This window comes from Affinundibacterium macrobrachii (genome assembly GCF_014652415.1).
Lineage (GTDB): Bacteria > Pseudomonadota > Gammaproteobacteria > Burkholderiales > Burkholderiaceae_D > Undibacterium > Undibacterium macrobrachii.
Window position 1 is genome coordinate 576,716 of sequence record NZ_BMYT01000003.1, and the last position, 57,671, is coordinate 634,386.

At 45.8% G+C, this 57,671-nt stretch carries 51 protein-coding genes (2 of these 51 running past the window's edge); 27 read left to right on the forward strand and 24 right to left on the reverse strand.

Annotation, left to right across the window (positions count from 1 at the left end):
• From hisC to IE103_RS11455, 16 genes are all read right to left on the reverse strand, one after another.
• Positions 1 to 801, reverse strand: the 5' portion of a protein-coding gene (gene hisC / locus IE103_RS11380) for a histidinol-phosphate transaminase (RefSeq protein WP_189346216.1). 294 nt of this gene lie to the left of the window's left edge; only the first 801 of its 1,095 coding nucleotides appear in the window; the start codon lies at positions 799 to 801; its stop codon lies beyond the left edge, outside the window.
• A 43-nt stretch (positions 802 to 844) separates the two neighbouring features.
• Entirely contained in the window at positions 845 to 1,768 is a 924-nt protein-coding gene (locus IE103_RS11385; protein ID WP_189346217.1) for a DNA-methyltransferase, read from the reverse strand.
• A 116-nt stretch (positions 1,769 to 1,884) separates the two neighbouring features.
• Complete coding sequence (gene hisD / locus IE103_RS11390; RefSeq protein ID WP_189346218.1) at positions 1,885 to 3,207, reverse strand: histidinol dehydrogenase; 1,323 nt, start codon at positions 3,205 to 3,207, stop codon at positions 1,885 to 1,887.
• Positions 3,207 to 3,860 (reverse strand): ATP phosphoribosyltransferase, encoded by a 654-nt coding sequence (gene hisG, locus IE103_RS11395; protein ID WP_189346219.1) that lies wholly within the window; start codon positions 3,858 to 3,860, stop codon positions 3,207 to 3,209. The genes hisD and hisG overlap by 1 nt, the downstream gene beginning before the upstream one ends.
• A 43-nt stretch (positions 3,861 to 3,903) precedes the next feature.
• Positions 3,904 to 5,154 carry a UDP-N-acetylglucosamine 1-carboxyvinyltransferase gene (gene murA / locus IE103_RS11400; RefSeq protein ID WP_189346220.1) on the reverse strand — a complete coding sequence of 417 codons (1,251 nt, stop codon included), beginning with the start codon at positions 5,152 to 5,154 and terminating at the stop codon, positions 3,904 to 3,906.
• A 2-nt stretch (positions 5,155 to 5,156) separates the two neighbouring features.
• A complete protein-coding gene (locus tag IE103_RS11405) occupies positions 5,157 to 5,390 on the reverse strand; it encodes a BolA family protein (protein ID WP_189346221.1) in 234 nt (77 codons plus the stop codon).
• Positions 5,391 to 5,459: 69 nt separating this feature from the next.
• Complete coding sequence (locus IE103_RS11410) at positions 5,460 to 6,212, reverse strand: ABC transporter permease (protein ID WP_189346222.1); 753 nt, start codon at positions 6,210 to 6,212, stop codon at positions 5,460 to 5,462.
• The gene (locus tag IE103_RS11415) at positions 6,209 to 7,150 is read right to left on the reverse strand and encodes an ABC transporter ATP-binding protein (protein ID WP_189346223.1); all 942 of its coding nucleotides are present in this window, start codon (positions 7,148 to 7,150) and stop codon (positions 6,209 to 6,211) included. The genes IE103_RS11410 and IE103_RS11415 overlap by 4 nt, the downstream gene beginning before the upstream one ends.
• 215 nt (positions 7,151 to 7,365) lie before the next feature.
• Positions 7,366 to 7,650, reverse strand: a complete 285-nt coding sequence (locus tag IE103_RS11420; RefSeq protein WP_189346224.1) for an STAS domain-containing protein — start codon at positions 7,648 to 7,650, stop codon at positions 7,366 to 7,368.
• 26 nt (positions 7,651 to 7,676) lie between these two features.
• On the reverse strand, positions 7,677 to 8,303 hold the full coding sequence (locus tag IE103_RS11425; RefSeq protein ID WP_189346368.1) for an MlaC/ttg2D family ABC transporter substrate-binding protein: 627 nt from the start codon (positions 8,301 to 8,303) through the stop codon (positions 7,677 to 7,679).
• A gap of 219 nt (positions 8,304 to 8,522) precedes the next feature.
• The gene (locus tag IE103_RS11430) at positions 8,523 to 9,311 is read right to left on the reverse strand and encodes an MlaA family lipoprotein (RefSeq protein WP_229827233.1); all 789 of its coding nucleotides are present in this window, start codon (positions 9,309 to 9,311) and stop codon (positions 8,523 to 8,525) included.
• Positions 9,308 to 9,781, reverse strand: coding sequence for an outer membrane lipid asymmetry maintenance protein MlaD (mlaD, locus tag IE103_RS11435; RefSeq protein ID WP_189346225.1), 474 nt, complete (start codon positions 9,779 to 9,781; stop codon positions 9,308 to 9,310). The genes IE103_RS11430 and mlaD overlap by 4 nt, the downstream gene beginning before the upstream one ends.
• Positions 9,782 to 9,884: 103 nt before the next feature.
• Complete coding sequence (mlaE, locus tag IE103_RS11440) at positions 9,885 to 10,661, reverse strand: lipid asymmetry maintenance ABC transporter permease subunit MlaE (protein WP_373295239.1); 777 nt, start codon at positions 10,659 to 10,661, stop codon at positions 9,885 to 9,887.
• A complete protein-coding gene (locus IE103_RS11445) occupies positions 10,661 to 11,476 on the reverse strand; it encodes an ABC transporter ATP-binding protein (protein WP_189346227.1) in 816 nt (271 codons plus the stop codon). Before IE103_RS11445 ends, mlaE begins: the two co-directional genes overlap by 1 nt.
• Positions 11,477 to 11,998: 522 nt before the next feature.
• Positions 11,999 to 12,289, reverse strand: a complete 291-nt coding sequence (locus tag IE103_RS11450; RefSeq protein WP_189346228.1) for a helix-hairpin-helix domain-containing protein — start codon at positions 12,287 to 12,289, stop codon at positions 11,999 to 12,001.
• A 62-nt stretch (positions 12,290 to 12,351) separates the two neighbouring features.
• Positions 12,352 to 12,996 carry an immunity protein Imm33 domain-containing protein gene (locus IE103_RS11455; RefSeq protein ID WP_189346229.1) on the reverse strand — a complete coding sequence of 215 codons (645 nt, stop codon included), beginning with the start codon at positions 12,994 to 12,996 and terminating at the stop codon, positions 12,352 to 12,354.
• A gap of 417 nt (positions 12,997 to 13,413) precedes the next feature.
• Between IE103_RS11455 and IE103_RS11460 the strand changes: the two genes are divergently transcribed.
• From IE103_RS11460 to IE103_RS11490, 7 genes are all read left to right on the forward strand, one after another.
• Positions 13,414 to 14,646: a 3-methyl-2-oxobutanoate dehydrogenase (2-methylpropanoyl-transferring) subunit alpha gene (locus IE103_RS11460; protein WP_189346230.1), complete on the forward strand. Its 1,233-nt coding sequence runs from the start codon at positions 13,414 to 13,416 to the stop codon at positions 14,644 to 14,646.
• Positions 14,647 to 14,670: 24 nt separating this feature from the next.
• Complete coding sequence (locus IE103_RS11465) at positions 14,671 to 15,708, forward strand: alpha-ketoacid dehydrogenase subunit beta (RefSeq protein ID WP_189346231.1); 1,038 nt, start codon at positions 14,671 to 14,673, stop codon at positions 15,706 to 15,708.
• A 1-nt stretch (position 15,709) separates the two neighbouring features.
• Entirely contained in the window at positions 15,710 to 17,032 is a 1,323-nt protein-coding gene (locus tag IE103_RS11470) for a dihydrolipoamide acetyltransferase family protein (protein ID WP_189346232.1), read from the forward strand.
• Between the two features lie 228 nt (positions 17,033 to 17,260).
• A complete protein-coding gene (gene lpdA, locus IE103_RS11475) occupies positions 17,261 to 18,670 on the forward strand; it encodes a dihydrolipoyl dehydrogenase (protein WP_229827255.1) in 1,410 nt (469 codons plus the stop codon).
• A 162-nt stretch (positions 18,671 to 18,832) separates the two neighbouring features.
• Positions 18,833 to 19,228 carry a GntR family transcriptional regulator gene (locus IE103_RS11480; RefSeq protein ID WP_189346234.1) on the forward strand — a complete coding sequence of 132 codons (396 nt, stop codon included), beginning with the start codon at positions 18,833 to 18,835 and terminating at the stop codon, positions 19,226 to 19,228.
• Positions 19,215 to 20,168, forward strand: a complete 954-nt coding sequence (locus tag IE103_RS11485; protein WP_189346235.1) for an ABC transporter ATP-binding protein — start codon at positions 19,215 to 19,217, stop codon at positions 20,166 to 20,168. The genes IE103_RS11480 and IE103_RS11485 overlap by 14 nt, the downstream gene beginning before the upstream one ends.
• A 197-nt stretch (positions 20,169 to 20,365) precedes the next feature.
• Positions 20,366 to 21,517, forward strand: a complete 1,152-nt coding sequence (locus IE103_RS11490; protein ID WP_189346236.1) for a hypothetical protein — start codon at positions 20,366 to 20,368, stop codon at positions 21,515 to 21,517.
• A 13-nt stretch (positions 21,518 to 21,530) separates the two neighbouring features.
• Here the strand turns inward: IE103_RS11490 and IE103_RS11495 are convergent, their stop codons facing one another.
• Positions 21,531 to 21,983 carry a hypothetical protein gene (locus IE103_RS11495; protein ID WP_189346237.1) on the reverse strand — a complete coding sequence of 151 codons (453 nt, stop codon included), beginning with the start codon at positions 21,981 to 21,983 and terminating at the stop codon, positions 21,531 to 21,533.
• 439 nt (positions 21,984 to 22,422) lie between these two features.
• Between IE103_RS11495 and IE103_RS11500 the strand changes: the two genes are divergently transcribed.
• Positions 22,423 to 26,352 carry an ATP-binding protein gene (locus IE103_RS11500; RefSeq protein WP_189346238.1) on the forward strand — a complete coding sequence of 1,310 codons (3,930 nt, stop codon included), beginning with the start codon at positions 22,423 to 22,425 and terminating at the stop codon, positions 26,350 to 26,352.
• Positions 26,353 to 26,688: 336 nt separating this feature from the next.
• On the opposite strand, the gene IE103_RS11505 is transcribed toward IE103_RS11500, so the two are convergent.
• Entirely contained in the window at positions 26,689 to 28,152 is a 1,464-nt protein-coding gene (locus IE103_RS11505) for a glutamate synthase subunit beta (protein ID WP_189346239.1), read from the reverse strand.
• A 257-nt stretch (positions 28,153 to 28,409) separates the two neighbouring features.
• A complete protein-coding gene (locus tag IE103_RS11510; RefSeq protein ID WP_189346240.1) occupies positions 28,410 to 33,092 on the reverse strand; it encodes a glutamate synthase-related protein in 4,683 nt (1,560 codons plus the stop codon).
• 827 nt (positions 33,093 to 33,919) lie between these two features.
• Between IE103_RS11510 and IE103_RS11515 the strand changes: the two genes are divergently transcribed.
• From IE103_RS11515 to IE103_RS11555, 9 genes are all read left to right on the forward strand, one after another.
• Complete coding sequence (locus IE103_RS11515; protein WP_189346241.1) at positions 33,920 to 34,249, forward strand: DUF6966 domain-containing protein; 330 nt, start codon at positions 33,920 to 33,922, stop codon at positions 34,247 to 34,249.
• Positions 34,250 to 34,343: 94 nt separating this feature from the next.
• Entirely contained in the window at positions 34,344 to 34,760 is a 417-nt protein-coding gene (locus tag IE103_RS11520) for a hypothetical protein (protein ID WP_189346242.1), read from the forward strand.
• A 113-nt stretch (positions 34,761 to 34,873) separates the two neighbouring features.
• Positions 34,874 to 35,242: a hypothetical protein gene (locus IE103_RS11525; protein ID WP_189346243.1), complete on the forward strand. Its 369-nt coding sequence runs from the start codon at positions 34,874 to 34,876 to the stop codon at positions 35,240 to 35,242.
• A gap of 224 nt (positions 35,243 to 35,466) precedes the next feature.
• Complete coding sequence (locus tag IE103_RS11530) at positions 35,467 to 36,114, forward strand: hypothetical protein (protein WP_189346244.1); 648 nt, start codon at positions 35,467 to 35,469, stop codon at positions 36,112 to 36,114.
• A 100-nt stretch (positions 36,115 to 36,214) separates the two neighbouring features.
• On the forward strand, positions 36,215 to 36,784 hold the full coding sequence (locus IE103_RS11535) for a hypothetical protein (RefSeq protein WP_189346245.1): 570 nt from the start codon (positions 36,215 to 36,217) through the stop codon (positions 36,782 to 36,784).
• An 82-nt stretch (positions 36,785 to 36,866) separates the two neighbouring features.
• Entirely contained in the window at positions 36,867 to 37,208 is a 342-nt protein-coding gene (locus IE103_RS11540; RefSeq protein ID WP_189346246.1) for a YciI family protein, read from the forward strand.
• 276 nt (positions 37,209 to 37,484) lie between these two features.
• Positions 37,485 to 38,606 carry a DUF4214 domain-containing protein gene (locus IE103_RS11545; protein WP_189346247.1) on the forward strand — a complete coding sequence of 374 codons (1,122 nt, stop codon included), beginning with the start codon at positions 37,485 to 37,487 and terminating at the stop codon, positions 38,604 to 38,606.
• Positions 38,607 to 39,027: 421 nt separating this feature from the next.
• On the forward strand, positions 39,028 to 39,237 hold the full coding sequence (locus IE103_RS11550; protein ID WP_189346248.1) for a hypothetical protein: 210 nt from the start codon (positions 39,028 to 39,030) through the stop codon (positions 39,235 to 39,237).
• Positions 39,238 to 39,406: 169 nt separating this feature from the next.
• Positions 39,407 to 39,796 (forward strand): glutaredoxin family protein, encoded by a 390-nt coding sequence (locus IE103_RS11555; protein WP_189346249.1) that lies wholly within the window; start codon positions 39,407 to 39,409, stop codon positions 39,794 to 39,796.
• Positions 39,797 to 39,830: 34 nt separating this feature from the next.
• Here the strand turns inward: IE103_RS11555 and IE103_RS11560 are convergent, their stop codons facing one another.
• Complete coding sequence (locus tag IE103_RS11560; RefSeq protein ID WP_189346250.1) at positions 39,831 to 41,738, reverse strand: sensor histidine kinase; 1,908 nt, start codon at positions 41,736 to 41,738, stop codon at positions 39,831 to 39,833.
• The gene (locus tag IE103_RS11565) at positions 41,674 to 42,354 is read right to left on the reverse strand and encodes a response regulator transcription factor (RefSeq protein WP_189346251.1); all 681 of its coding nucleotides are present in this window, start codon (positions 42,352 to 42,354) and stop codon (positions 41,674 to 41,676) included. The genes IE103_RS11560 and IE103_RS11565 overlap by 65 nt, the downstream gene beginning before the upstream one ends.
• 180 nt (positions 42,355 to 42,534) lie before the next feature.
• Between IE103_RS11565 and IE103_RS11570 the strand changes: the two genes are divergently transcribed.
• Positions 42,535 to 43,827 (forward strand): hypothetical protein, encoded by a 1,293-nt coding sequence (locus IE103_RS11570; RefSeq protein ID WP_189346252.1) that lies wholly within the window; start codon positions 42,535 to 42,537, stop codon positions 43,825 to 43,827.
• 117 nt (positions 43,828 to 43,944) lie between these two features.
• Here the strand turns inward: IE103_RS11570 and IE103_RS11575 are convergent, their stop codons facing one another.
• A complete protein-coding gene (locus IE103_RS11575) occupies positions 43,945 to 47,586 on the reverse strand; it encodes a two-component regulator propeller domain-containing protein (RefSeq protein WP_189346253.1) in 3,642 nt (1,213 codons plus the stop codon).
• Between the two features lie 345 nt (positions 47,587 to 47,931).
• On the opposite strand from IE103_RS11575, the gene IE103_RS11580 reads away from it, so the two are divergent.
• From IE103_RS11580 to IE103_RS11595, 4 genes are all read left to right on the forward strand, one after another.
• Positions 47,932 to 48,489: a DUF4256 domain-containing protein gene (locus IE103_RS11580; protein ID WP_229827234.1), complete on the forward strand. Its 558-nt coding sequence runs from the start codon at positions 47,932 to 47,934 to the stop codon at positions 48,487 to 48,489.
• Positions 48,490 to 48,608: 119 nt separating this feature from the next.
• Entirely contained in the window at positions 48,609 to 49,754 is a 1,146-nt protein-coding gene (locus IE103_RS11585; RefSeq protein WP_189346255.1) for an MBL fold metallo-hydrolase, read from the forward strand.
• 4 nt (positions 49,755 to 49,758) lie between these two features.
• A complete protein-coding gene (locus IE103_RS11590) occupies positions 49,759 to 50,286 on the forward strand; it encodes a GNAT family N-acetyltransferase (protein ID WP_189346256.1) in 528 nt (175 codons plus the stop codon).
• Positions 50,287 to 50,458: 172 nt separating this feature from the next.
• A complete protein-coding gene (locus IE103_RS11595) occupies positions 50,459 to 51,169 on the forward strand; it encodes a hypothetical protein (protein ID WP_189346257.1) in 711 nt (236 codons plus the stop codon).
• Positions 51,170 to 51,261: 92 nt separating this feature from the next.
• Here the strand turns inward: IE103_RS11595 and IE103_RS11600 are convergent, their stop codons facing one another.
• Positions 51,262 to 51,969, reverse strand: coding sequence for a transposase (locus IE103_RS11600; RefSeq protein ID WP_189346258.1), 708 nt, complete (start codon positions 51,967 to 51,969; stop codon positions 51,262 to 51,264).
• Positions 51,902 to 52,363 (reverse strand): hypothetical protein, encoded by a 462-nt coding sequence (locus tag IE103_RS11605; protein ID WP_189346259.1) that lies wholly within the window; start codon positions 52,361 to 52,363, stop codon positions 51,902 to 51,904. The genes IE103_RS11600 and IE103_RS11605 overlap by 68 nt, the downstream gene beginning before the upstream one ends.
• Before the next feature lie 266 nt (positions 52,364 to 52,629).
• On the opposite strand from IE103_RS11605, the gene IE103_RS11610 reads away from it, so the two are divergent.
• The 5 genes from IE103_RS11610 to nirB all read left to right on the forward strand — a co-directional run.
• Positions 52,630 to 53,268, forward strand: coding sequence for an ANTAR domain-containing response regulator (locus tag IE103_RS11610; RefSeq protein ID WP_229827256.1), 639 nt, complete (start codon positions 52,630 to 52,632; stop codon positions 53,266 to 53,268).
• A 458-nt stretch (positions 53,269 to 53,726) separates the two neighbouring features.
• A complete protein-coding gene (locus tag IE103_RS11615) occupies positions 53,727 to 54,911 on the forward strand; it encodes a CmpA/NrtA family ABC transporter substrate-binding protein (protein ID WP_189346370.1) in 1,185 nt (394 codons plus the stop codon).
• Positions 54,912 to 55,124: 213 nt separating this feature from the next.
• Entirely contained in the window at positions 55,125 to 55,853 is a 729-nt protein-coding gene (ntrB, locus tag IE103_RS11620) for a nitrate ABC transporter permease (protein WP_373295240.1), read from the forward strand.
• 2 nt (positions 55,854 to 55,855) lie between these two features.
• The gene (locus tag IE103_RS11625; RefSeq protein WP_189346262.1) at positions 55,856 to 56,686 is read left to right on the forward strand and encodes an ABC transporter ATP-binding protein; all 831 of its coding nucleotides are present in this window, start codon (positions 55,856 to 55,858) and stop codon (positions 56,684 to 56,686) included.
• Positions 56,687 to 56,725: 39 nt separating this feature from the next.
• Positions 56,726 to 57,671: the 5' end (the start) of a nitrite reductase large subunit NirB gene (gene nirB, locus IE103_RS11630; protein ID WP_189346263.1), read on the forward strand. The gene runs 1,484 nt beyond the window's last position; 946 of the gene's 2,430 nt are visible here — the first part of the coding sequence; it begins with the start codon at positions 56,726 to 56,728; the stop codon falls past the right edge of the window.

The following is a 57,671-nucleotide window of genomic DNA, read 5'->3' on the forward strand; positions in this document are numbered from 1 at the left end:
CTCAAACACATCAGCGTGTTCTAGCAAGCAAAGTATCGCCGCTTCGGTCAACACATTTACGTTATAAGGTGGGCGAACTTTATCAAATTCTTGCAGTAAAGCGGCAGACGCCGACATGTATCCTAGGCGTATTCCTGCCAAGCCTAATTTGGATACCGTGCGCATCACAACCAGATTCGAAAATTCTGGCAAACGCGACATAAAACTTGTTTGCGCAAATGGTTGGTATGCCTCATCGACAATCACCACACCGCTATCACCCACTGCCGAAATAATTTCTTCCATATCGGCAGCATTAAACAAAGTGCCAGTTGGATTATTCGGATAGGCCAAATACGTGATCTCCGGGCGATGCTCAGCAATCGCTGCCAACATCGCCGCTTTGTCTAGCGTAAAATCTGCGTTGAGCGGTACGCCAACAAACTCCATGCCAGCAAACTGCGCAGACATCGCATACATCACGAATCCCGGCATTGGCGCCAATACTTTTGCGCCCGGTTTGGCACAAGCAATACTGATCATCGCGATCAATTCGTCGGAACCATTACCCAATACTAAGTCGTAACCATCAGGCACGCCGAAGTTGGTTTTCAGCGCCTCTTTCATGGCCAAATAATTGGGTACAGGATAGCGATTTAAGGCTGTTTCCGACAATCGTTTCGCCAATGCTTGCTGCAAGGCTGGCGTCAAGGTGTATGGATTTTCCATCGCATCGAGCTTCAAAAAACCCTTTGCGTCCGGCACGTGATAAGCCGACAAAGCGCGCACATCGGCGCGAATAATATTTTCTACTAAAGACATGAGACTGTTGCTCGTTTTAAATTCAATGAATAATTCTTAAGAATCAAGTTTCAAGTGACGCTGCACTCTTTTTTCGAACTGTTGATTTCGCCGGTTCAGCTTTCGCCTTAGTAACCACCGTCTTCGCTTTACTGATTCGTTTACTTACTTTATTAAGTGCAGGTTTGGCTCGCACTGGTTCGGTCGGTTGATTATTCAGAACTTGTAATTCTGCCTCTGCCGATTGTAGACGCGCCGCGATGATGGCGCAGTAATCTGGATTGAGTTCAAAGCCGACAAATTGTCGACCACAACGTCGTGCTGCAATCGCTGTTGTGCCACTGCCCATAAACGGATCAAGTACCACCCCATTCTCTGGACAAGATGCGAGCACCATACGTTGAATAATTTCTAAAGGCTTTTGGGTTGGATGCTCGACACGTTCTGCGTCTTCTTTATGCAAACGCGACACACTCCACAAATCTTTTGGGTTGTAGCCGAGTTCTAACCACTTGGCACCAACAAAGATAGAGCGCGAACGCGCTTTTTTGGTCGCCGCATCATAAGGAATACGCACCGCATCTAAATCGAAATAATAATTTTTCGATTTCACGAATAAGCCTATCGTGTCATGCACCGAAGAAAAGCTACGTGTGCTACCGCCCATGGAAGGTACACGTCGATCCCAAATAATTTCATTGATCATCGTCATGCGCTGCTTGAGCATCACGAAAATTTCCGGCGAATAACGCCAAGTCAAAAAGATGTACAGCGAGCCAGTTGGCTTGAGTTTTGGCAAAGCAGCGTCTATCCAACGCTCAGTCCACGCTAAGTAATCCGCTGCTTCCTGCTTGTCAGAGTCATTGCCGTAATCCTTACCCAAACCATACGGCGGATCAGTCAAAATCAAATCAATACTGCCATCAGGAATGCGCTGCAAACCAGTGATAGCATCTTCATTGAAGATCTGATTTATGAAACTGTTCATGTGATTGAACGAATAGAAAAACTTTGCAGCAACGGTGCAGCAAAAGCAGAGAAGTTTTCTATACTTTCCTCTACGTACTCTGTATCTCTACGCTTAAAGATTTTGTTTTCCATTGATTATTTCAAACGCAATTCAGCACTACGAGCATGTGCAGGTAAGCCTTCGCCATACGCGAGTTCTGCAGCGATCTTGCCTAAAGTTTGTGCGCCCTGCTCACTGACTTGTATCATCGATGAACGCTTCTGGAAATCATACACACCTAAAGGCGAAGAAAAACGTGCGGTGCGCGAAGTTGGCAAAACGTGATTCGACCCAGCGCAATAATCACCTAAAGACTCAGACGAAAAACGTCCAAGAAACATCGCACCAGCATGACGAATTTGATCTGCCCATTGCTGCGGGTTTTCTGCGGAAATTTCTAAATGTTCTGCCGCGATCTCGTTCGCGATTTCGCAAGCTTCTTGCATATCGCGCACTTTGATCAAAGCGCCACGATCTTTGAGAGAAGTTCGAATAATCTCAGCGCGTGGCATCGTTTCAATCAACTTATCGATACTTGCATGCACAGCATCAATATAGGCTGCATCTGGGCATAGCAAGATGGATTGCGCGAGTTCATCATGTTCCGCTTGCGAGAACAAATCCATCGCAACCCAATCTGGATCAGTGGTGCCATCGCATAAGACTAAAATCTCGGAAGGTCCAGCAATCATGTCGATACCCACTGTACCAAATACACGGCGTTTGGCGTTCGCGACATAGGCATTACCTGGTCCCACAATTTTATCGACTTGCGGAATGCTCTCCGTACCGTACGCCAAGGCGGCGACTGCCTGGGCGCCACCGATGGTGAACACGCGATCAACACCCGCGATCGCGGCAGCAGCTAATACCAAAGGATTGCGCACGCCATCCGGTGTCGGTACGACCATGATGATTTCACGCACGCCAGCAACCTTCGCTGGAATCGCATTCATCAATACCGAAGATGGATACGCCGCTTTACCACCCGGTACGTAAATGCCGACGCGATCTAAAGGAGTAACTTTTTGTCCAAGTATCGTGCCATCTGCTTCGGTGTAGGAGAATCCTGCCGAACCACATTCACGCTTTTGCACTTCGTGATAGGCGCGCACACGCTGCGCTGCCGCTTCCAATGCGCTACGACGCTCATTAGAAATACTAGCGAGTGCCGCATGCAAATCCGCTTGTGGAATTTCCAATGCTTGCATCGAGCTGATACCTAGCAATCGATCAAAACGCTGCGTGTACTCTAGCACCGCGGCATCGCCGCGAGTTTTAACTGCCTGCAAAATCTGCACTACACTCTGATCAATCGCGGCGTCTTCACTCGCTTCAAATGCTAGCAATTGGCGTAAGGTTTGCGCGAAACCTGACTGTGTAGAATCTAAGCGAGTCAGTGCTGTTGTGAAGCTCATTACTTGCCCTCCGACGCACGTTCGAACGCTTGCAAGATTGGCTGTAATCGTTCGCGCTTCAATTTCAACGCAGCTTGATTCACGACTAAGCGTGAAGAGATATCCATGATCTCTTCCACTTCGACCAAATTATTCGCGCGCAAAGTGTTTCCTGTGCTGACCAAATCAACGATTACATCGGACAAACCAACCAGTGGCGCCAACTCCATCGAGCCATACAGCTTAATCAAATCGATATGCACACCCTTGCTAGCGAAATGTTGACGCGCGGTTTCGGTGTATTTGGTTGCGACACGCAAACGTGCACCTTGCCGTACTGCGTTCGCATAATCAAAGCCTACCGACACCGCCACTGACATGCGGCATTTTGCGATCCCTAAATCAATAGGTTGATACAAGCCCGCACCACCATGTTCAAACAACACATCTTTACCTGCCACGCCAAAATCTGCCGCACCGTATTGCACATAGGTCGGCACATCTGAAGCGCGCACAATAATGACCCGCACATCAGGATCGTTGGTCGCCAAAATCAACTTACGCGATTTTTCTGGATCTTCAGTCACGTGGATACCCGCCGCCTCTAACAGCGGTAAAGTTTCTTCAAAAATGCGTCCTTTGGACAAGGCCAAAGTTAGTTGCTGAGAACTCATATCGATAGTTTCGCTAATTTATTTCGTTATTTTTGACGCTGTATCATTTAACACGCTGGATTTGCGCACCAACCGCTGATAGCTTCACTTCCATGCGATCGTAACCACGGTCGAGGTGATAAATACGATCGATCAAAGTCTCGCCTTGTGCCGCTAAACCAGCGATGACCAATGATGCGGAAGCGCGCAAGTCGGTCGCCATTACTGGTGCACCCACTAGTTTTTCTACACCATTCACAATTGCTGTATGGCCATCGATTTCAATATGGGCACCGAGGCGATTCATTTCTTGCACATGCATAAAACGATTTTCAAAAATTGTTTCGGTGACGCGTGCAGTGCCGTTCGCCAAACAGTCGAGCGCCATAAATTGCGCTTGCATATCGGTTGGAAAGCCTGGATATTCAGTAGTACGGAAACTCACGGCTTTCGGACGACCACTCATTTGCGCGCGTATCCAATCAGTGCCAGTAGTAATGATCACGCCAGCTTCACGCAATTTATCTAATGCCACGTCCAGAATGTCGCTGCGCGTATTTTTCACCGTCAAATCGCCGCCTGTCGCAGCGACCGCACACAAGAAAGTGGCGGTTTCGATGCGGTCTGCGATCACGGTATGCATTGCACCGTGTAAGGCTTCAACACCTTGAATCACCAAACGATCAGTACCTATGCCAGAAATCTTAGCGCCCATCGCCACCAGCAAATTTGCGAGATCAGTTACCTCAGGTTCACGCGCTGCGTTCTCTAAAACAGTTTCGCCATCTGCCAAAGTCGCTGCCATCAACAGGTTTTCTGTACCCGTCACGGTAATCATATCGGTGACGATGCGCGCACCGCGCAAACGTTTCGCTTTAGCGTGGATGTAACCAGCCTCAATCGTGATCTCCGCGCCCATCGCTTGCAAGCCTTTGATGTGCTGATCAACTGGACGAGAACCGATTGCGCAACCACCTGGCAGAGAGACTTTCGCCTCACCAAATCGTGCCAACAAGGGGCCAAGCACCAAGATTGACGCGCGCATGGTTTTGACCATATCGTAAGGCGCTTCTAACTTATCAATCGCTGCGCCATTTAAGGTGACGACACTGTTTTCTTCAGTAACGCGCAAACCCATTTGCTTGAGTAATTTCAACATCGTAGCAACGTCTTGCAAATGCGGCACGTTGTGTAAAACCACATCGCCAGCACTCAACAAACCGGCGCACAAAATCGGCAATGCCGCATTCTTAGCGCCAGAAATAATGACATCGCCATTCAGGCGATTGCCGCCTTTGATCAGTAACTTATCCATGCTTATTGAAATTCTTCCGGAGTTAAAGTTTTCATCGACAAAGCATGAATTTCTTCACGCATGCGATCGCCCAAAGCGGCATACACAATTTGATGACGTTGAATCAAACGCTTGCCAGCGAATGCAGGAGAAACGATGACCGCAGTGAAGTGCTGACCGTCACCTTCCACTTCAAGATGTGTACATTCCAAACCGGCAGCGATGTAATTTTTAATTTGTTCTGGTGTAGGAAACACGATAGTTCTTTCTAAAATATTTTCTAAAATGAATTCTTAAGGGCGAAACTAAGTTATTTCATCTTCTAATTAGTGGCGTAGTTTATAACCACTACGCAGCATCTGCATCGCAACCGTCGTCAATGCCAGCAAGAAAATCATCACAATCACAAGGCTACGGACGGGATCGACATCTGACTGACCAGTAAAGCCATAACGGAAGCCATCAATCATATAGAAGAAGGGATTGAAATGCGAAATAGTTTGCCAAATCGGCGGCAGTGAATTGATCGAATAAAACACGCCCGACAAAAAGGTTGCTGGCACAATCACAAAATTCTGAAAGCCTGCCAACTGATCAAATTTTTCTGCCCAAATACCGACGATTAAGCCCATCGTACCGAGCACGAAGGCACTCATCAAAGCAAATAAAGCTATCCACAAGGGCGCGCTAAAACTCAAGTGCGCAAACCATGCCGTCACCACAAACACACCTAAACCAACCGCAAGGCCGCGTACAACGGCCGCCAACACATAGGCAAAAAACATTTCCCAATGCGACAACGGTGGCAACATGATGAATACCAAATTACCGGTAATTTTGGATTGAATCAAAGAAGAAGATGCATTCGCAAACGCGTTTTGCAAAACGCTCATCATCACCAAACCTGGAATCAAAAATGCCATGTAAGTAACGCCATGCACTTTGACATGACCTTCGAGCGCTTGACCAAAGATCAGCAAATACATCATCGCCGTCATAATCGGTGCGGTAATCGTTTGCGTCGCGACTTTCCAGAAGCGCAAAACTTCTTTATACAATAAGGTGCGGAAGCCTATCATTGCGGATTTCCTCCACCCATAATTTGTAAGAACACATCTTCCAGATCGGCTTGTTGCAATTGCAGATCCTCAACAACACAACCCGCTTGACGCAGATTTGCCAGTATTGGCTCAACTTCAGCGTAATTTGTAATCCGCAATGCAAAGCTATTCGCCTCGGCTTGGGTATCGGCAGGAATAATCAGATTGTGCAATGAAGATGGCAAGGGTGCTGACAATGCGCTTTGCGCCAGTTGCACTTTCATTTGTGAACCAGAAATGCGTTTAATCAGTGCAGACATGGTATCAAGAGCGACAACTTTACCTGCTTTCAACATTGCGACCCGATTACACAAAGCTTGCGCTTCTTCCAAATAGTGCGTGGTCAAAACAATGGTATGTCCTTCGCGATTTAGACGCGAAATAAACTTCCACAAAGTTTGACGCAACTCCACATCAACACCCGCGGTCGGCTCATCCAAAATAATCACTGGTGGTTTATGCACCAATGCTTGTGCGACTAAAACACGGCGCTTCATGCCACCCGATAAAGCCCGCATATTCGCATCGGCTTTATTGGTTAGATCAAGGTTTTCCATGACCTCGTCAATCCACGCATCATTGTTTTTAATGCCGAAATAACCAGATTGCAAACGCAGGGTTTCACGCACGGTGAAGAATGGATCAAACACCAATTCTTGCGGAACCACACCAAGCTTGCTGCGTGCAGCGCGGTAATCGCGCACGACATCATGCCCTTGCACCAAAACTTGGCCAGAATCAGCGCGATTCAAACCCGCAATGATAGAAATTAAGGTCGTCTTACCTGCGCCATTTGGCCCAAGTAAACCAAAAAACTCGCCTTCTTCAATCGCAAGTGAAACACCACCTAGAGCCTGTAGCTTTTTGCCTGCAGACTGATAGGATTTTTGTACATTACTAATTTGTATGGCAGCCATGTGGCATTCGCGCTTCAGCGCATTGATTACGAACTCTCAAGCAGTCAAAAACATGGATGCGTCATCCGATTTTACTGTTCAAGCAGCTCAACAAAATATCTAACAAGTTCACGACAATTGCCGTGAAAACACGAGATTATAGGGGATTTTGTCCGATTATGGGTTGCGCTTTATTGCAGCACTTGTATAGACAATCGGTATAAAAGATATGAGGATCAATGTCGCTCAAATGAAGTGGCCTCGACCAAGTCAAAGAACTCAGTCAAACCATAAAGAGAAATTAAGCTCATCAAGCTTGCAGGGACACCAACAAATTGCAATGCTTGATTGGAAGATTGCGCCTGACGTTGCCACGCAAGCATTACTGCAACCGCGCTCGAATCTACCGCCTTCAATGGCGACATATCGATTTGATTTGAGCCAGCATGAATCGCTTGCAAACCCGCTTCTGACACGGATACTGCGTTACGCAAACTTAATTCTTGATCTTGCAAGACCATGCTGGACTCCGACATTAAATAAATAATTATTTCTTAGCAGGCGCTGCTGCCAACTTTTTGTTTTTCTCGATCAAAGTTTTGATCAAACCATCGACGCCACTCTTGTTCACTTCTGCTGAGAAGCTACCTTTGTAGGTTTCAACCAACCATGCACCTAAAACATTGATGTCAAAAATTTTCCAGCCAGACGCTGTTTTTTCCAAACGGTAGCTCAATTGCAAAGGTTCGCCACGTGTTTGAATCACCAAGCTTTTCACTTCCACTTCAGTATCATCTGGAGCACTGCGGAAAGGCTTAAATTCAACGCGTTGATCGCGAATTTGCGTAATCGCACCTGAATAGGTATGAATCAACAAAGTGCGAAATTCCGTCACCAACTGTTTCTGTTGCTCTGGTGTAGCGGTACGCCAGCTTTTACTCACAGCCAATGATGTCATCCGTTCGAAATTAATATGTGGCAAAACCTTCGTTTCGACCAGATCATTAATACGTTGACGATTTCCAGACTGAATATCCTTATCGGTCTTCGCCGCATCGATGATCTCGGTGCTCAAGCGTTTAATCAAAACATCCGGTGCTTCTTGCGCTTGTACGGCACCGATCAAACTTACACCGATAAAAAGACTAACTAAAAAACGACTAATTTTTTTCATCATATTTTCCTGATTTGTGAGATTACTTGTGGAATAAATCCATAGACTGCAGTTTGAGGTTGCTTTGACTTTACTTTAGCCTTACTTGAACCTTACTTTTACCTTACTTTTACCTTAACTACGGCTATGGACATTTGGTTGACGCTTTTCCAATCTCCCCTTACACCTTTAAACAATCAATGCAGATTCAGCAAGTTCACCAAGTAAATTAACCTCGGCTTATTCCTGCTCTTCTTTTTTGCCTGCACTAATTTGACTCTCTCTTCTTTGCAAATAAGCACCGCGAATGAATACATACTTATCAAGAGCAGCCTCTTCAATCAAACTAACTGCATCTAAAGCGGCAGCGCGTTTGTCGATCACTTTCAATACCGAAGTCGAATTTTTCACTGCGGTTGAGGTTTGCGAATACAAAATATCGCCTTTGAAATCAATCGGTGTCGCAATCGTATCTCGCAAGGTTGATGCGCCTAATACCGGCAACATCACAAACGGCCCAGAGGGGACACCCCACACACCCAGCGTTTGACCAAAGTCAGCACGATGTTTAGGCATACCAGCGGCACTTGCGATATCAATCAAGCCTGCCAACCCAAATGTCGTATTGACGCCAAAACGTAAAATATCATTCACGCCGTCACCGATATTGCCTTGCAAAACATTATTTACCGCGGTCCAAACGTCGCCGATATTACTAAAGAAGTTGCCAATCCCTGTTTGCACAAAATCAGGCGTAACGGATTGGTACGCTTGCGCAGTTGGTTTCAAAACAGAGGCATCTAAACTCTCATTGAAATTAAACATAGAGCGATTAAAGCCTTCCAAAGGATCATCTGGATTATTCCCGATACCTGTGGTTTCGCTCACTTTCTCTAAGGTAACCAATGCTTTCGATTTTACTTTTGTCACCGTTGAGCAAGCAGTCATGCTAAAGCCAATTGCGCACAAGATAAGCACGCGTAAAGCAAAACTACTGAGCTGTATGCGATTTAAAAACTGGAAACTCATTTTTGTTCTTCCTTGCCTTCAGCGGCTTTGCTGAACAAGAATTGGCTAATCAGGTTTTCCAAAACTACTGCTGATTGCGTCATCGTAATTTTGTCACCTGCTGCCAAATTCTTCACATCGCCACCCGCTTCTAATCCAATATACTGCTCGCCTAACAAGCCAGCCGTTAAAATTTTTGCAGAAGTGTCTTTGGGAAAGCTATAACGCTTTTCCATTTTTAGCGTCACTGTCGCCTGAAAAGTCTTATCGTCAAAATTAATCGAGCTCACACGCCCCACCACAACCCCTGCACTCTTCACGGCAGCGTTTGGTTTTAATCCACCAATATTGTCGAACTTGGTAGTGACCTCATACGTTTGTTCAAAAGACAGGCTGCTCATATTGCCCGCCTTCAAAGCCAAAAATAATAAAGATGCCGCACCTAGCAGGACGAAAATGCCTACCCAAAAGTCGATTGATTTTTTTTGCATTGTTTTTACCTCTTACCAAAATCCACCGTGACATTGTCGCCATCAGTGCGATTGTATAAATTCAAATTCAAACTCAAAGCCAAACCCGAAGCCAGAAAGCGCTTTATTGGAACATCCATGCAGTTAGCAAGAAATCCAACCACAGCACCAGCAAAGAAGAAATGACTACCGTACGCGTAGTCGCACGTGCCACACCTTCAGGTGTTGGTGTCGCTTCGTAACCTTGATACAAGGCGACAAAAGTGACTGCAAATCCGAACACGATACTCTTGATAATGCCGTTACCAAGATCACCCCAAATATCGACACCAGCTTGCATTTGCGACCAGAAGGAACCGCTATCAACACCAATCAGCGACACGCCGACTAAGTAACCACCGATGATGCCCATCGCATTAAAAATTAGCGTCAGAATCGGCAAAGCAATAACGCCTGCGATAAAGCGCGGTGCAACCACACGTTGCAGCGGATTGACCGCCATCATCTCCATCGCCGCCAATTGCTCACCCGCCTTCATTAAACCGATTTCTGCAGTTAATGAAGTACCTGCCCGACCAGCGAAAAGTAAAGCGGTAACGACTGGTCCAAGTTCGCGTACAAGCGACAAGGCAACCAACAAACCCAAGGCTTCTTCTGAACCGTAACGATTTAAGGTGTAATAACCTTGATAGCCGAGTACGAAACCAACAAACAGACCCGAAATCGCGATGATTACCAATGAGTAATTGCCGATGAAATGCACCTGATCGGCGATCAATTGCGGCCTACGCCATAGGCTAGGAGAATTAACCACGATGCTGACAAAACTGCGGCTAGCATGACCAAGATTTTCGATGGTCTCGCGAGTGAATTGACCGAGGCGACTAATTAACTGTGTCATCATGTCGCATCTCCAGAATGTCGCTTCAAGCCAAGCTCGTCAGCCATCGATTTGCCTGGGTAGTGGAAAGGCACAGGACCGTCGCTTTCTGCATGTACGAATTGTTTGACGTATGGATCGGTTGATTCCAACATTTCCTTTGGCGTACCTTGCGCGACAATTTTTCCTTGCGATAAAAAATACACGTAATCGGCAATAATAAAAGTCTCATGCACATCATGAGATACCAAAATACTTGTGGAGCCAAGCGCATTATTTAAATTGCGAATCAAAGTAGCCGTCACACCCATAGAAATGGGATCTAGGCCTGCGAATGGTTCGTCATACATAATCAACTGCGGATCAAGTGCAACCGCACGCGCTAAAGCGACACGGCGCGCCATCCCACCAGAAATTTCTGATGGCTTTAACTTCGCCGCGTTACGCAAACCAACTGCGTTCAGCTTCATCATCACCAAATCCTGAATCATGCTGTCTGATAACTTGGCATGCTCTCGCAGTGGGAAGGCGACGTTATCAAACACACTCAGATCAGTAAACAAAGCGCCATGCTGAAACAGCATGCCCATCTTACGACGCAGGGCATATAGTCCATCTGTTTTGAGATGATGAACAATTTCACCATTGACGGACACATGACCACGCTGAGGCGCGATCTGTCCGCCAATCAAACGCAGGATAGTGGTCTTACCTGAACCAGAACCTCCCATGACGGCAATCACTTTGCCGCGCGGGAAATCCATGTTCAAACCGGACAAAATATTCCGGTTGCCATAGCCAAACTGCAAATCACGAATTTCAACTAGATTGGGCACGACGATCAATTTCTGAAATAAAGGTGAGATTGTAAACCAGAACGAGAAATCGAGTTGTCTTCCCGTGCTATGAAAAATGTAACGAAATAATTAAATTTGATACATAATTAAAATATCGGAATTTAATTCAGCTAAACAATAAATAATCGATTTAAATTCTTTTGCATCGCACAAAATCATGCAAAATAAATGAACTTAAAGTCAGCAACGATGCTAAAAGTCGCTTTTTGCGATATAAAAAATGGCATAAAACACGAAATTATCGGTTTTAGACCCGAAATTCAGGCGGAAGTTTGAAACCAAGCGAAAACTAAGCCGAATTTATTTTGATAGGCGCATTTAACAATCCCAAAGGTATTATTAAACAAGACCAAAATGTTTTTTTGATTAGACGTGTGGAAAGAAAATTCGATCGAGACAACTACCAGCCCTCGACTGCCAGCCCACAATCACAGTGGCAATGAAGCTTATTGACATCGCAATTTGCACTCTCACGCTAATATCAACGACTAGGAATTCAAATTAAGCACTTGCGACCAGACGTTTGCGCTCCTCTGTAAAACACCACCATGCGCGCGCTGGCTCACCATCCATAAACCGTGTAATCGAAATAAATACATCGATCACACAAGGATCATGTCTTTGTTGAGTCAACCGACACAAGTCATGATACATCTGCAACGGATCACGGCCGACTAACTGGTCTGGAAGAGTAATGCCAAGCAACACCAGGTCTGCAGCCCCTGCCTTCCCGATATTGGGTAAGTCAGTCAATACCCGCAGGCGCTCACGACAAACTTTTTCCGGATGCATTTTCAAACACCTTAGCAAATGAGTGAATTGGAGATATCGGTATCATTGATTAAGTGCGTTGATTAAGTGCTTTGCTCGTCGAAGGTCTCGGTTTGCGTGTTCCAAACATATTCAATTTCATGCGTGAATGGCAGATCAATCAGTGCTCTAAACTGATCGTCCAAATTCAATACTGCACCAAGAGACACGAAATGCCAATTGTCAGGATTATCGCAATATTCGTCAGTTTCATCACCCGCAGCCAAAGTCCAGCCACTATATCGACGTGCAATATCTTCCTCATCCAACGTTTCACGATACAAGACGCGCACCGGACGCCTGTCCTTCCACACCGCACTAGTTACAAAACATCGCTCGGTGTACTGATCAGCCAAGCTAGGAACGGGATCATCTCTTTGTGATTGAATGATATGGCAAGCAGAAAAACGAATCTCATCATTGACTTGCAAATCAGGGATAAATCGTGGCGAGTTATCTAGCCTTCCAACAAACTCATCGCCTTCGCGAGAAGTGATTTCTACCCACATACGCTCAGCAGAATAAGCATCCTCGCTTTCAATCTCGCTTTGAATTTCGAATTGAAAGATCAATTTCACCAGATCCCCAACTTGCAATTGCGCAATCAACTGTGCGGATGGCAAGTAAAAAGTATAGGGAGCCTCAATTGCTCGACCAGACACATCCTCTAATTCCCAAGTTCTCGACATATTTATCTTACAAATAAAAACAAGAAGCGATCAGTCTACTCGAATATTCCACAATAATTCGGATGAAGGATATTGTGCGCTTAGAATTTAGTTTTTGACGGAAGCTTCAGACAAGCTAGAAACTCTCAATATATCTTGATGTTCAAGCAGAGCAAAGACAAACGGCAAATACCAAACACCACACTTGCACCAAAAATCAAGCAATAAATTTCTTAAATTAGGTCAAGAAATAAGCTAACTTTACTTGCCAATCACAGACGATTTGTGGATACTTTGCGCCAGAAAGATTGAAGGCTTTCTCGGCGTTTTATTCCATAAGAATCCAACGCCACAAACAAAGAAAAATGCTGCACCACAACACAGGTGTAGTGAAATATCACCACTTTTGCTCGACACAATTGAGCAAGGAGACAAACCATGCCACACACAGAACCGTTACGTTTACACGTACCGGAACCCACCGGCCGTCCCGGTCAAAAAACCGACTTTTCCTATTTGCGTTTATCCGCTGCTGGCGAAGTGCGTCGTCCAGATATCGATGTGACGCCAGTCGATACGCGTGACATCGCTTACTCGCTAATTCGCGTGCTCGATGAGCAAGGGAACGCAGTTGGACCTTGGGTTCCTGATATTAGTATTGAGACCTTGCGCGCTGGAATGCGGGCAATGATGAAGACACGCATTTTTGATTCGCGCATGTTGATCGCACAACGCCAAAAGAAAATGTCTTTCTACATGCAAAGCTTGGGCGAAGAAGCAATTGGTGCGGCGCAAGCAATGGCTTTAAATCGCGACGATATGTGTTTTCCGACCTACCGTCAGCAAAGTATTCTGATGGTGCGTGACGTACCCCTCAAAGGCTTAATTTGCCAATTGCTGTCTAACGAGGGTGATCCACTCAAGGGGCGTCAGTTGCCGGTCATGTATTCGATTAAGGAAGCAGGCTTCTTTTCGATTTCCGGCAACCTCGCTACCCAATACATACAAGCGGTCGGTTGGGCGATGGCTTCTGCAATCAAGGGCGACACTAAGATCGCTTCTGCATGGATAGGCGACGGTGCCACTGCTGAAGCGGACTTCGATACGGCACTCACTTTCGCGCATGTGTATCACGCTCCGGTGATTTTGAATGTGGTGAATAATCAGTGGGCGATTTCCACTTTCCAAGCAATTGCGGGTGGTGAGAACACGACCTTTGCTGCACGTGGTGTAGGCTGTGGCATTGCAGCCCTTCGCGTCGACGGCAATGATTTCCTCGCAGTGTATGCAGCGTCGAAATGGGCAGCCGATCGTGCACGTAATAATCTTGGCCCTACCTTGATTGAATGGGTTACTTATCGTGCAGGCCCTCATTCCACATCAGACGATCCATCTAAATATCGTCCACTTGACGATGCCAGCCATTTCCCGCTCGGCGATCCGATTACGCGTCTTAAACAGTATTTAATCAATCAAGGAGCATGGTCCGAACAAGAGCATGAAGATACCCAGAAAGAACTAGAAGCGATGGTGATCGCTGCCCAGAAAGAAGCCGAAACGCTCGGTAGTCTGGCGGATAACCATGTGTTTAGTCCGGCAGAGATGTTTGAAGACATCTATGAGCATATGCCTGAGCATCTGCGTCAACAACGCCAACAATTGGGCATCTAATCAGGTAGCTAAAGGAACCATGCAATGAGTGAAGATCTAAAAGGCAAGACCACGCCGATGACCATGATCCAGGCGCTGCGATCAGCGATGGATGTGATGTTAGAGCGTGATGATAATGTCGTCGTTTTCGGACAAGACGTCGGCTACTTCGGTGGTGTATTTCGTTGTACCGAAGGTTTACAGAAGAAGTATGGCAAATCGCGTGTGTTTGATGCGCCGATTTCCGAAAGTGGTATCGTGGGTGCAGCAATTGGTATGGGCGCATATGGCTTGCGTCCTTGTATCGAGATTCAATTTGCCGACTACATCTACCCTGCGTACGATCAAATCGTCTCTGAAGCAGCACGTCTGCGTTTCCGCTCCGCAGGTGATTTCACCGCACCGTTAACCATACGCACACCGTGTGGCGGTGGCATCTATGGTGGTCAAACACATAGCCAAAGCCCCGAAGCCGTGTTTACCCATGTCTGCGGTTTGCGCACAGTAATGCCATCCAACCCTTACGATGCCAAAGGCTTACTGATCGCTTCCATCGAAAACAATGACCCTGTCATTTTCTTAGAGCCTAAACGCATTTATAACGGCCCTTTCAATGGCCATCATGATCAACCGGTAGTGCCATGGTCTAAGCATCCTATGGGCGATGTGCCGGAAGGTTACTACACTGTGCCACTCGAATCGGCTGCTGTCTTCCGCGAAGGAAAAGACTTAACCGTACTGACGTATGGCACCATGGTATGGGTGTCTGAAGCGGCGACCGAAGAAAGTGGTATCGATGCTGAAATCATCGATCTGCGCAGCTTATGGCCACTCGACTTACCCACCATTTTGAAATCTGTGAAGAAGACAGGACGTTGTGTGATTGTGCATGAAGCGACCCGCACCAGCGGCTTTGGCGCCGAACTCACTGCACTAGTTCAAGAGCATTGTTTCTACCATCTGGAAACACCTATCGAACGCGTGACAGGCTGGGATACTCCCTACCCGCATGCGCAAGAATGGGATTACTTCCCTGGTCCAGCCCGCGTTGCCGCGGCATTTAAACGTGCGATGGAGAAATAAGATGGGTATTCATGTCATTAAAATGCCAGATATTGGTGAAGGCATTGCAGAAGTAGAGTTGGTTGCGTGGAATGTGAAAGTGGGCGACATGATCGTCGAAGATCAGGTGATGGCGGATGTCATGACCGATAAAGCGACCATTGAAATTCCTAGCCCTGTGCATGGCAAGGTGTTGGCACTTGGTGGTGCTGCTGGTCAGGTGATGGCGGTAGGATCTGAGTTGATACGCATTGAAGTGGAAGGCGCTGGCAACGTGGATGCCAACGCAGCTACGCCAGTGGCAGCCGCACCAACAACGCCTGCACCTGCAGCAGCAAAACCAGCGCCTGCGGTAGTCGAAAAACCAGCTCCAGCTGCATCTACTCCAACGCCAGCTACAATACCAGCAAGCACTGCGCCAGTCGCAGCCAAATCCAGCAGCAGCTTGCCAAGTGCGGCTCGCGCTAATGGTGAGAAGCCGATCGCTTCGCCCGCAGTACGTCGTCGCGCTTGGGATTTAGGTATTGAGTTGCAATTTGTGCCGGGCACAGGAACCGCAGGTCGCATCACGCATGAAGATCTTGAAGCATACCTTGCGCGTGGTCCGGTTTCTGCAGGATCGGGCGGTAGCACTTATCGCGAATTGCACGAAGAAACGGCAATTCCAGTGATTGGTCTACGTCGAAAAATTGCACAAAAAATGCAAGACGCAAAACGTCGTATTCCGCATTTCTCTTATGTCGAGGAAGTTGACGTCACTGAACTTGAAGCTTTGCGTACGCAACTGAATCAAAAGTGGGGCAAAGAACGCGGCAAGCTCAGTTTGCTACCGCTGCTGATGCGTGCAGTAGTGTTAGCAGTACGCGACTATCCACAAATCAATGCGCGTTACGATGATGAAGCAGGTGTGGTTACCCAATTTGCTGCGGTTCACCTAGGTATTGCGGCACAAACACCAGCGGGTTTGATGGTGCCGGTGGTACGTCATGCGGAAGCGCGTGACCTCTGGAGTAACGCCAATGAAATGGGACGCCTCGCCGAAGCAGCGCGTACTGGCAAAGCAACGCGTGAAGAATTGTCGGGCTCTACTATTACGATTTCTAGCTTGGGTGCTTTGGGCGGTATCGTATCAACACCAGTGATCAATTCTCCAGAAGTAGCGATCATTGGTGTCAATAAAATGGTGGAACGCCCGATGATACGCAATGGCCAAGTGGTAGCACGCAAGATGATGAATTTATCCTCGTCATTTGATCATCGCGTGGTCGATGGTATGGATGCGGCGCAGTTTATTCAGACGATACGTGGTTATTTGGAGTGTCCGGCTACGTTGTTTATTGAATGAAATTGAAAGATAAAAAACGCTGAGGTGTAAATCGGAGCACGATAAAAACTCCTTCCCCTTCAAGGGGGAGGGCTAGGGTGGGGATGGGTTACAAGCGCTCGCAAAAATTATCGCCTTTAACCCATCCCCATCCCAACCTTCCCCTTGAAGGGGAAGGAGTGTCAATGACACTTACATCATTCATTACTAACTTAAAGTTCAAATAATTCTATCCAGATCCAAGAACACATCATGCAAACAACATCTACAACCCTAGTCGTGATCGGCGGTGGCCCTGGCGGCTACATCGCAGCGATTCGCGCTGCACAGCTTAAAATTCCGACTATCCTGATCGAAGGCGATCAGCTCGGCGGCACTTGCCTCAATATTGGCTGTATTCCATCCAAAGCGATGATCCATGCCGCTGAAGAATTTGAAAAGGCCAAGCATTATGCGCATGGCTCATCTATCGGTATCCAAGTCAGCGATCCCAGCATCAACATCGAGCAAACTGTCAGCTGGAAAGATGGCATCGTCAAACGCTTAACTAGCGGCGTCGGTGCGCTGCTCAAGAAAAACGGTGCGCAAGTCATTAAAGGCTGGGCACAAATTATTGATGGCAAAACCGTCGCCGTCATGCAAGATGGCAAAGAGTTGCAGCGCATTACTTGCCAACACTTGCTGATCGCATCTGGCTCAACACCAGTCCAATTGCCTTTCATGCCCTTTGGTTCTAGCAATGGCAAAGTCATTAGCTCGACCGAAGCGCTCTCCCCCACTGAAGTTCCTAAGAAATTAGTCGTCGTTGGTGGTGGCTACATCGGCCTCGAACTCGGCATCGCGTATCGTAAGCTCGGTGCAGAAGTCGCTGTCGTAGAATCACTCGATCGCATCTTGCCTGCCTACGATGAAGAACTCACCAAGGTCGTCAAAACGGCACTCAAACAATTGGGAATCGAAGTCCACTTGGGCTGCACCGTACAAGGGATGAATGCCGACCATAGCGCCGTGCGTATCAAAAACGCGGCAGGTGAAGAATCTGAACTTGCTTGCGATAAAGTCTTAGTCGCGGTTGGACGTCGTCCTCGCACCGAAGGCTTTGGCTTGGAAAGCTTAATGCTAGACATGAACGGACGCGCCATCAAAATCGATGATCAATGCCGCACCTCTATGCGTGATGTATGGGCGATTGGCGATGTGGCGGGCGAACCTATGTTGGCGCATCGCGCTATGGCACAAGGCGAAATGGTGGCAGAAATTATCGCAGGTAAGCGCCGTCATTTCATACCAGCCTCGATCCCAGCAGTATGCTTTACCGACCCTGAATTAGTCGTCGTCGGCAAGTCACCGCAAGAAGCACAAGCAGCAGGCATCGAAGCAATTAGCGCGATGTTCCCATTTGCAGCGAATGGTCGCTCCATGACTTTAGAATCAAGCGAAGGTTTCGTACGCGTGGTCGCTCGCAAAGACAATCACTTGATCCTAGGCTGGCAAGCAGTCGGTAAAGGCGTTTCTGAATTGAGCGCTGCATTTGGATTGTCCTTAGAAATGGGTGCCACCTTAGAAGATGTCGCTGGCACCATCCACTCACATCCCACCTTGGGCGAAGCAGTGCAAGAAGCTGCATTACGCGCTTTAGGGCACGCTTTGCATATTTAATAAAATCGTTTAGTGCTAATTCGTGGGGCAACTCGCTAACACGCACTAAACGAATTCTATCCTTGCGACTATCTTCGCAATAATCTCTAAATACCAACAAACTTTTTCAAGCTGAATCTCGCTGTTGCATTGCGTATTATCGTAGTGATACACTAATTCGCAATGAACTACGATATACATCCATCTAGTAGCACGCCAATTTTTCGCCAGATCATGGATCAGGTGAAACGCTATATCGTGAGCGGACAATTGAACGCAGGCGATACTTTACCGTCGGTACGCAGCGTTGCTTTGCAATATGCAATCAATCCAATGACTGTCAGCAAGGCCTACAACATGCTCGAGGTAGAAGGTGTATTAGTGCGTATGCGTGGTGTCGGTATGGTAGTTGCAGATCGACGGCGCAACACAAAAGATAAAACGAATTTGGCCATGCCCGCAATGCTCAACGCTGCGCAAGTTGCACAGCAACTGGGTTTAGATCATTCACAAGCTTTGAAACTTTTTGTTCAAGCACTTAGAACGCTAGGAATTGAAAGCAAACATGACGCAGACTAATACACATTCCTACGCAATCGAATGCGATCAATTGCATCTTGCTTATGGATTCAAATCTGTTCTGAACGATATCAACTTAGCGATACCACAAGGTGCGGTTGTTGGTTTAATTGGTGCCAACGGAAGTGGCAAATCTAGTCTGCTACGCTGTATTGTCGGCTTACAAGTACCACAAGCAGGCGAGGTTCGCATTTTTAACACACCAACTTTGTCGATCAATGATGCTATTCGAGAGCGACTAGGATTTGTCGCGCAAGCCGCTGATTTATTCCCATGGCTAACTGTTGAAAAACACATCAAAATGATAGGCCAAGCATATCCACGCTGGCAAGAAAGGCGAGCGCTTGAATTAGCGATCCGCTTGCGTTTGCCGATGACGCGAGAAGTCAATCAATTGTCTGGCGGCGATCAACAAAAGCTAGCCGTCGTGCTGGCACTTGCCCATCAGCCTGATTTAATCGTGGTGGATGAACCTGTTTCCAGTTTAGATCCAATGACTCGACGCGATTTCATGCGTTCACTGTTTCAAGATAGTGCATTCAATATTGATTTCTACTCAAACGAGGACAAAGAATTCGAAAGTGATACAACATCTTCTACTCAGCAATTTCAATACCATCCAACTATTATCATATCGAGTCATTTACTTAGCGATTTAGAACGCGTCATTTCACACGTCGCATTTATTCGTGATGGGCGCATACAATTGTTTGAAGAGTGGGACAATGTCTTAGCGTTCGTTCGCATCATACCGAAAACCACAACGCCAGTCCCGCAGCAACTTTGTATCGCAGAAAACTCACAGCAACAAATCGTCGATATTCGTAAGATAAAAGATGCTGTGAACAATCAAGAAACATCGTTCATCAACGCAACGGCAATCGAAGCTATGTCACCGGTAAACAATCTCGACGATCTTTTCATCGCACTAAATTCATGATGATGAAAACATTCACATACGATTTTCAGTTCGATCACACCTATGCGGGCTACTTTAGTAAGCTTTGGTTTCTACTCTTATTGATCGCATGGAGTGCGCTTTTATTGAATCAAGTAGTGTCACCAATTTTCACTACGCTATTTATCGCTGTCAGCTTGATGAGCTTGTTTGTCGCGGGCTATCGATGTGGTTGCAGCATGCTAGCTGGCGCAAAAGTTTTTGCTACGCTACAAACACCAAGTTCACTTTGGCAAGCATGGAAAAACACGTTAATCAAACGCGCTTCACTGTGGTCGGGCTTATTACTTATATCGGTAAACCTTATTGAAATTCGTCACTCAATATCATTCTCAACACTCGATTTATTGGCGTTTACATCGCTAAGCATTAGTCTGGGATTCATCATCCCCTTATTCCTAAATCGCTACTTCAATACAATGTTGAATAGCTTGATCATCGCAACGATTATTTGTCTTGTTAGCCTCCACGAGATATTACAAACTAGCGACTCTGAAATTGTATTGTGGTTAAAAGGTTCTTGGTGTCTTGCATGGCCAATCATTGCTTTTTGTCTGCACTATCACTGGGAAAAAGCCCCATTATCAAAAGGCATCTCGTTTCATCAAGAAATCAAAAATCTGAATATTGTTCAAGTAATTAAGCATTTCTATCTTAGTTTTTATAGCTTGAATATTCGCAAACCATCATCAAAATCAGGGACACTGCCAAGTATCGATTGGGGCATAAAAATACTAGGATTGATTTGCGTTTTCATCCTTGCCAGAGGTATGACAATTGCGTGGGGACAAGGTGTATCGTTGCCACACTGCTTAGCATTCATTCTCTTTGCGATGGTTAGCAGTACGCACCTAATGGGAAGAAATTTGCATTGGCGTCACCTGCTACGCCCTGGCTCACTTCGCGAAGGGTCTATCGCTACGCACCTCCTGAAATCAAGCGTGATCTACCACTTGATTTGGATAGGAGTGGTCTTGATGATAGTCATCATTTTCAATATGCTGTTCGCACGAGAGTTTACATTGCCCACGTTTTCAAGCTTGGTCGCTGGAGTCACTCTCGCTATCGAACTATTGGCTGCCTACTGCATTGGCATTCTTATTCGTGGCTGCCGCAATCCTTCTAGAATAATTTTTTATCTGTTTCTATCTAGCTTATTGTTTGCTGCACTGATTGGCATGGCCTTCTTTCTGCGAAATCGAAACCCCATGTCAGCCGGTCTATTTGAATTGGGCTTTGCCTATTTATTTGGAGTTATCTGCTTAGGTCTAGTCACGCTTGGTTTCGCGAACAAGCTGTGGACACGCAAGCACCTACTTGCACACCTGTAAGATCGCAAAACCATCACAAACCACTAACACCCTTCACCAAATAACGATGCGTGTGTTTATCAGTACGGATGGAAATTAATCCTTCCGCCCAACATGCTTCTTCGCCCGTTCTCAAGGTTAATTTGACTTGCAAACGCAATTGCTCTTTTGCGTAGACTTGCTGACGGCTTGTGCCTGTCTTGCATTCGGCGTTTGGATTCTGTTGTAGAGCGCGTAATTCGGTTCGCGTACCGTTTAAATTGATGATCGCAGTTTTAGTGTCATTACTAATGATGAGTACCAAGTCACCACTACCATATGCACCTTCATCTTTGGAGAAATTAGCGACTCGAAATTCATATGGTGCATGTAAAGATTTCGCTTCTTGAGGTCCTAAAGCCAACAAGGCGGTTTGTTGTGCTGACACCATATTGGTGAAAAATAAAACGACGATCGACAAGCCCAATTTAATGCGAAATTTTTCCATCTTATGTACTCCTTGATTTCTTGCGACGTATAGCGACTCAATTCGATTCTGATCGAAGCATAGATTCCTTGGCATGCGCCAAAGTTCAATACTGCAATGCTTGATTGCACCACTCACTGGCATGCCTTAATTTAAAAATCACTTCTATTGAAGATACGCCTCTAACGTCAGAGGTGTATTCAACTTGCTGAGTTCATACCAAAGCATATTGACAAGTAAATTATTTAAATTGTTCTCATCCATCACAAATGTATGCGTACAGCAACTGTTTCATATCACTATATGACATTTAAACAGTCGTGAAGCACTTAGCACAAAAATTCGATGCTAAATTAGTGCTAGAGCGAATTGTAAATCGCCCTATCAAAATCGGATTACAAGTTAAATCGGTGTATTTGCATTTACGTCAATGTCTTTCAAATGAGAAGGAGGATGCGCAGTGCGGTTATTTGGGGATTCGTTCAACGCTAGCATCCACTTTTTACTTGGCATCGTGCTCTTGTGTAATGCGATGTATGCCAACGGACAAGTGCCGCAAACCACAAATACGATCGCCCCTATCGCGCCCATGCTGGGCTCGCCTATTATCCACAATTACGATTCCAAAACGTATAAAGCACACAGCCAAAATTGGATCTCCGTTCAAGATCAGCGCGGCATTATTTACTTTGGTAATTCTTCTGGCTTAATTGAATTCGATGGGCAGCGTTGGCAGAAGATTACAACCACTGGTAACCCTATTGTCCGCGCATTAGCGATTGCCCAAGATCAAACGATTTTTTATGGTTCTATTGGCGATCTTGGCTATCTCGCCGTGGATAAAAAAGGCAAAGTCGAAGCGATCTCGCTGCTGGAAAAGATTCCTACCCACGAGCACAACTTTAATGATGTGTGGCAGATTGAAATCACCTCGCATGGAACTTACTTTTTAACGCGTAGCAGAATTTTTCGTTACCACCAAGGTCAGATCAGCGTCATAAATGGAAAGTTTGCTTCATCGCAAGCGATGGTGATGAATGACCACCTTTTCTATGTGGATAGCGAACTTGGATTAAGTATGATTGCCGCTGGCGAAATCACCGCACTTCCGGATTTTGCAAAAGTGGCTAACGGTAAACGTGTAGTACTAAGTTCTTTTGGCCCACATCAAATTCTTGCAGCACGTGCTTCAGGCGACTTTCTTACACTCGATCTCGGCACACTCTGGAACGATACACAAAAAACTTACCGCGCTCATAGCAACGATAAAACAGCAACGCTGATAAGCAAATTCAACACAGAAATCGATGACTACATCAGCATCGATCAACTCTTTCTCTACAAGATGATACCGGTAGGTGAACAACTATTTGCCATCAGCACTATCAAGGGCGGCCTCATACTGCTCAATCGTCAAGGGAAAATACATGCGGCAATCAATCGCAATGCGGGCTTGATCGACAATACAGTTGCCAGTGTGATGCTCGATAAAGCCAACAATCTTTGGGCGAGCACCAACTCAGGTATTTCTCATATTGAATTGAGTGTGCCACAAACTGTTTATAGCGCGCGCAATGGCATCGATGGAATTTCGATCTCTAGTATCGCGCATCAAACTGAGTTTTATGTTGGTACCTATCAAGCCATACTCAGACAAGTACCGTTTCACTATAAGCAATCACACGACGCCGCGCAGTTCGTCGCTATTCCCAATAGCCCGAGCGAGATTTGGCAGTTCAAAGAAATCGGCGGTGATCTGATGATTGCCTCTAGCCGTGGTTTATTCAAACTCGCAAATAATCAAGTGCAACGCATCAACGATTCTGGCACCGATGGCTATGCAATTGGTACTTCGCCACGTTGGCCCGATTATCTATTTATGGGAAAAATGGGTGGACTTGAAATTTTCAAACGCGAAAATAAAGAATGGAAGTTACTCCATCGATTCCCACAAATTCACGAAAACATTCGACGCATTAGCGCCGATGCTAGCGGCGATTTATGGTTATCTTCTGAAGTGCAAGGATTAATTCGCCTGCACTTTACAGGTGATGATCCTAGTCAAATTAGACTGCAACGAATCGGGCTTGAGCAAGGCTTACCGCATCTGAATGGAAATCGCGCCAAATTTATCGATGACACTTTATTCGTTACCACCAGCAAAGGGCTGTATAGCGCAAACATCGCTGCATGGTCAGATACCGCAGAACAAACACAATTTAAACCAGACCCACGTTTTGGTGCACGATTTAGTGATGGCAGTCTTGGTGTAAGCGATATCAATGTGGTGCAAGCAGGCACTTATCTATTACAAACCGCAGAAGGTGTACAACTACTTCAACGCAAACCAGACGGTAGCTTTGAAAATAATAGCCAAGCATTTCGTGGCTTGAGTGCAAACGACGAATCAGCCTATGTGCATCCTGATGGCAGTATTTGGTTAATGGGAGAAAACCTTTATCGCATTAATACTCAAGCAGAAAAAAACTATACGCAAGCATTCTCCACCATGATAAGACGCGTGGCGGCGAATACTTCCGAGGTCATTTTTGAAGGTAGCTATGGCAATCAAGCTGCCATTGAGAATGCATTGACCGCTTTCCAATTAAAGCAAACGGCATCTTATACTCCACAACTCGCTTATCAACAAAATGCCTTAATGTTTGAATTTTCTGCCGACTTTTTTGAGAAGCCAGGTAGCACCCAATTTCAATATCAATTAGAAGGTTTTGATCCAGATTGGAGTGAATGGAGTAGCATCAGTTCCAAGGAATATACCAATATCCCAGAAGGTAATTATCACTTTCGTGTCAGAGCTAAAAATATCTACGGCACCATATCGGACGAGGCAGTTTATCAGTTCAGTATTCTGCCACCGTGGTACCGCACCCATTGGGCGTACGCCTTATGGATCATCATGATCGGCGCCACCATATTTGGTGGCATACATCTATACACGCTGCGCTTACGTGCCAATAAAAGACACTTAGAACAAGAAATCATAGAACGCACGCGAGAAGCCATGCTGCAAAAAGATGCCGCCGAACAGGCAAGGCATAAAATCGCGCTACTAGCAGAGATGGGTAAGCAAATCACCGCCTCGTTAGAAGTTCATGCAATCGAAAAGAGCCTGTACACCTTCGTCCAAGAACTAATACCAGGCAACACCTTTGGCATAGGCATTGTTGATTGGGAACATCGCGTCATTCGCTTCGACTACGTGATCGAAAATGGACAAGCAATTCCATCTTATCAACGCAGTCTGGATGCAAGTGAACAACCTGCGACACAATGTGCACTGTCGGGCAAAGAACTACTCCTCAATGAACTAACCCTAGACACTAGAGAGCTAGACAGCTTCATTAGTCTCGAATTTAATACCAGCCAAATTAAACTCGCTGACAATCAAGCGATGAAAATGCCACGCTCCGCGATTTATGTACCAATTATGTTGAACCAGCGCGTGATAGGCGTGATCGCAGTACAAAGTGAAGATAGCAATACCTACCAAGAAAATGACGTCACCATCCTACGCTCGCTCGGCTCTTATGCAGCAGTAGCGTTTGACAATGCGAGTTCTTATCAACGCCTGCAGATAACGCAAAGTAAATTAGTCGAACAAGAAAAACTAGCGGCGTTGGGTTCGCTCGTTGCAGGCATCGCGCATGAACTTAACACGCCTATCGGCAATAGTTTACTCACCGCGAGTTCGCTTGATGAACTCAGCGAACAATTAGTACAAGATGTTCAATCGGGAAGCATTCGGCGCTCGCGTTTAGAAAATTTCAGTGCGCAAACCAAAACCGCTTGCACGCTGTTAATGAGAAATTTAGAAAATGCCGCCAATCTGATTACCAGTTTCAAACAAATTGCGGTTGACCAAACCTCCGACAAACGACGCGTATTTAACTTACAAACCGTCACCACCGAAGTCGCCTCCACGCTAGGTGGACGGATACGACGCGATCTACATCAACTCAAAATTCAAATCCCTTCGGATATCGAATTAGACAGCTACCCCGGCCCCTATGGGCAAGTAATCAGCAATATGATCATCAACGCACTGGTGCACGCGTTCGACGAAAAACACAGTGGTGAAATTCGTATTACGGCCAATCGCATTAATTTAGATAAAGTACGAATTCAAATCAAAGACAATGGAAAAGGCATCAGCGAAGACAATCTCAGCCGCATCTTCGATCCCTTCTTTACCACCCGCATGGGCCAAGGCGGAAGCGGCTTAGGCTTACACATCAGCTACAACATCGTCACCGCGATTTTGGGTGGTAATATCAAAGTCAAAAGCCGCATTGGAAAAGGCACGATATTTGAATTAGTCCTGCCACTGATTGCGCCCAATCCATCAACAGAGATAGCTACGAAAAAATAGTTCTTAAACCTATGCATACTTGTATCGTTCAAAAGACCTTGTCGAATGAATAAGCTTAAAGTGTTCGACAATTCCTAGGATACAAAGATACTTTTTAATCAGGACGCTCAATGCAAAACACTTCTCTAAATGCACTAACAATTTAACTCTAGCCATCACTTGTGTCTATCAGGCGTACTGTCACCAACTTAAGTACTACATCAACAATATTGCACGATAAGAAGATATCGAATAAAAAAACCTCCAACACATCTGATAAAAGACACATTGGAGGGAAGCCTTAAACAACACGGTGCTACTCAAAATTTTGGTACAACTGCAGTCACCACAGAATAATCATCGTGGCAAAACGGATTCTCCCATCAAGAACGCATCAACTTCACGTGCGCATTGGCGGCCTTCGCGGATTGCCCATACAACTAAAGATTGACCACGGCGCATATCGCCAGCTGCGTAAACTTTTTCTACATTGGTTTTGTAGCAGCCTTCACCATCGGTCGTAGCGCGTGCATTGCCGCGGGCATCTTTATCGACACCGAAGGCTTCTAAAACTTGGCCAACTGGTGAGACGAAACCCATCGCTAACAGTACTAAATCTGCCTTCATTTCGAATTCAGAATCAGGCACTTCACTCATCTTGCCGTCTTTCCATTCGACGCGACATGCGATCAGTTTTTCTACTTTGCCGCCCTTACCTTCTAAGCGTTTCGTCGCTACTGCCCAATCACGATCACAGCCCTCTTCATGCGAAGAGGATGTACGTAATTTGGTAGGCCAGTAAGGCCATACTAAAGGCTTGTTTTCTTGCTCTGGTGGTTGTGGCATCAGTTCAAATTGAGCGACTGATTTTGCGCCATGTCGATTCGAAGTTCCTACGCAATCTGAACCTGTATCACCACCACCAATCACGACCACGTGCTTACCGCTTGCCATGATCTGATCTTTATATTTGTCTCCTGCATTCACCTTATTTTGCACCGGCAAAAATTCCATTGCGAAGTGCACACCTTTGAGCTCGCGACCAGGCACAGGCAAATCGCGCGGCACTTCTGCGCCACCTGCAACGATCACAGCATCAAATTCTTTTTTCAACTCGTCGGGAGACACTGTCTCTTTTGACCAGTTTGTAATATTGCTTGGGAAATTTTTACCGACTAAAACGCCAGTACGAAAAGTCACTCCCTCTGCTTGCATTTGTTCAACGCGACGGTCGATATGAGATTTCTCCATTTTGAAATCAGGAATGCCGTAACGCAGCAAGCCTCCAACGCGATCATTTTTCTCAAAAACTGTGACATCATGACCAGCGCGCGCTAGTTGCTGAGCCGCCGCCAAACCTGCTGGGCCAGAGCCGACAATCGCCACTTTCTTACCAGTCTTCTGCGCCGGAATTTGTGGTGTAACCCAACCATTTTCCCAGCCTTTGTCGATGATGAAGTGTTCAATCGATTTGATGCCGACTGGCAGTTCGTTGATCCCGAGTGTGCAAGCAGATTCACAAGGTGCTGGGCAAATTCTTCCAGTGAACTCTGGAAAGTTATTCGTTGAATGCAGCACTTCCAAAGCTTGTTGGTAGTTGCCGTTATAAGTCAGATCATTCCAATCAGGGATGATGTTATTGACTGGACAGCCGTTATTACAAAACGGAATGCCGCAATCCATACAACGTGCAGCTTGGATCTTGGCTTGTCCATCATCCAAGTGCATCAAAAATTCTTTGTAATGCTTCAGGCGTGTTTTAGGCGCTTCACTCGCTTCTTGCAAGCGCTGGTATTCCATAAAACCGGTTACTTTTCCCATGATAAAACCTCTAATTTGCTAGGCGCTATGCGCGTGTTTTAACTTTTTAAATCTTTTTGTAAAGGCCGCTGTAAGCGCAGATTCGGAGTCGTGAATTCCCTCCCCTTCAAGGGGAGGGCTAGGGTGGGGATGGGTTTTGGTGGTACGAACAAACAAACCCCATCCCCATCCCAACCTTCCCCTTGAAGGGGAAGGAGTAATACCAAACCACCGTTTCTCTGCGACCTCTGCGCCTCTGCGGCGATGTTACTCAGCCCTTAAGCCGCTTTTTCCAACTTCAAAGCAGCCTGTTCCGCTACATACATCTCAGCCAAGGCGCGTTTGTATTCGTTCGGGAATACCTTCACAAACTTCGCGCGGCTGCGTGCCCAGTCGTCCAGCAAATTACGCGCACGGGTGCTGCCTGTATGTTTGAAATGACGTTCAATCGAACTACGCAAAATCGCTTCATCCGTTTCACGCTGACCACCGCGTGTTTTCGCGTGCCACAGAGATTTGTCTATGGTTTTCTCTTGCTCATCACCCGCTAACACCGATTCCAAACTCACCATCGCCATATTGCATTTCGCTGCAAACTCGCCGTCTGGATCGTAGACATACGCAATACCGCCTGACATACCTGCTGCAAAGTTACGACCGGTCGCGCCGAGTACCACCACCGTGCCGCCTGTCATGTATTCGCAGCCATGATCACCCGTGCCTTCGATGATCGCTAATGCACCAGAATTACGTACCGCAAAACGCTCGCCCGCTACACCGTTGATGAAAGCTTCACCGGCAATTGCACCGTACAACACTGTATTGCCACAAATGATGTTATCGACTGCCCAACCACGGAATTCGGTATTTGGACGGATGATGATGCGACCACCTGACAAGCCTTTACCAACATAGTCATTGCCTTCGCCAACCAAATCCAAGGTCACACCACGTGCCAAGAACGCGCCAGCAGATTGGCCCGCTGTACCTTGTAACTGCACGTGGATAGTGTCATCGGGTAAGCCAGCATGGCCGTAACGTTTCGCCACTTCACCCGACAACATGGCACCAACCGTGCGGTTTAAGTTTTTAATTGGCTGGATGAAAGAAACTTTTTCGCCGGTTTCCAAAGCCAATTTCGCTTGTGCGATCAACTTATTGTCGAGTGCCTTATCCAAACCGTGATCTTGGTCTTCCACATGACGAACCGCAGCATCAGCACCCGCATCCACTTGATGGAAAATGCGACTGAAATCTAAGCCCTTGGCTTTCCAGTGCGAGATCGCTTTCGACTTGTCTAACAGATCAACGCGACCAATCAATTCGTCGTAAGTGCGGATACCCAATTGCGCCATAATTTGACGCGCTTCCTCTGCGACGAAGAAGAAATAGTTCACCACATATTCTGGCTTGCCAGAGAATTTCTTACGCAGTTCTGGATCTTGTGTTGCCACACCGACCGGGCAAGTATTCAAATGGCACTTGCGCATCATGATGCAACCTTCCACCACCAATGGTGCTGTCGCAAAACCGATTTCATCAGCACCCAACATCGCAGCAATCACCACGTCACGGCCAGTCTTCATTTGACCATCAGCCTGTACGCGAACACGACCACGCAAACCATTCAAGACCAAGGTTTGCTGTGCTTCGGACAAGCCGAGTTCCCAAGGCGTGCCAGCATGCTTGATCGATGACAAAGGCGATGCACCAGTACCACCGTCATGACCTGCGATCACGATGTGATCTGACTTCGCTTTGGTCACACCAGCAGCAATCGTACCGACACCCACTTCGGATACCAATTTCACAGAGATCGATGCACGTGGATTGACGTTTTTCAAATCATGAATCAATTGCGCCAAATCTTCGATCGAGTAAATATCGTGGTGCGGTGGCGGAGAAATCAGGCCCACACCTGGCACAGAGAAACGCAATTTAGCGATGTAATCAGATACCTTATGACCTGGCAACTGACCACCTTCACCTGGCTTCGCACCTTGTGCCATCTTGATCTGAATCTGATCAGCGGAACACAAGTATTCTGCAGTCACACCAAAACGACCAGACGCGACTTGCTTAATGCGTGAACGCAATGAATCGCCTTCTTGCAAATCAATATCCACTTCGACTTGATCACGCCCAATCACCGACGCCAAACTCGCGCCCTGCTTGATCGGAATACCCTTCAATTCTTGTGTGTAGCGAGCAGGATCTTCGCCGCCCTCACCGGTATTCGATTTGCCGCCGATACGGTTCATCGCCACCGCCAAAGTCGCGTGCGCTTCGGTACTAATTGATCCCATAGACATCGCGCCAGTTGCAAAGCGTTTGACAATCTCTTTGGCTGGCTCAACCTGATCCAGCGGAATCGCTTTGCTAGGATCAATCTTAAATTCAAACAAGCCACGCAAAGTCATATGACGTTTGGATTGATCATTGATGATCTGTGCGTATTCTTTGTAGGAATTAAAGTTATTCGAACGTGTGGAATGCTGCAACTTCGCAATCGAATCTGGCGTCCACATATGGTCTTCACCACGGATACGGAATGCATATTCACCACCCGCATCCAAAGCATTGGTCAGCACAGGATCGCTACCAAAAGCGGCCTTGTGCAAACGCATCGCTTCTTCTGCTACTTCAAATACACCAATACCTTCGACATTCGATGCCGTACCTTTGAAGTATTTATCGACCAAGGATTTATTCAAACCAACGGCTTCAAAAATCTGCGCGCCGCAGTAAGACATATAAGTCGAGATACCCATTTTCGACATGACTTTATGCAAGCCCTTGCCGATCGCTTTGGTGTAGTTGTAGATGGCTTTTTCTGCGTCGACATCTTTCAGCTTGTTTGCCATGTCAGCGAGCGTTTGCATCGCCAAGTATGGATGTACCGCTTCTGCGCCATAGCCAGCCAACAAAGCGAAGTGATGTGTTTCACGCGCTGAACCTGTTTCTACGACCAAGCCGGTAGTGGTCCGCAAACCCTTGCTCACCAAATGTTGATGCACAGTAGAAGTCGCCAACAAGGCAGGAATCGCCACAAAATTTGCATCCATTTTGCGATCAGTAATGATCATGATGTTGTGACCAGATTTGACCGCATCGACTACTTCCGCACAGATGGATGCTAAGCGCGCTTCAATACCATCTTTGCCCCAAGCGACTGGATAGCAAATATCGAGTTCGTAAGATTTGAACTTGCCGCCCGTATTCGCACTGATATTGCGCAGCTTGGCGATATCGTCGAAATTCAAGATCGGTTGCGATACTTCCAGACGCATCGGTGGATTGATGTTGTTGGTGTCGAGCAGATTCGGCTTAGGACCAATGAAAGACACCAAGGACATCACCATCGCTTCGCGGATAGGATCGATCGGTGGATTCGTCACTTGCGCGAATAACTGTTTGAAATAGTTGTAGAGCGGTTTGAGCTTGTTGGACATCACCGCCAAAGAAGCATCATTGCCCATAGAACCAATCGCTTCTTCACCCGATACTGCCATCGGTTCCATCAAGAATTTAATGTCTTCCTGAGTGTAACCAAACGCTTGCTGGCGATCCAATAAGGACGCAGCTTCTGGCGTATTGTCTGGCTCGCCTTTCAAGGAACTGAGCTTGATACGCACTGAATTAATCCACTGCTTGTATGGCTTGGCATTCGCGTAGGTATCTTTGATTTCTTTATCGTCGATGATGCGACCTGCTTCTAAGTCGATCAAGAACATCTTGCCCGGTTGCAGACGCCATTTTTTGATGATGCGAGCTTCTGGAATTGGCAATACGCCCGATTCCGACGCCATCACCACTAAATCATCGTCAGTAATAATGTAACGCGCTGGACGCAAACCATTGCGATCCAAGGTACCGCCGATTTGACGGCCATCAGTAAATGCCATCGCCGCTGGGCCATCCCATGGTTCCATCATCGCGGCGTGGTATTCGTAGAAAGCGCGACGGTTGTCGTCCATCATGGTGTGGTTTTCCCAAGCTTCAGGAATCATCATCATCATCGCTTGGGCGATTGGATAACCTGCCATCACCAATAGTTCAAGCGCGTTATCAAAACTTGCGGTATCGGATTGACCTTCAAAAATCAGTGGATAGAGTTTTTGCAAATCGTCACCGAGCACCGCGGACTTCATCACGCCTTCACGTGCACGCATCCAGTTGAAATTACCTTTAACGGTATTGATCTCACCGTTGTGCGCAATCATGCGGTAGGGGTGAGCCAATGGCCATTCAGGGAAAGTATTGGTGGAGAAACGCTGATGCACCAAAGCCAAAGCTGACACACAACGTTCGTCTTGCAAATCTTTGTAATAAACGCCGACTTGGTCAGCCAACAGCAAACCTTTGTAGACAATCGTGCGCGCCGACATCGAAGGCACGAAGTATTCTTTACCATGCAAGAGGTGCAAAGCCTCAATCGCGTGTACTGCCGATTTACGAATCACGTACAACTTACGTTCCAAAGCATCGGTCACCATGATGTCTGGACCACGACCGATAAAGATCTGGCGAATCACAGGCTCTTTTTCACGCACAGTCGGCGACATCGGCATTTCACGATCCACCGGCACATCGCGCCAGCCCAAGACCACTTGGCCTTCAGCTCGCACCGCACGTTCGATTTCTTGTTCGCACGCCAAACGCGAAGCATGTTCCTTCGGTAAGAAGATCATGCCCACGCCATACTCACCTGGCGGTGGCAAGTCCACACCTTGCTTCGCCATCTCTTCGCGATAGTATTGGTCAGGAATCTGAATCAACACACCCGCACCGTCACCCATTAAGGCATCAGCACCGACCGCGCCACGGTGATCCAAATTTTTCAGAATCAACAAACCTTGCTCAACGATGGCATGCGACTTCTTGCCCTTAATGTGAGCAACAAAACCGACACCGCAGGCGTCTTTTTCATTACTTGGATCGTATAAACCTTGTGCGTGCATAACATTCCCCTACTTTGCGTGATACCGAAATACCTACTGATGTTTTGCGAGAACCTCCAAATAAAGTTTTGAAAACTCGCAAACAGACAATGAAAATTCAAACTTGGGCTCAAGAATAGTGCAGCGCAACAGGAAAAACAACAAGAACAATTAGGGTCAGAGTTTATAAAAATTGGTCTTATTTTTCATCATTTTTTATTGGGGACGGAGTAAATATAACTATGCGCATTGACCACTATGAAACAGGCGATTAATTATGCTCTCTTGTTGCATTTCGTTTGTGAAGTGGTTATGTGGAGCCTGTGAAAGTTAGTGCGCGCTTTGCACCCAAAAAGGTCATTAGGGCGAAGAACAAACAACAAAATTTGTCCAACTCAGAGGTTCCTTTTGTTAAACTGGACTTATATACAGTATAACAACGAAGCCTCAAGCCCCATCTGCTTTACACAGGCATTAGAACATCATTGCATTAAATGCATGCATGTGTTAACTTTGGTTTTTTCACTTTAAAACAAGTTCCCTGGAAATAGAGAGCTAGTGTGTAAATTTGGGTAACCAAATATAGTACACAATAACTGTATGTTTATACAGCTCGAAAAAAATGCTATTTAGTGAAGCGATGAACACCAGCGCGAATAACGACAAGTCGTTGATTCGGACAGGCGATCATCGCTTCAGGTATAAAGCATTTGAACGGGCAAAATTTTGGAGAGTTCGTGGATAAAATTGCTTTGCCGTTGCTCGCCGCTCTCTATTCCAGAGAACGTTCCACTAGAAAGGGACATCGCAAAAACCGCGATGCCCTTCAGTTAAATAGTTAAGTGCCTATGCATCCAGAAGTCGCAAAATTGGCGAATCTAATTCAAGAGGCGTCTACGTTATTGCTGACGCATGGTGAAAATTCATGGGGAGATCGGCTGCGTGTTGACGCGCAAAGAATACGTAGTTTAGATTTTTATGGCGTTGAGCACATGCTTTCTGCGTTTGGCGGGATGGGTAGTATCAATGATTTAGTGCTTAGCCCGATGAACGGCCATAATATCGAAGAGAAGGATGTCGCTAGTGCGAATAAGAAAATTCAGAACCTTCTTGGACGTATTTATGAAGTTGCGAAGAAGCTCGCCAAAGAGGAAGCAAATGCAACAAAAGACACTTAACAAGACGGTCGGCGGTGAATCGCCAATGGCGATTTCTCACTTTATTAATTTTCCAGTGGCGGCGATCCCGGCACCTCTGCGTTAAGTGTAAGAAATGAGCGCTATCGAATACAAAAACAATGGGTTTCAACTTTCTCTTGATCCTCTAGAATTCGAGGAGAGAACAAGCTCAATCGCTTTTTCAATAAGCCTTTCATTAAAAGCAAAACCTCACTATAGCCTTTTGACACAAAGCATTGAATATAAATATCCTCATGTTTGGGTAGAAACAGACGAATTGAATCGCTTTGAGAAGGAGCTAAAGGAGAAACCAAAAGCGCAGCTCAGAAATATGAGCGGCTGCGTTTTGTTTTCGGTTTATGAAATAAAAGGAATTACTCAGTTAGAAATAAATCCCGAAGGCGAACATAGCTCTTCAAAAGAAGAGCGTATCCACGCTAAGGTTTTATTAGGGGCTGGCGTAAAACAGGCTCTATCACTCTCATTTAGTGAGTATCCGAAATGGTGGTAGCGGCACTTAACAAGGTCATCAAGCTGATGGTTTGTAAGTCGCCAATTTGCGCATGGCTTCGCCATTATTGCGCAAACCGTCAACTTACAAACCACAGCTTATAACAACGTTCTATGCGTACTCTTCTCGCTGTGTTGAGTTTTATTGCGTTGCTAGGATGTACAGAACAAGCATCGACCAACACGCCTCTTCTGTCCAATCCTACATCCGAGTCTTTTGACGACATGCTGAGCCCTGATGATCCACACTTTTCCGTTGAGGAGCGACGTGTTGTTTTGCGCGTGCAAGCCTACCTTGAGAAGAGCGCACAAAAGTCGGTCGATGCACGCTACAGAGTTAAACAGACGAACGAGGGCTTTGAAGTATTTGCTATTTTTATCCGCGGCTACTCAAATGGCCGCCCTTTAACCGCACCCGGTGGCCACGTTACATTGATTTTGCATTCAGATGGCAATGTTATTCGTTACATACCAGGAGAATGAGGCAATGACCGAACTTAACATTACATTCGAGGATGACGGCGTGATATTGTTTTGGTTTCGTATGAGCGGCGTTGTGCGGCTCACCTCAAATCAGCGTTAAAGCCCCTCCACCTCGCCTAATTCAACCACCTGATGGCACATTGTGGATTAGACCAACAACTTCCGCAGACGCAGCAAGAACTGAATAAGTATCAGCACTCATGTTCACTTTCCTTCGAGTTCATATGCAACTTCACATACCAATCCCACACATGCGTAAATTGATGATCACCAGCTTAGTTCTTTTCTCTACGCTGACTTGCGCAATCGCCCAAGATATCGGCACTGCATTTTCGATTCTGAGACCGGGAAATTTCCAAGACGAAGATCTTGATAAGTTTACTTTTCCAGCTTACGGCTGGCTGGCGCTGGTCGTCAAAGATGGGCGCTGGGAATTGATGCCAACTAAGGTCAGCATTGAGAATCAAGTGGTGACATCGAACTATGACAAGGCCATTGCGTTACTACACGAGTGTAGCCTTACACCAGGAAAAGTCGATACCCCCAATATGAAATTTTCTGGTGAACGAAGGCGTCTGTTTAAAGACGAACCCGGCACGATCAAAATGAACTACAAAGGTATGGAGTATGGCCTCACCATGAACAAATCCGGCAAGATTACGCTTTATAACGGCGTACTTAGCACGACCTTAGAGGAAGTTCGTGCTGGCGTATCACTGGTGTGGGCAGGCGACCTCGATAAAGATGATAAGCTCGATCTCATTATTGAAACCGAGACAGAAAACAACGCAACTTACTGCCTGTTCCTATCGGGTACGGCTGGAGAGAAAGCATTGGTGAAAAAAGTAGGATGTCAGTTCTATAGCGGCTAAACTCGTCTTTAATCTTGTACCCAAACTCGAAGACCAGTCTATGGTTCTGAGCTGCAAAGCAAATTTTTCACCTACACATTAGTATTTTCGGAACATATCCATGCACATCAATTTCAGAAAACTAATTTGCGGCTCAATTTTGGGGACTGCTTTATGTATATCCAACTTTGGTATAGGTGCCGAAAACATCGCTACTGCGTCTCAAATAATTAAGAAGATAGAGGGCGTTTATAAAGAAAGATTTGAAAACGCGCTGGTTTCGGGTGAAAAGTATCAATCTGAAGACATCATTGAAATTGTGCCTTATTCAACAGATTCCATATATTTTCGAATATCACTACAGTTTTATAATGGGCACTCATGCGGCATTTACGGTATTGCAAAATATCGCGATAACGCGTTTATTTATAAAAGCGGAGATGAACAAACAGAACAACGAATCTGTACTTTAAAAATCTCCGCTGACGAGAATGCTTTACGCATTACGGATAGACTGACTCCAACTTCCGCGTCCACCTGCAGCGCCTATTGTGGTGCTCGAGGAAGTCTAGGCAAATACGATGTCAGCCTCGATAAAAAGAGAAAGATTCGCTATATGCCGATTATTCTGAAGTCGAGACAATACACCGAGGCCGTAGACGAACATAAGAAACAAGCTAACTTGAATTAAGCCTAATTCGATGTAACGGTGTTCTCACAAAAATACTACCTCAAATTCACCATCAACTTGATCGCATCAAGAGATCGTCATCATGACAAAATACTTAATTTCATTCCCTGCCGCAGCGATGCAAGTACCTGCGCATGAATTAGCGCAAGTCGGTCGCGATGCACATGCCGTGATTGAAGAAGCGAAAGCAGCAGGTGTTTATGTGTTTGCTGGTGGCATCGATGAGAGCGTTGCCCCTACTTTGGTTGCTGCGGACGGCACTATCGCGACGGGTGGCTATACTTGGGCACCTACACTCAATGGCGGTTTCACAGTATTGGAACTCGCCTCATATGAAGAAGCAATTGCTTGGGCGGCACGTATCGCCAAGGCTTGTCGTTGCGATCAAGAATTGCGGGTGTTTGGCCTTGATACTCAATCGTAATTAAGTCACGAAGAACACAAGTTTGGTACATTCGTTCAGTCATCGATACATTGCTCCATCTCACTTCATTCAGCCTAAACACATCACAGTTATTTAAACTTTTTTAACAATCCTGTCATCGCATTTCAAAACACACGCGTTGAGTACCCAAGAGGTAACCGCGGATTGTCTCTCCTTTTTTAAATACATCTTTTGCTTAAGTTTGACAGACTGGTTCTAACGCCAATTTGCCATACACGATGTATTTTATTTTTAAAGAATCAGTGGAGAGTTGTTATGGCCTACATCTATGGTGATGGTAGTTATTTTGATGAACGAACCAAAGGGTTTGATTCGAATGGTTTAAGTTCGACATTTAAGGTGCAACGCGACATGGTGTCGTTCGGTACTTTGTCAGCGAATGATTTAACGGATTGGTACCAACTGAATCTCGACGGTGCTGGACATTACACAATTTTGTTATCGACTGATCCTATCAACAATTACAGCAATACGCATAATTGGAATGAGCACGCTAGCGGCATACGCGTGACCATCACTGACCGCTTTGGCACACCACTCAGTGGGGTCGATTCTGGCTTTGCAAATCTGACTACCGATGGTCGTATTAGCTTTGACTACCATGGCGACTACTCGCGCGGCGATTACTTTATCAAAGTGAGTAATTTATCTTACGCCGCCACCGACTATGTGATCGGCTTGGAAGCGACGAAGGTAGCTGGTGTCGACGTCTATGGAAGTTATAGCCATGATTATCTGCGTGGCAGCAAAGGCGATGACCATATCGAAGCCTACAGCGGCAGCGATACGATTCTCAATAGTGCTGGCAATGACTATATCAATGGCGGCAGTGGTCTCGATTTTCTGATCATGGCAGGCAAGATTGATGAGTACAACATCAGCGGTAGTCTCAACAACTTTTTGGTCAAAGATAAACTGGGTGAGGAAGGCACAGATCAAGTCGTGCAAATCGAACGCTTACTATTTGATGACTATGCATTGGCGTTTGACGTAAATGGCGCGGCAGGTCAGGCTTATCGCTTGTATCAAGCAGCGTTTAATCGCAAACCTGATTTGGAAGGACTTGGTTACTGGATCGATAAACTCGATGATGGCGTCAGCCTGACTAGAGTAGCTAATGAATTCTACCGATCCGCCGAATTCCAAACTAAGTACGGCAGTTACACCAGCAACGCCACTTTCATCACAACCTTGTATCAAAACGTATTACACCGCGCGCCGGACATCGGTGGATACGATTACTGGAATTACAAACTCAATAGTGGCGACATGACACGTGCCGAAGTATTGGTTAGTTTTAGTGAAAGTGCAGAGAATCAAGCGCAGATCATCGGGCAAATTCAAAGTGGGATTGAATATCTCGAATGGGGTAATTGAGCGAAGTATCTAGCAACAATCTCCAAAACTCTTGATGTCAATAAATTACATACGGCTGTCGACAGCTTTCGCCAAGCGGTCAACAGCCGTACTATTTTTCAAATCAGTATCGTCCTGAAAAGACAAATGCAAAAAGCATTTGTCCACTCAATGCGTTGACGTACCTCCCTTAACTTTGTTGCACAGGGGACTCCGACTATCAATATAAAAATCAGTAGTAACCCGCATTTTCACTAGCGTCATCACTCATACGATAGTTTAATTTCATCGTATTTTTATGCATATCACAAAGATATTTTCCGCATAGTGAGCCGATCATAAAAATCATATACTTTCTGCGATAAAACTCACGTAGCAAATCTCTGACAGCTAGGCGAACTTTATCGACATACCTTATTTAATTCTTATAGGAGGAGATTTTATGAAGCGATTACTATTGGCCTTAGCTTGTTCTATCGGGGTAGGAATGGCATTTTCCGCTAGCGCAATCAATAATGGAGGCTGCTTGAATGGTTGCGGTATAGGAAAAGGCAAGTGCCTAGCGAAAGCAACTACAGACCAACAAAAACAAGCTTGCAACACCTCGTGGTCAAACTGTACTAAGAGCTGCAACAAGCATGGGAACAAATAACATCAAGAAATGACCGTGGTTTTTGCTTGTCGTATGCGACCTCAATGCAATTTAAATCATCCTCAATCTATTAGAGGATGATTTAATTTTCATCGATGATCTTTCTAAAAACTCGATTACATCTATTTGAACCTTCTTAGCACATTCGCTCCATCAATCAATAAAATTAATGAAGATTAATTACTATCTCAAACAAAGTCTTTACCTTGTCGTGACGATTATTGTCGGACTAAGCATTGGGAATGCCATAATCAACATAAAGGAGTTAACAAAAAAATCCTACATGGAAGGAGATTATTCAGAGTTTTACGTAGGAACAAAATCGCAAGTTATCTTGTATGGAACCACGACATGCCCATTCTGCAAAGAGGCACGCTCATACTTAAAAAGTAAAAATATTTCTTTTGTAGACTACGATGTTGACTTACATGAACAAGGGCGAAAAGACTTTCAAAAACTAAACGGAGAGGTCGTCCCTTTAATATTGATTGGCGATCGAAAGATTTCTGGTTTTAATTCCCAAGCGATTGATGATGCGCTCTCACAACTAAATAATTAAAACCTCTAAAATCTGAAGTCGAATCAGAATGCACTCAACCTGCACCGTTGCTATCCGCTTCCCACTGCAAACGGACTGTTGCGCCATCACCAATCTCGCTATCAATTGACAATTGAATTTTTAAGTCTTTTGCACGTTCATGTAGATGCCGAAGCCCTCTACCACCCAACACCATCAAAGGATTGAATCCCCGTCCATTGTCTCTTATGATTAACCTATCATATAGACCATATCCACCGGCCTCCACAAAGATTTCCGAGGCATGTGCATGTTTAATTATGTTTGCGAATATTTCACGAATCATATGTTCAAACTGAATTAATTCGTTCGATGTCCAGTTGATCGTATCAAACGGCTTGACCCGCCAATGCAATTGAATTTTTAAACGTTTCAAGCGAGATTCGTAGCGAAAACGAAACTGAGCCAATACTGTCGTCAAATCATCTCCACTTGGACTCAAGGTATCAATTGTCGCTCTAAGCGTATCAATCACTTGCTGTAATTCAAACTCAATTTCCGTATGCTGCGTAGGCGCAGTTTGGACCAAAGACATCAAGCCCACAAGCTGAGATCCCAAACCATCATGCATATCTTTCATAATTCGACCACGCTCCAAACTAATTGCTTCTTGCTGAGCTCGAACCGTCATTTCTTGATGATGATGTTCTAATAGCTGTCGTTGTTTGGCAACCTCTACTTCCAATTCGTGTCTATACTGAGCGTCACTTCGTATGGCATGCACATATCGCAGATTCAATACGATACCAATCGCAAGAATGAAAAACAAAACGATCAAAGGTGTGAAGTAAAAGCGCTGATATGCGTCAGCTGCATCGGAAATCCAAACATTCCAATGATCGTATAAACCGACAATCAACATTAGCAAACCAGCCAGAGCAACTGCAATATTTGAAGACGACGGATTTCGTATACTCTGTCGTGCTATAGCCAGCAAGGCAAATGCCCCAGCCACAACGATTAAATCAATTCCTAGCGCCTTTAACACAGATGGCGCTCCAAAAATTAAGGCAATTGAACTAAGTAAAAAAATGCCAAGAGATAACCATTGTGCCTTCTCCAACCACTTGCTTCGAATTTGATTTACTCTCAACGCGAGAATACAAATCAAAGACATCCAAATTCCAAAACACAAATCGATCAGAAAAAACCAGTAACTGTATGGAATCGGCAAGTCATGCATGGACCAAAGCCATGCTCGCAACGCCCAAAGTGCTGACGCAATCCCAAACAGCAATGCATTGGAAGACCTGTACAAAATGGCAGCAGATAAGCTAATAAATCCTAAGATGGCACAAATAACTATGATGGCAATCGTTGACCACAAGAACGTACGCAGTTTTTCAGCATGTAAAGCTGAAAGATCTTGCTGAGATCCTATTAAAACTTGAGACAAGCCAGAGTATCGTCGACAGTCACCTGCAACTTGAATATAAACAAAGGAATTCAGATTTTTCGTTGTTTCTAATTTCGGAAAAGATACGATGATTGCATGATTACTATAGTCTGAATCAGAATCAAATAAGTCACCATATCTTGCGACTATTTGGTCATCGAGGTAGAAATGAACACGATTTCCAGCTCGATATACAAGTGCAGCAGAATCATCGTTTTTTGGGAAAGACGTCACCGGAATCCGATAAGTCCAATGCCCTTCTCGACATGGCTTATGGCGTCGCCATACGTCAGATAACGTAACTGACGACCAAGTGACACCTATCGAACTTGATCTTGTTTGTAATCCAGGTGCTATCTCCGCATTTCTCACTAGTGAAGTCTCAGCATATGCAAGCCCACTCAACAATACAGAGGAAATAATACCAATGAGAAATGGCTTCTTTCTCAGAAAACTCAATAAATTATTTGAGATCCAATATCCCCATACGAGTAGCCGTATTAATTGCTTGAGTGCGTGAATTAACATAAAGTTTGCTATAAATGCTCTTAACATGATGACGTACTGTGTTCAAACTCATCTGCCTCAACTCAGCGACTTCCCCATAGGTGTAACCGATTGTCAAATCTTTAAGGACAAGCAATTCTTTTGAAGTCAGCGAAGGACCGCTAACGAATGATTTTTGCTCAAAAGTCGTATTGCCGAATCGATTTGGTGTCGTGTAGTCACGCAACTGCGTTAAAACACGTCTAGCTATTTGTGGTGACATTGGTGAACCACCATCCATGAGATCTTCTAAATGCTCAGCTAACTCATCGTCTCCCTGTCCTTTTAATAGGTATCCTGAGGCGCCAGCTTCAACGCAACGAATCACATTATCCTCGTCACCAAAAACCGAAATTATCAATACCTGACAACTTGGATAGTGCGCAAGAGTCCAAGGAATCAGGTCAATCCCATCTCCGTCCGGCAAACCCAAATCCAACAACAAAACGTTTATCGAATCTTGAGAAATAGCGTGGCGAGCTTCGTGCCATTTCCCACATGCAAACGCAATACTCCAATTTGCGCGTGATTGAATAGTGCTTACAAAGCGTGACAAGGTTCTCGGGTCATCTTCAACGATACCTATCTTAATTTCCATACATAAAAATAGAAAAAGGAAACGAAATAAATTTCAAAACAAAATAGTAAGGAGTTTACAGAAACTTTCTATCACATCTTCATGTGATTTCAGCGGGATAAGTATTTTATAAAATATTTCAACTAGCTAATAGTCTGAACAATCAACTATTCTTTATTGACCTTTCCAAACCAAATATCTATGCACAATCTTCATCAACAAATTCGTCAAAAAAATCAGTATAAGAAAAAAAGCTGCGCGATTCTCATCGCCAGCATATTCGCATTAACTGCCCCACAAATTCACGCGCAAGGGCTATTTAACAAATTGATTGAGAAGGTACAAAGTTCTACCCAGTCAAGCGGTGGCTTATCGCACGCTGATCTCAGCGCGTCTGATAGAAAACAATTCGAGCAAGATAGAGCAGACAATAATTTAGACAAAAAACCAGTGACCGCTGATAAGCGCGGAGTTAGCGGCATATATTTTTCAAACGTACCAATGGGTGGTGTATCCCTAAATCAATCTGCCACTTTTGCTATTGGAAAATTCTTAGTTGAGTACGACGACAGTACTGGCGTAGCGACCATCTCAACGCGCTATGGTTTCGAAGCGAACGACCCATCTAAACTAGTGCCAAAAGCAAAATTCACACGCTCCTCAACTTACAAGGATCGCAATTTACGTGCACTACAAAATACTACGCATTTTCTACTACCAGAGGGCAATCCCGAATCAAGAATGCACTTACTGTACGGACAAATGATTCATAAAACGGATTTGCAAGGTAATAAAGTAGCGGACAAATTAACTCCAACCGGATTAAAAAATTTGTTAGAGCTTGAACCTGGAATTCTGTATATTGGCGAAACGCCATTTGCTGGAAATAAGACCGAAGCTGACGGTCATAACCTGCTTCTTCCTGGAATGGTAATGCCTCTATTGATTAAAGAAGGAAAAGAGGAAGCGGCAAAAGCGTGGACAGTAGAACGCATTATCAAACAATATCGTGCCGCCAATGCAGCGTTCGACAGCGCTTTAGAAGACACAGCAGCAACTGCCGATCCTAATTTAAGCTTACGTGAACCATCAAATGATTTGCCGACGAAGCAAGAGTTAGACGCCGCGAAAAACCAGTGGAACATTTTAATCAAGTCACAGGCAGTTGGCGGCACCCAATCCAAACGCCAGTTCAAACTTGTCTATGCTTATCCAGCTACCTCATTCGAAAATCAAAACAAAAAACAATGGGTGAATAATACATACACGGACACAATAGTTACCCGTAGCCGAGTTTATGTCGCAGTGTTTCAAGATCAGGAAAACAAGTACTGGACAAATCGCTTCTATTTGGTTGAAAAAGCACCATTGGGCGTTTTCTTTGGCGAGCGGTGGTCTGGTCAATATGAATACGCATTGCCTGCAAGCGCACTACCTGTGGCGATAGACAAAACTGCTGCACTAAAGTATCAATCTGTGGTCAAAACAAAATAAGCTAGCTTCTTTTTCTGGCCTATTTCAAAGAACAATTTAGATGAAGAACGCGATGGATTAACAGATTCATCGCGTCATCAATACCGCAAAAATTGTTTGACTTAACAACTGAACCTCCTACATCACAACAGAGAACATAGGAAACTCCACAAAAAATATCGTGCCGCCAAGTGGATTGGGACAGAAGCCAATCTTGCCATCCATGCGTTCTACTAACTCTTTGGCAATCGTCAAACCTAGTCCAGTGCCGTCTTTGGCACGCGTGTCAGATGCATCTTCTTGTGAGAATTTTTGGAAAATTCTTTCGCTAAAACTGGCAGAAATGCCTGGACCGCGATCAATTACTTCGATCCGTACATGACCTTCTTTGTTCGGTAATAAACGGATGCGAACATGTTCTGCTGGTGGAGAATATTTACAAGCATTCGACAAAAGATTCGCCATCACTTGGGCGAAGCGATCAGGGTCGACCCGTAAGGCGTAATTCGGGATATCGCTATCGATCAACAGCGATACACCTAGACGTTGAGCAAACGCTTGGTTTGATTCTAATACGTCAGCGATCAAGCCAGCCAATGGCAACTTTTGAAAATTAAAGTCCATCATATTGGCTTCAATCTTTTGCATATCCAACAGATCATTGATTAAGCGACCAAGGCGCTCGGCGTTATTTAAAGCGATCTGTCCCAATTTGGCCGCAGCAACTGGCAACTCGCCAGCCACACCGCCGACCATGAGGCCAAGACCACCGCGAATTGCGGTTAGAGGGGTGCGCAATTCATGGCTCACGGTCGAGACAAATTGCGTTTTCATCCGCTCCACTCGCTTTTGCTCGGTGATGTCACGAACAATTAAAATGAATTTTCTTTCTCCTGCATCGGCAAATCCACTCAGTGATAGTTCCGCTAAAAACAAGCTGCCATCGGCGCGTACTTGTTGTAGCTCCATTTCGCTGTGCCCCTTGCTGGCGAAATCTTCACTAGCTATCTTTGCCTGCAATTGCTCACTCACATCCTCTGCACACAAGCGAGCAAAAGGCATGCCTTTAATTGCATCAAGATGCCAACCAAACAAGGCTAAGCCAGCACGATTACATGACTCTATCTTCCAATATTTGTCGGTGGTTAAAATCGCGTCCGCTGCATTTTGAAGAATAGCTTGCATACGCTCCGCGTTATCTCGATTGACTTGCTGTTGCGCGACCAGTTCTTGCAAACGCTCTGCCACCAACGATTCTAAACGTGCCTGATCACGCGTTAAGTGTGCAACTCGCCAACGATAAATACCAAATAAGATCGCCGCCGTCAGCAACAGCATCAGCCAACGAAACCAGGTCGTTTGCCAATAACGTGGAGGAATCGCGATTTTGACACTCGCCACTCTGTCACTCCAGACGCCAAGATCATTCGCCGCTTTGACTTGAAAAACATAATCGCCTGGATTCAAATTAGTATAAGTGGCGCTACGACGCTCGGCATCGACTTCAACCCAATCGCGATCAAATCCTTCTAAGCGATAGGCATAACGATTCAATGATGGATTGGTAAAATGAAGCGCCGCAAATTCAATCGAAAACACTGATTCTTGCTGCGTAATGACAAGTTCTTTAGGAGCGGTTACTGGGCCAGATAGACGTACTCCATTTGGTGGCAAGCCATACTTTAAGGATCGATTAAAAACCGAAATATTCGTAATCGCGAGCTGCGGCGGGATTGAAAAACTGCGCACCGCACTTGGCTCAATCGCCGTCAGGCCTTTGGTGCCACCGAAATAAAGCACGCCGTGAGCATCACGATACGAAGCGCCAGAAAAACTATCTGAAATACCGTCGCTAGCAGAATAGCGTTTAACCACGCCACCGTCCGGATCAAAGCAAATTAGACCATCAACTGTACTTAGCCACAACTTACCTTGTAAATCACTTTCGATGGCAACGATCTTCGCTGGGCCAATGCTGTTGTTATCTGAAAAATGACGGAACGATATACGTCCATCTTGCGAGGTAATGATTTGATTTAAACCATTTGATGCACCGACCCAAATACGTCCTTTTGCATCTTCATGTAACGAGGAAATATTATCCGCACTAATGCTTGCAGCATCAGCGGGATTATGTCGAAAATGCGTGAACTTACCGGTCTTTTGATCTAATAAATCTAAACCGCCACCTACCCATTCCGAACCCGCCCAGAGACGCCCGCGACTATCTTGCAAAATCGTGGTGGTTCCCTTTGCGCTACGGCTATCGGGATCGGCTGGATCTGATAAATATTTATGATGTTCACCCGATCGAATATCGTAACGGATTAAGCTATTTCCGGTACCTAACCACAGTACGCCATCATCACCAGCAGCAATGGTATTGATATAGTCATCAGCAATGCTGCCGAAATGAATCACCTTAAATTTCGCATCGCGTCCACTTGTATCATCAAGGCGATTTAAACCAACCGACGTTCCGACCCACAATGGTCCATTGGTTTGTTTATGTATGCTGTACACCAAATCATTACTCAAAGCGCCAGCTTGATTTTTATTTGCTCGGAAGTGCTTTAACACTTTGCTGGTAGCCACATCAAATAAGGCAACGCCATTATTATTGGCTAACCAAATCCGCCCGTCTCCACCACTTGCAATCCGCCCAATCGCATTATTCGGGCGCGGATTTTGCGCATCGGCATCAAACGGAATAATTCGACGAAAGCCCTTACTATTCAGATTAGTGATTGCGATTCCATCAGTTAAGCTGGCGACCCACAGCATGCCACCACGATCATGCAATATCGCCCGCACATCATCTGATGGCAAACTATAAGGATCAATTGCTTGCTTAACGAATTGCTTGAATTTTTTTGCGCTTGCATCCCATCGCAACAAGCCCGCAGATAATGTCGCAGCCCAAACAACACCATGACGATCGGCATAAATATGATTGACGCGACTAGCTGGCGTATCGACGCGCCGACGGGTACTCCAATCGCTTGCCGTATGCCAAAGTACGATGCCATTTTCTGTCCCTATCCAAAGCATCCCTTGCGCGTCGAGATACATAGAGCGAACGATGTTTAATTTCGAATCGGGCTGCTTTTCATCATCAATACGAAAATGACGAAAACGATTGGTGCCAGGTTCTAAATAATCGATGCCGGCTGGCCAAGTACCTGCCCATACACCGCCTTTTGTATCAACTGCAATCGCGTTCAAATCATTCGTGGCTAAGCTATCACTGCGCGCAGCTTCATGAGCGTACAAAGTAAACTTTGCCTGAACCGGATCGAAGTGTTGTAAGCCGCCCCAAGAGGCAATCCAAAAACCGGATTTGCCATCGGACATAATGGATTTAATGATGCGCTGATTTGCCGCGCCAGAACTTGGGAAGTATCGTGTGAAATTATTCGTCTCGGCATTAAATTTGGCGAGGCCATTTTGCGTGCCGACCCAAATTTGACCGTCACCGTCTTCATACAAAGCAGAGATACGATCATGCGGCAGGCTAGTACTATCGGTTGCTGAACTTTGATATTTCTCAGTTTGATAACCATCAAAACGATACAAGCCCGCGTTGTTGGTACCTATCCAAATAAACCCTTGACGATCTTGCAGCAAGGACAAAGTAGAAAGCTGCTCCGCCCCCAATGCCGTCAGCCGTTGAAAGCGCAACTCCGAGCTAGTTGATGCATACACCGAGTAGCAAAAGCATACCAACACCAAGGTCGCCAAGCAGCAACGACTAAAGTACCAATACGATTTTTTCAACATTGTTTGCAATAGATCACCCATGAAAGTAAGGCAACTGATCCGTCTCGAAATCAATCAAATCCACTTTGCCAACCCCTATCTTCACTGTCAACCGCTTTCATTGTTAGCAATGTGAGCGATTGTTAGATTTAAGAAAATTCGGCCTTTTTTGCAACAGCCGATCTGTTTTTTGATCGGTTATTTAGATAATCACAAACCATCTTGTTGCTCCTGCGCCCCATTACATCAACCTAAAAAACGCCAGTAAGTATTCAACACGACGAGTAATTGACATACTTTGCTATAAAATTAACAAAATAGTTCATCAAATTAATGCTTCATTACCCATATGTTGGTTTGATCAATATGAAAAATTCACTCAGCACAGAAGCCACACAACAAACGCTTTCGATTTTAGAAAAACGTTTCGCGACCAACCCACATCGCCATCCGAATATCGATTGGCAAGTGATTGCACTGCGTTTAAAACAATTTCCAGAGAAGTTAGCCAGCTTAGCGGAGATGGAATCAACCGGTGGCGAGCCTGATGTATTTACTTACGACGCGACCACAGATACTTATTATTTTTGCGATTGTGCGGTTGAAAGCCCGGCTGGTCGACGCAGTGTTTGCTACGATCGCGCCGCCTTAGAAGCTCGCAAGGAACATCAGCCGCATAACAGTGCGGTCGAGATGGCGACCGCGATCGGAGTCGAGCTAATGAGCGAACAACAGTATCGATTGCTGCAAAGTCTCGGTGAGTTTGATTTAAAAACATCTAGTTGGATTCTAACACCTAGCAATATCAGAAAATTAGGCGGCGCATTGTTTTGCGATCGTCGCTATGATCATGTCTTTGTTTATCACAATGGCGCGCAGTCTTACTATGCTGCGCGCGGATTTCGTGGGGTGCTTAAGTTGTGAAAAATCATGGCTACGACCTCAATCGAACCATCGTCTGCGCGATTATGAGAAGCCATTTATACTCAAGTTCTCATTGCAAGCACTCATTACAACTTCTACACTGAATTTAATCGACACCTATGCGCGCAAAAATTTCTTCGCAAAAAAATTCACAATTCCTCGGCATACCGCGAATCGTGCTACCAGCGCTAGCCTTATTGCCTTTACTTCTAACTGGTTGCGGACATCCCAACATCGTCAAAATCCATCACGCGCCGGATTACAAACAACCGATCAGCAAAGAAGGACGCTATCAAAATACGTATCCTGGCCAACAAAGCTATCCGTTCACTTGCGAAGCGGATTGTTATCAAGCGCAAACAACACTGCAATGTCAAAGCGATAGCCCAGCGGAACAATGTCGCTACACAGGTCCACAAGCCAACATAGAAAATACCAGTGGTTTTAAAGTACGATGGTTTGGTCATGCGAGTTTTCAAATCAGTACTAGCGATGGTCAGCAAATTTTGCTCGATCCAGTCACCGAACAATTTGATTGGCCAGTGAATTGGGGTTTTCATTTATTACGTGGGTTTAGTCGCGGATTGCCCCAAGGATTGAACGATCAAATTTTATCGAATGCGAATGTGGTCTTATATTCACATATCCACTACGATCATTTCAATAAAGCAGACATCGAACGAATCGGTAACAAACCAGACTATTTGGTACCACTTGGCTTCGCTGATCACTTTCCTAAAGGCGCATATCGAATCAATGAAATGGCTTGGTATAGTCAGCAAAATTTTTCATCACTACAAATTCATGCCGTGCCCGCACATCATTTTAGCAATCGCATTTTAGTACCGCTGGTGTACGAGGATTTTGCGAAAAGCGCTTGGAATGGCTGGCTACTTCAATCACACGGCAAATCATTATTCTTTGCCGGCGATACGGGTTACTCACAGCACTTTAAAGATATCCGCCAACGTTATGGTGCTATCGACGTGTGCCTGTTACCGATTGCCTCGTATTATCACAAAGAAGACGGTGCTCGCTACCGCAATGTTCACACCACACCCGAAGATGCGCTCAGCGCCGCGGTTGAGCTTGGCTGTAAAGTAATGATTCCTTGGGGCTATGGTAATGCTAGCTGGAAAATGGGCGACCACAGCAGCCATTCAGCCTTACAACGCTTATTGACCGTGCGCCAACGAATTCAAGACAAACCGGAAGGCAAAGTACCTTTGTTGATCTTGAATGAGGGCGAGGAAGTTAGGCCTTAAATTGATGAACACATCCCCTATTATTTTGCACCCAGTGACAAGAGATCATCTGGAAGCGGGTCTAGCGATTCACTGCAATCCCGAAACCAATCGCTTTAATCCATTTGGACCACCGACACCAGAACGTTTTGAACAAGCCTTACTTGATTGGATTTCGCACTGGGAAAACTATGGCTTTGGCTATTGGGTAGTTAGTTTAATACAAGCGCCAAAACAAATAATTGGCTTTGGCGGCGTGATGGATACGATGGTTGGAACGCAGGTCGGTTTAAATTTGTATTTTCGTCTGTCTCCATCAGCTTGGGGAATTGGCGTTGGTACTGCCATCGCGGAAGCAGGACTTCATCAAGCCTTTGTTCAACAGCATAGAGATGCAGTGTTAGGACTGGTCAGACCCAAAAATCTGCCATCGCGCAAAACACTTGAAAAAGTGGGAATGCTTGCATTCGACACTTGCAAGGACGTGCCCGATCAAGAACCGAGCTTGATTTATCGCATCACCGCACATGAATATGCAAACCGCAAAAAATAAAGAGGAAGAAAAACGGTTGCAGTAGACCCGCTTGGATGTTGATCACAATTGCGCATAAAAATCATATTTACAATTTCTCACAGACTTCTGGCCGAACTCGCATAAAATGCCAACTTCGTTTCATGTTTATTCAACATGATTTTTCATTTATCTTTTTTAAAATGAGCTTCCTATGAAAAAAGTTTCCCATGCTTCGTATTTATTGATGGCATTGAGCTGCGCTCTGGCACTAGGCTGTAGCAAGAAAGCACCCGAAGCATCTGCTGAAGTTGCAGCGAGTGAAGTGGCACCAGTAGCAAGTGCAACAGCACCAGCACCTGCGCCAAAGCAAGCCGAACCGATTTCAAGCGAGCCAACTGCGGAACAACGCGAACAAGAAAAAAAGAAAGCCTTGATGGATTACGCCAAGATGGAAGATCAATATTTGAACGACACCAAGGCGCAATGGGCGAGTAGCGCAAAAGCGAGTTCTACATTTGGTGAGGAAGGTAGCTCTGGCCCTTCGCCGTACAATGTCGCGAGTAATGCCAAAGGTGGTGTCGATGGCAAAGCATGGACCAACGGTCGTCAAGATATTGGTTTTGACTGGCTAGAAGTCAATTACGACAAACCCGTCGCGGCGACTGAAGTACGGATTGTCTTTGATGATGGCAAAGGCGTTGAATCGATTAACAAAATCGAATTGCAAAGCATTGATGGAAAATGGAATACCGTTTGGGACGGCATTAGCGACCAAAAAGCGGATCGCCGCGGCAACCGTACTTGGTTCGTACGAAGCTTTGACAAAACCGATTACAAAGTGAAAGCGGTTAAAGTCACGATAGCGAATAACTTAGAACGCGGTTACAAAACAATCGACGCGGTGCAATTAGTCGGCGAATAAGTATGTGTGAGTGACTCGCTAGCGTATCTACGCCTCTTGCACCAGCAGAGGCGTAAGCGTCTCTCGCTGATAGCTTCTCTAGCAATCGCGAATCAGCTTGATGTCGAAATCACTGCGTTCTTTCTAGGACGTCCTCGAGATACCGGTTCAACGCGCCGTTCAGTTAGTTTAGCCATTTCTGCCTTGAAGGTGGCAGAACCGAGAACCCATGCTTTATTCGTCGCATCATTAATCGCTTGCAAAAGTGTTGACGACAAACCATTCTCAAGCAATTGACGGTAGGCTGCTTCGCGTTGAAATGGCGTATTCCCCAAGCCCCAATACATCGCATGATCGGCCAACAATGGATCAGTACGCATCCCCAAATGATGCTGGCAGCTCGACCACCAATAACTGCTCGGCTCTTGCACCAAATGCTGACGAACCGCCATCTCTTCTAACATGACACAACAGGGCAAAAAGTATTGGCTTGATTCCAGCACCGTCGCCTTAAATCTACCCTGCCACAGGAAACCACTACGCTGATACTTCGCATTAAAGTAAGGCACGTAATATCTTCCTAACCACTGCATCAATTTTCCCAAGCCAAGTTCGTCAGTGGGCGTTACTAATAAATGAAAGCGATTCGGCAATATGGTGTAGGCATGTACTTGCACCGCGAATTGTTTCGCCCCTGACTTGAGCCAATCTAAAAAAACTTGATAATCTGCAGTATCGACAAAAATGATTTTATTATCGATACCAGCTTGGGTAATGTGATGAGCCTGATGTGGAATTACCAGACGCGGAAGTCTTGCCATGATGAGTGTTTTGCAAAGCCGATTTAATTGGGGACATTGTAGTAGAAAATGCTCGCCATGGGTCAACATCAGCGCCAAAGACATCCTCCTCGTAAAGGATAGGCATACTCGGCAAAGCCGCTCTTAACATAGCAATTAATATAAAAGTTAATGCACTCACAGTGCCAACCTCGGGTCGATTTATCCACACATAGTGCGGAGCGCGTCTACGCGTTTCACGCACGATATCAAACAGCGTTAATCGTGCCTTCTCTGCATCCAAACACTCAACTACATAGGCAGAATCTCGCCACGTGCCAAGCAACATACTTTCTTGATTCGACGCTGTCGATGTTAACAAGCGCTGACCAAGTTCTGCTAGTGGCGGCACAATCAATAGTATCTTTGTTTTCATAAAGCACCTTTAAGAGAAATAGGCAGGAACTATAGAAAACCTATGTGATAAAACGATGTGTTTGCTGTGAGCTTGGAGTGAGCTTGAAGTGATGCCGCATTGAGCTTGCAATGTACATATGAGCAAATCGATATACCTAAACTTTTGAACCTTACTCAAAGCGCGAAGATACTCAAGTTAAGTTGGCGCGAATATTGCATCAAACTTTGCATATCTCGTTTTAAATGTGTCGTCTCGATCCATCTTTGGAGTCATACTTGTCTGATCTGCATGCTTCAAGTTTAAAAATAGTCGTCATTAATACGATAACGTCAGCATCTGGGCAACACGATCAAGATGCGATCGCATTACAAAGACAAATGACGCGCTCGCGCGATTTGCGTATAGGCTTGTTACAAGCGGGTTATAACATCATCGCCTCGATCCCCGGCGATATGTACTTGGTTGATCGCTTAACCCAGTTGCAACCCGATATGATCATTATTGATGCCGAGTCCGATGCACGCGATGTATTGGAAGAATTGGTGCTAGTCAGTCGTGATGCGCCGCGCCCTATCGTCTTATTTACCGAAGAGGACAATCCCTCACAATTGGCGTCCGCAATGGCAGTCGGCGTCTCGGCTTACGTCGTCGCAGGGCTGCAAGTCGAGCGTGTCAAACCTGTGCTAGAAGTCGCTGTTGCGAGATTTCAAGCTGACCAAAAATTACGTACAGAACTGCACGATACCAAAAATAAACTAGCAGAACGCAAGACCATAGAACGTGCCAAAGGCTTGCTGATGGCACGCCATCAACTCAGTGAAAACGATGCCTATCAACGCCTGCGAAAACAAGCGATGGAAAAAAATCTGAAACTAGTTGAGCTCGCACAGCGTATCTTAGATGTCGCTGATTTATTGGGATAAGCGGTGACACAGTTTGGTGCAATGCACCAAGTTGGCATCCAAAGCAGTGCAGTAAGATAGTAAAAATCTTATCAACAGCACCCTTTTAAGCTGAAACTCCGACAGAACCAGTTGGCACACAACTTGCAAAGAAAAGCTTAAGTACCGTTTTGGTACACCACGAAAACTTGCCAACGGCGGCAATTTTCACAAGACAAAGGCGTCTTCCTACCTACTCCAATGAGTGCGGTAGTAAGACGCCTTTTTTCGTTCTGACTTTGAAATTTATCATTTGAATACCATCACGCTGGAGTCTGATCATGCATAAGCAAAATAAGTCCATCCTCAAACCGAATGAAACAGGTGCTCTCAATGAAAACTTTGCCACAGAACGCAAGACCGAACTCTCAGCCAAAAATCAAACTCGCCGTGAATTTATACAAAGCGCCAGCAGCGTGGTCGGTCTTGGAGCAAGCAGCATGTTAGGCCTAAGTTCGATGGGAGCGGCCAGCACTGCGTGGGCAGCGGGCTCAGACAAGCCTGAAAAAGAAGAAGTCAAAATCGGTTTCATTCCGCTCACCGATTGCGCCTCGGTGGTGATCGCTGCCGTGATGGGTTTCGATAAAAAATATGGCATCAAAATCGTGCCCAGCAAAGAATCCTCTTGGGCCAGCGTACGCGATAAATTGGTCAATGGCGAACTCGATGCAGCGCACGTTTTATACGGTCTCGTGTATGGAGTACAACTCGGCATCGGTGGCCCCAAGAAGGATATGAATATCCTGATGACGCTCAACAATAATGGTCAAGCGATCACGTTATCGAAAAAGCTAGCTGACAAAGGCGCCGTTGATGGCGCAGGTCTTGCAAAACTCATGGCGCGTGAAAAGCGGGAGTACACATTCGCGCAAACCTTCCCTACTGGCACCCACGCAATGTGGTTGTATTACTGGTTAGCGGCACACGGTATCAACCCGATGAAAGACGCGAAAGTGATCACCGTACCACCGCCACAAATGGTGGCGAATATGCGGGTCGATAATATGGACGGCTATTGCGTTGGTGAGCCTTGGAATCACCGTGCGGTGGCAGATGGCATCGGTATTACTGCTGCGACCACGCAAGATATTTGGCGCGATCATCCTGAGAAAGTCTTAGGATGCACCGCAGAATTTTCGCAAAAATATCCCAACACCGCACGCGCCTTGATCGCGGCGATTCTCGATGCGAGTCGTTGGATAGATGCCTCGCTCATGAATAAACAAAAGATGGCAGAAATCATCGCTGAGAAATCCTATGTCAACACTTCTGTTGATGTGATTAATCAACGCATTTTGGGACGCTATCAAAATGGTTTAGGCAAGACTTGGGATGATCCTCACTACATGAAATTCTTCAATGATGGTGCGGTGAATTTTCCTTACTTATCAGACGGTATGTGGTTCTTAACCCAGCACAAGCGTTGGGGCTTACTCAAAACAGATCCAGATTATCTGGGGGTGGCAAAAGCCGTCAATCGTATCGACATTTACAAAGATGGTGCAACGCTGGCGAAAGTCAACGTACCGAAAGATCCTATGCGTAAGAGCAAGCTCATCGACGGCACAGTATGGGACGGACAAAACCCTGCAGCCTATGCCGCCGCATTTAAGATCAAAGTCTAAGGATTAGCGATGACTACTCTGCTTTCAACTTATTCGGCAACCGATTCAGCTAGTGCTGACAACAACCCGCCGGAAAAAACCAAAACTGCAACGGCAAGCATACAAGTAATCAAGAAGGACACAATGATGGCCAAGCCCTCTGTATTCGCTAGTCTTACAATCAAGCTCAAAACGCTCGCTTTCAAGCTCTTACCGCAATTTCTGGGCTTAGCAATGCTGGTGTTGATTTGGGCAATTATTGCAGAGAAAAATACCTCGCTGCCCTCACCTTTGCTGACTCTGCAAGAAGCCATCAAATTATTTTCTGATCCCTTCTATCAAAATGGTCCGAATGATCAAGGCATAGGGTGGAATATCTATGCGTCCTTAAAACGCGTCGCGGTCGGCTTTGGTCTTGCCGCTGTGATTGGCATTCCACTTGGTTTCATGATTGGTCGCTTTAGTTTTATGGCGGGCATGTTTAATCCGATTATTAGCTTGCTCAAACCGGTCTCACCCTTGGCGTGGTTGCCGATAGGCTTGTTGGTATTCAAAGCCGCGCATCCAGCAGCGATTTGGTCGATTTTTATTTGCTCGATTTGGCCTATGGTCATCAATACCGCCATCGGTGTGCAACGCGTACCGCAAGATTATATGAATGTCGCACGCGTTTTAAATCTGTCTGAATGGAAGATTCTGACGCGGATTTTATTACCTAGCGTCCTACCATATATGTTGACGGGCGTGCGTCTGGCAATTGGCACCGCGTGGTTGGTAATCGTGGCAGCAGAGATGCTCACCGGTGGCGTCGGTATCGGCTTCTGGGTGTGGGATGAGTGGAATAACTTAAACGTACCGCACATCATTATTGCAATTGTGGTGATTGGATTCGTCGGCCTGCTATTAGAACAAGCACTGGTGGCGATGGCACGTGCGGTCACCTATGAAGAAACAGGAGCGTGAATATGGAAAAGCTAAACACTGCCGAAGCAAACGATAAAAAGTATATCGAAGTCCAACATGTAGATATGCGTTTCGACACCAAGAAGGGCAGTTTTCATGCGTTACGCGATATCAATTTGCGGATTGCGAGAGGTGAATTCATTAGCCTGATTGGTCACTCTGGTTGCGGCAAATCCACTTTACTCAATTTGATTGCGGGCTTAACCAGCGCGACTTCTGGTGCGCTGTTATGCGCGAATCGTGAAATCGCTGGTCCGTCGCCAGAACGCGGTGTGGTGTTTCAAAATCATTCGCTGCTGCCTTGGCTCACCTGTTTTGAAAACGTCTATTTAGCAGTGGAACGCGTATTCGCGGCCACAGAAAATAAAGCGGAATTAATCAATCGCACCCGCAATGCCTTGGCACTGGTGGGTTTGACTGCGGCGGATAAAAAGCGCCCACATGAAATCTCGGGGGGCATGAAACAACGCGTTGGCATCGCTCGCGCGCTCGCCATCGAACCGAAAGTTCTATTAATGGATGAGCCTTTCGGCGCACTCGATGCACTGACGCGCGCGCACCTTCAAGATGAGTTACTCAAGATCGTCGCCAAGACGCAATCGACGGTGGTGATGGTCACGCATGATGTCGATGAAGCTGTACTCCTGTCTGACAAAATCGTGATGCTTACCAACGGCCCAGCCGCGACTATCGGAGAAGTGCTATCGGTGGAATTAGCACGACCACGTGAACGGGTCGCGCTAGCCAACGATGCGCAATATGCGAAATATCGCAGCGCGGTGCTGGAGTTTTTATATCACCGCCAATCGCATCCTAGCAAAGAAGTCGCTTAAACCAGTCACACTAGACCCGAATTACCAAGAGAAAACATCATGAAAAAACTCAAACTCGTCATGGTCGGCAATGGAATGGCAGGTGTGCGCACCTTAGAAGAATTGCTGAAAATTTCGCCGGATTTGTACGACATCACGGTCTTTGGCGCAGAACCTTATGCCAACTACAATCGCATTTTGTTGTCGCCCGTATTGGCAGGCGAACAGACGATCAAAGACATTATGCTCAATGATGTCGACTGGTATGCAGAGAATAATATCAATCTCCATCTGGGAAAAAAGATCGTCAAAATTGATCGTTATAAACGCGTCGTGATCGCCGAAAACGGTATGGAAACCGAGTACGATCGACTACTGATCGCCACCGGCTCTACACCATTCATGTTGCCCGTGCCGGGCAAAGATTTACAAGGCGTGATTGCCTATCGCGACATCCACGATACCAATGCCATGATCGCTGCAGCGGCAGAGCATACCCATGCGGTTGTCATCGGTGGCGGACTACTCGGTCTAGAAGCCGCGAATGGTTTAAAGATGCGCGGCATGAACGTATCAGTTGTACATTTACCCGCATGGCTGATGGATAGGCAGCTCGATGTAACGGCTGGCAAGATGCTGCAAAAATCCTTAGAAGATCGCGGGCTCAATTTTCTATTGGAAAAAAATACCGAAGCCCTGCTCGGTGATGAAAACGGTCACGTCAAAGCCATTCGTTTTTCTGATGGTTTAGAAATTCCTACGCAGCTAGTCGTCATGGCAGTGGGCATTCGCCCGAATACTACCTTAGCAGAATCCGCCGGGCTGTATTGCAATCGCGGTTTGATTGTGAACGACACCATGCAAACTTATGACCCGCGTATTTATGCGGTCGGCGAATGCGTAAATCATCGCGGCACAGTGTATGGCTTGGTCGCACCTTTATTCGAGATGGCAAAAGTTTGCGCAAATCATTTGGCAAATTTTGGCATTGGTCGTTATCAAGGAT

Bases quoted from the DNA above. Each gene is read 5' to 3' on its own strand.
- IE103_RS11550 (WP_189346248.1), top strand. From the start codon at position 39,028: ATGAAGCGATTACTATTGGCCTTAGCTTGTTCTATCGGGGTAGGAATG.
- IE103_RS11485 (WP_189346235.1), top strand. From the start codon at position 19,215: ATGACGCAGACTAATACACATTCCTACGCAATCGAATGCGATCAATTG.
- IE103_RS11420 (WP_189346224.1), bottom strand. From the start codon at position 7,650: ATGGTCTTGCAAGATCAAGAATTAAGTTTGCGTAACGCAGTATCCGTG.
- IE103_RS11585 (WP_189346255.1), top strand. From the start codon at position 48,609: ATGCGCGCAAAAATTTCTTCGCAAAAAAATTCACAATTCCTCGGCATA.
- IE103_RS11470 (WP_189346232.1), top strand. From the start codon at position 15,710: ATGGGTATTCATGTCATTAAAATGCCAGATATTGGTGAAGGCATTGCA.
- hisG (WP_189346219.1), bottom strand. From the start codon at position 3,860: ATGAGTTCTCAGCAACTAACTTTGGCCTTGTCCAAAGGACGCATTTTT.
- IE103_RS11425 (WP_189346368.1), bottom strand. From the start codon at position 8,303: ATGAAAAAAATTAGTCGTTTTTTAGTTAGTCTTTTTATCGGTGTAAGT.
- IE103_RS11415 (WP_189346223.1), bottom strand. From the start codon at position 7,150: ATGGCTGCCATACAAATTAGTAATGTACAAAAATCCTATCAGTCTGCA.
- IE103_RS11480 (WP_189346234.1), top strand. From the start codon at position 18,833: ATGAACTACGATATACATCCATCTAGTAGCACGCCAATTTTTCGCCAG.
- murA (WP_189346220.1), bottom strand. From the start codon at position 5,154: ATGGATAAGTTACTGATCAAAGGCGGCAATCGCCTGAATGGCGATGTC.
- IE103_RS11495 (WP_189346237.1), bottom strand. From the start codon at position 21,983: ATGGAAAAATTTCGCATTAAATTGGGCTTGTCGATCGTCGTTTTATTT.
- ntrB (WP_373295240.1), top strand. From the start codon at position 55,125: ATGCTGGTGTTGATTTGGGCAATTATTGCAGAGAAAAATACCTCGCTG.
- IE103_RS11600 (WP_189346258.1), bottom strand. From the start codon at position 51,969: ATGGCAAGACTTCCGCGTCTGGTAATTCCACATCAGGCTCATCACATT.
- IE103_RS11615 (WP_189346370.1), top strand. From the start codon at position 53,727: ATGTTAGGCCTAAGTTCGATGGGAGCGGCCAGCACTGCGTGGGCAGCG.
- IE103_RS11535 (WP_189346245.1), top strand. From the start codon at position 36,215: ATGCACATCAATTTCAGAAAACTAATTTGCGGCTCAATTTTGGGGACT.
- IE103_RS11460 (WP_189346230.1), top strand. From the start codon at position 13,414: ATGCCACACACAGAACCGTTACGTTTACACGTACCGGAACCCACCGGC.
- hisD (WP_189346218.1), bottom strand. From the start codon at position 3,207: ATGAGCTTCACAACAGCACTGACTCGCTTAGATTCTACACAGTCAGGT.
- IE103_RS11450 (WP_189346228.1), bottom strand. From the start codon at position 12,289: ATGCATCCGGAAAAAGTTTGTCGTGAGCGCCTGCGGGTATTGACTGAC.
- IE103_RS11510 (WP_189346240.1), bottom strand. From the start codon at position 33,092: ATGCACGCACAAGGTTTATACGATCCAAGTAATGAAAAAGACGCCTGC.
- IE103_RS11385 (WP_189346217.1), bottom strand. From the start codon at position 1,768: ATGAACAGTTTCATAAATCAGATCTTCAATGAAGATGCTATCACTGGT.
- IE103_RS11560 (WP_189346250.1), bottom strand. From the start codon at position 41,738: ATGTTAATTCACGCACTCAAGCAATTAATACGGCTACTCGTATGGGGA.
- IE103_RS11465 (WP_189346231.1), top strand. From the start codon at position 14,671: ATGAGTGAAGATCTAAAAGGCAAGACCACGCCGATGACCATGATCCAG.
- IE103_RS11580 (WP_229827234.1), top strand. From the start codon at position 47,932: ATGAAAAATTCACTCAGCACAGAAGCCACACAACAAACGCTTTCGATT.
- IE103_RS11410 (WP_189346222.1), bottom strand. From the start codon at position 6,212: ATGATAGGCTTCCGCACCTTATTGTATAAAGAAGTTTTGCGCTTCTGG.
- IE103_RS11520 (WP_189346242.1), top strand. From the start codon at position 34,344: ATGAGCGCTATCGAATACAAAAACAATGGGTTTCAACTTTCTCTTGAT.
- IE103_RS11515 (WP_189346241.1), top strand. From the start codon at position 33,920: ATGCATCCAGAAGTCGCAAAATTGGCGAATCTAATTCAAGAGGCGTCT.
- IE103_RS11540 (WP_189346246.1), top strand. From the start codon at position 36,867: ATGACAAAATACTTAATTTCATTCCCTGCCGCAGCGATGCAAGTACCT.
- IE103_RS11545 (WP_189346247.1), top strand. From the start codon at position 37,485: ATGGCCTACATCTATGGTGATGGTAGTTATTTTGATGAACGAACCAAA.
- IE103_RS11505 (WP_189346239.1), bottom strand. From the start codon at position 28,152: ATGGGAAAAGTAACCGGTTTTATGGAATACCAGCGCTTGCAAGAAGCG.
- mlaE (WP_373295239.1), bottom strand. From the start codon at position 10,661: ATGACACAGTTAATTAGTCGCCTCGGTCAATTCACTCGCGAGACCATC.
- IE103_RS11530 (WP_189346244.1), top strand. From the start codon at position 35,467: ATGCAACTTCACATACCAATCCCACACATGCGTAAATTGATGATCACC.
- IE103_RS11455 (WP_189346229.1), bottom strand. From the start codon at position 12,996: ATGTCGAGAACTTGGGAATTAGAGGATGTGTCTGGTCGAGCAATTGAG.
- IE103_RS11525 (WP_189346243.1), top strand. From the start codon at position 34,874: ATGCGTACTCTTCTCGCTGTGTTGAGTTTTATTGCGTTGCTAGGATGT.
- IE103_RS11590 (WP_189346256.1), top strand. From the start codon at position 49,759: ATGAACACATCCCCTATTATTTTGCACCCAGTGACAAGAGATCATCTG.
- IE103_RS11605 (WP_189346259.1), bottom strand. From the start codon at position 52,363: ATGAAAACAAAGATACTATTGATTGTGCCGCCACTAGCAGAACTTGGT.
- IE103_RS11575 (WP_189346253.1), bottom strand. From the start codon at position 47,586: ATGTTGAAAAAATCGTATTGGTACTTTAGTCGTTGCTGCTTGGCGACC.
- IE103_RS11570 (WP_189346252.1), top strand. From the start codon at position 42,535: ATGCACAATCTTCATCAACAAATTCGTCAAAAAAATCAGTATAAGAAA.
- mlaD (WP_189346225.1), bottom strand. From the start codon at position 9,781: ATGCAAAAAAAATCAATCGACTTTTGGGTAGGCATTTTCGTCCTGCTA.
- IE103_RS11430 (WP_229827233.1), bottom strand. From the start codon at position 9,311: ATGAGTTTCCAGTTTTTAAATCGCATACAGCTCAGTAGTTTTGCTTTA.
- IE103_RS11565 (WP_189346251.1), bottom strand. From the start codon at position 42,354: ATGGAAATTAAGATAGGTATCGTTGAAGATGACCCGAGAACCTTGTCA.
- IE103_RS11595 (WP_189346257.1), top strand. From the start codon at position 50,459: ATGAAAAAAGTTTCCCATGCTTCGTATTTATTGATGGCATTGAGCTGC.
- IE103_RS11490 (WP_189346236.1), top strand. From the start codon at position 20,366: ATGCTAGCTGGCGCAAAAGTTTTTGCTACGCTACAAACACCAAGTTCA.
- IE103_RS11625 (WP_189346262.1), top strand. From the start codon at position 55,856: ATGGAAAAGCTAAACACTGCCGAAGCAAACGATAAAAAGTATATCGAA.
- IE103_RS11555 (WP_189346249.1), top strand. From the start codon at position 39,407: ATGAAGATTAATTACTATCTCAAACAAAGTCTTTACCTTGTCGTGACG.